This window comes from Xenorhabdus doucetiae (assembly GCF_000968195.1).
GTDB classification, from domain to species: domain Bacteria; phylum Pseudomonadota; class Gammaproteobacteria; order Enterobacterales; family Enterobacteriaceae; genus Xenorhabdus; species Xenorhabdus doucetiae.
In genome coordinates this window covers 519,043-576,713 of record NZ_FO704550.1, presented here as the reverse complement: position 1 = coordinate 576,713, position 57,671 = coordinate 519,043, and the positions used below count along the sequence as shown (strand labels likewise).

The 57,671-nt window shown below is 49.1% G+C and carries 48 protein-coding genes, 1 pseudogene and 1 CRISPR repeat array (1 of these 50 running past the window's edge); of the genes and pseudogenes, 24 read left to right on the top strand and 25 right to left on the bottom strand.

Annotated elements, in window-relative coordinates; all coding sequences use genetic code 11:
* Together gntK and gntR are read right to left on the bottom strand one after the other, a co-directional pair.
* Positions 1 to 78 carry the 5' end (the start) of a gluconokinase gene (gntK, locus tag XDD1_RS02830; protein WP_045968491.1) on the bottom strand. It extends 480 nt beyond the left edge of the window, so only the first 78 of its 558 coding nucleotides appear in the window; it begins with the start codon at positions 76 to 78; its stop codon lies beyond the left edge, outside the window.
* A 256-nt stretch (positions 79 to 334) separates the two neighbouring features.
* On the bottom strand, positions 335 to 1,330 hold the full coding sequence (gntR, locus tag XDD1_RS02825; RefSeq protein WP_045973307.1) for a gluconate operon transcriptional repressor GntR: 996 nt from the start codon (positions 1,328 to 1,330) through the stop codon (positions 335 to 337).
* A 355-nt stretch (positions 1,331 to 1,685) separates the two neighbouring features.
* A CRISPR array of direct repeats spans positions 1,686 to 6,599; the repeat unit is 29 nt; unit sequence GTGTTCCCCGTGAGTGCGGGGATAAACCG.
* Positions 6,600 to 6,939: 340 nt separating this feature from the next.
* On the opposite strand from gntR, the gene XDD1_RS02820 reads away from it, so the two are divergent.
* The 12 genes from XDD1_RS02820 (at position 6,940) to XDD1_RS02765 (ending at position 19,818) form a co-directional block, all read left to right on the top strand.
* The gene (locus tag XDD1_RS02820) at positions 6,940 to 7,326 is read left to right on the top strand and encodes a bleomycin resistance protein (RefSeq protein ID WP_045968489.1); all 387 of its coding nucleotides are present in this window, start codon (positions 6,940 to 6,942) and stop codon (positions 7,324 to 7,326) included.
* A 64-nt stretch (positions 7,327 to 7,390) separates the two neighbouring features.
* Positions 7,391 to 10,138, top strand: a complete 2,748-nt coding sequence (locus tag XDD1_RS02815) for a CRISPR-associated helicase/endonuclease Cas3 (protein ID WP_045968487.1) — start codon at positions 7,391 to 7,393, stop codon at positions 10,136 to 10,138.
* Positions 10,135 to 11,751: a type I-E CRISPR-associated protein Cse1/CasA gene (gene casA, locus XDD1_RS02810; RefSeq protein WP_045968485.1), complete on the top strand. Its 1,617-nt coding sequence runs from the start codon at positions 10,135 to 10,137 to the stop codon at positions 11,749 to 11,751. Before XDD1_RS02815 ends, casA begins: the two co-directional genes overlap by 4 nt.
* Entirely contained in the window at positions 11,744 to 12,337 is a 594-nt protein-coding gene (casB, locus tag XDD1_RS02805; RefSeq protein WP_045968484.1) for a type I-E CRISPR-associated protein Cse2/CasB, read from the top strand. Before casA ends, casB begins: the two co-directional genes overlap by 8 nt.
* Before the next feature lie 49 nt (positions 12,338 to 12,386).
* A complete protein-coding gene (cas7e, locus tag XDD1_RS02800; RefSeq protein ID WP_045968482.1) occupies positions 12,387 to 13,424 on the top strand; it encodes a type I-E CRISPR-associated protein Cas7/Cse4/CasC in 1,038 nt (345 codons plus the stop codon).
* Between the two features lie 13 nt (positions 13,425 to 13,437).
* On the top strand, positions 13,438 to 14,205 hold the full coding sequence (gene cas5e / locus XDD1_RS02795; protein ID WP_045968480.1) for a type I-E CRISPR-associated protein Cas5/CasD: 768 nt from the start codon (positions 13,438 to 13,440) through the stop codon (positions 14,203 to 14,205).
* Positions 14,192 to 14,884, top strand: a complete 693-nt coding sequence (gene cas6e, locus XDD1_RS02790; RefSeq protein WP_045968478.1) for a type I-E CRISPR-associated protein Cas6/Cse3/CasE — start codon at positions 14,192 to 14,194, stop codon at positions 14,882 to 14,884. Before cas5e ends, cas6e begins: the two co-directional genes overlap by 14 nt.
* A complete protein-coding gene (gene cas1e, locus XDD1_RS02785) occupies positions 14,884 to 15,804 on the top strand; it encodes a type I-E CRISPR-associated endonuclease Cas1e (protein ID WP_045968476.1) in 921 nt (306 codons plus the stop codon). Before cas6e ends, cas1e begins: the two co-directional genes overlap by 1 nt.
* The gene (gene cas2e / locus XDD1_RS02780) at positions 15,805 to 16,098 is read left to right on the top strand and encodes a type I-E CRISPR-associated endoribonuclease Cas2e (protein ID WP_045968474.1); all 294 of its coding nucleotides are present in this window, start codon (positions 15,805 to 15,807) and stop codon (positions 16,096 to 16,098) included.
* Between the two features lie 446 nt (positions 16,099 to 16,544).
* Complete coding sequence (locus XDD1_RS02775; protein ID WP_045968472.1) at positions 16,545 to 17,537, top strand: hypothetical protein; 993 nt, start codon at positions 16,545 to 16,547, stop codon at positions 17,535 to 17,537.
* Positions 17,537 to 18,688 (top strand): BamA/TamA family outer membrane protein, encoded by a 1,152-nt coding sequence (locus XDD1_RS02770; protein ID WP_045968470.1) that lies wholly within the window; start codon positions 17,537 to 17,539, stop codon positions 18,686 to 18,688. Before XDD1_RS02775 ends, XDD1_RS02770 begins: the two co-directional genes overlap by 1 nt.
* The gene (locus XDD1_RS02765) at positions 18,685 to 19,818 is read left to right on the top strand and encodes a DUF4056 domain-containing protein (protein ID WP_231854451.1); all 1,134 of its coding nucleotides are present in this window, start codon (positions 18,685 to 18,687) and stop codon (positions 19,816 to 19,818) included. Before XDD1_RS02770 ends, XDD1_RS02765 begins: the two co-directional genes overlap by 4 nt.
* Positions 19,819 to 19,843: 25 nt before the next feature.
* Here the strand turns inward: XDD1_RS02765 and XDD1_RS02760 are convergent, their stop codons facing one another.
* The 9 genes from XDD1_RS02760 to XDD1_RS02720 all read right to left on the bottom strand — a co-directional run bounded on the left by XDD1_RS02760 (position 19,844) and on the right by XDD1_RS02720 (position 30,841).
* Entirely contained in the window at positions 19,844 to 20,305 is a 462-nt protein-coding gene (locus XDD1_RS02760) for a MarR family winged helix-turn-helix transcriptional regulator (RefSeq protein WP_045973305.1), read from the bottom strand.
* Between the two features lie 92 nt (positions 20,306 to 20,397).
* The gene (locus XDD1_RS02755; RefSeq protein WP_045968468.1) at positions 20,398 to 21,153 is read right to left on the bottom strand and encodes a maleate cis-trans isomerase family protein; all 756 of its coding nucleotides are present in this window, start codon (positions 21,151 to 21,153) and stop codon (positions 20,398 to 20,400) included.
* Positions 21,150 to 22,133 carry a carbon-nitrogen hydrolase family protein gene (locus tag XDD1_RS02750; protein WP_045968467.1) on the bottom strand — a complete coding sequence of 328 codons (984 nt, stop codon included), beginning with the start codon at positions 22,131 to 22,133 and terminating at the stop codon, positions 21,150 to 21,152. Before XDD1_RS02750 ends, XDD1_RS02755 begins: the two co-directional genes overlap by 4 nt.
* Positions 22,134 to 22,151: 18 nt before the next feature.
* Positions 22,152 to 23,063, bottom strand: coding sequence for a fumarylacetoacetate hydrolase family protein (locus XDD1_RS02745; protein WP_045968465.1), 912 nt, complete (start codon positions 23,061 to 23,063; stop codon positions 22,152 to 22,154).
* Between the two features lie 3 nt (positions 23,064 to 23,066).
* Positions 23,067 to 24,221 (bottom strand): cupin domain-containing protein, encoded by a 1,155-nt coding sequence (locus XDD1_RS02740; RefSeq protein ID WP_045968463.1) that lies wholly within the window; start codon positions 24,219 to 24,221, stop codon positions 23,067 to 23,069.
* Complete coding sequence (locus XDD1_RS02735) at positions 24,175 to 26,571, bottom strand: bifunctional salicylyl-CoA 5-hydroxylase/oxidoreductase (protein ID WP_084720918.1); 2,397 nt, start codon at positions 26,569 to 26,571, stop codon at positions 24,175 to 24,177. Before XDD1_RS02735 ends, XDD1_RS02740 begins: the two co-directional genes overlap by 47 nt.
* Positions 26,572 to 26,655: 84 nt before the next feature.
* A complete protein-coding gene (locus XDD1_RS02730; protein ID WP_045968461.1) occupies positions 26,656 to 27,075 on the bottom strand; it encodes an acyl-CoA thioesterase in 420 nt (139 codons plus the stop codon).
* Positions 27,076 to 27,091: 16 nt separating this feature from the next.
* Complete coding sequence (locus XDD1_RS02725) at positions 27,092 to 28,648, bottom strand: indolepyruvate oxidoreductase subunit beta family protein (RefSeq protein WP_045968459.1); 1,557 nt, start codon at positions 28,646 to 28,648, stop codon at positions 27,092 to 27,094.
* 15 nt (positions 28,649 to 28,663) lie between these two features.
* Complete coding sequence (locus XDD1_RS02720; protein ID WP_045968457.1) at positions 28,664 to 30,841, bottom strand: thiamine pyrophosphate-dependent enzyme; 2,178 nt, start codon at positions 30,839 to 30,841, stop codon at positions 28,664 to 28,666.
* A gap of 278 nt (positions 30,842 to 31,119) precedes the next feature.
* Between XDD1_RS02720 and XDD1_RS02715 the strand changes: the two genes are divergently transcribed.
* Together XDD1_RS02715 and XDD1_RS02710 are read left to right on the top strand one after the other, a co-directional pair.
* Positions 31,120 to 31,380, top strand: a complete 261-nt coding sequence (locus XDD1_RS02715; protein ID WP_045968455.1) for an antitoxin — start codon at positions 31,120 to 31,122, stop codon at positions 31,378 to 31,380.
* The gene (locus tag XDD1_RS02710) at positions 31,380 to 31,769 is read left to right on the top strand and encodes a type II toxin-antitoxin system VapC family toxin (RefSeq protein ID WP_045968453.1); all 390 of its coding nucleotides are present in this window, start codon (positions 31,380 to 31,382) and stop codon (positions 31,767 to 31,769) included. Before XDD1_RS02715 ends, XDD1_RS02710 begins: the two co-directional genes overlap by 1 nt.
* A 62-nt stretch (positions 31,770 to 31,831) precedes the next feature.
* Here XDD1_RS02710 and XDD1_RS02705 read toward each other — a convergent pair whose 3' ends face one another.
* The 5 genes and pseudogenes from XDD1_RS02705 to XDD1_RS02690 form a co-directional block, all read right to left on the bottom strand.
* Positions 31,832 to 32,977 (bottom strand): Wadjet anti-phage system protein JetD domain-containing protein, encoded by a 1,146-nt coding sequence (locus XDD1_RS02705; RefSeq protein ID WP_045968450.1) that lies wholly within the window; start codon positions 32,975 to 32,977, stop codon positions 31,832 to 31,834.
* Positions 32,964 to 34,376: an SbcC/MukB-like Walker B domain-containing protein gene (locus XDD1_RS20290; RefSeq protein WP_408068284.1), complete on the bottom strand. Its 1,413-nt coding sequence runs from the start codon at positions 34,374 to 34,376 to the stop codon at positions 32,964 to 32,966. The genes XDD1_RS02705 and XDD1_RS20290 overlap by 14 nt, the downstream gene beginning before the upstream one ends.
* Before the next feature lie 1,734 nt (positions 34,377 to 36,110).
* A pseudogene (locus tag XDD1_RS20285) lies at positions 36,111 to 36,245 on the bottom strand (ATP-binding protein); the annotation flags it as partial.
* A 17-nt stretch (positions 36,246 to 36,262) separates the two neighbouring features.
* Complete coding sequence (locus XDD1_RS02695) at positions 36,263 to 37,024, bottom strand: DUF4194 domain-containing protein (protein WP_084720916.1); 762 nt, start codon at positions 37,022 to 37,024, stop codon at positions 36,263 to 36,265.
* Between the two features lie 5 nt (positions 37,025 to 37,029).
* Positions 37,030 to 38,526, bottom strand: coding sequence for a DUF3375 domain-containing protein (locus XDD1_RS02690; protein ID WP_071827237.1), 1,497 nt, complete (start codon positions 38,524 to 38,526; stop codon positions 37,030 to 37,032).
* Positions 38,527 to 38,975: 449 nt separating this feature from the next.
* Between XDD1_RS02690 and XDD1_RS02685 the strand changes: the two genes are divergently transcribed.
* From XDD1_RS02685 to XDD1_RS02675, 3 genes are all read left to right on the top strand, one after another.
* On the top strand, positions 38,976 to 39,914 hold the full coding sequence (locus XDD1_RS02685) for an AraC family transcriptional regulator (protein ID WP_084721105.1): 939 nt from the start codon (positions 38,976 to 38,978) through the stop codon (positions 39,912 to 39,914).
* A gap of 189 nt (positions 39,915 to 40,103) precedes the next feature.
* On the top strand, positions 40,104 to 41,351 hold the full coding sequence (locus XDD1_RS02680) for a vWA domain-containing protein (RefSeq protein WP_045968446.1): 1,248 nt from the start codon (positions 40,104 to 40,106) through the stop codon (positions 41,349 to 41,351).
* Between the two features lie 70 nt (positions 41,352 to 41,421).
* Entirely contained in the window at positions 41,422 to 41,706 is a 285-nt protein-coding gene (locus tag XDD1_RS02675) for a type II toxin-antitoxin system TacA family antitoxin (RefSeq protein WP_045968444.1), read from the top strand.
* Positions 41,707 to 41,793: 87 nt separating this feature from the next.
* Here XDD1_RS02675 and XDD1_RS02670 read toward each other — a convergent pair whose 3' ends face one another.
* The 7 genes from XDD1_RS02670 to XDD1_RS02640 form a co-directional block, all read right to left on the bottom strand.
* Positions 41,794 to 43,530, bottom strand: a complete 1,737-nt coding sequence (locus XDD1_RS02670; RefSeq protein ID WP_045968442.1) for an ABC-F family ATP-binding cassette domain-containing protein — start codon at positions 43,528 to 43,530, stop codon at positions 41,794 to 41,796.
* A 225-nt stretch (positions 43,531 to 43,755) separates the two neighbouring features.
* On the bottom strand, positions 43,756 to 44,661 hold the full coding sequence (locus XDD1_RS02665) for a SphA family protein (RefSeq protein WP_084720914.1): 906 nt from the start codon (positions 44,659 to 44,661) through the stop codon (positions 43,756 to 43,758).
* A 61-nt stretch (positions 44,662 to 44,722) separates the two neighbouring features.
* A complete protein-coding gene (locus tag XDD1_RS02660; protein WP_045968440.1) occupies positions 44,723 to 46,330 on the bottom strand; it encodes a phytoene desaturase family protein in 1,608 nt (535 codons plus the stop codon).
* A 20-nt stretch (positions 46,331 to 46,350) separates the two neighbouring features.
* The gene (locus tag XDD1_RS02655; protein WP_045968437.1) at positions 46,351 to 47,136 is read right to left on the bottom strand and encodes a cyclase family protein; all 786 of its coding nucleotides are present in this window, start codon (positions 47,134 to 47,136) and stop codon (positions 46,351 to 46,353) included.
* A 21-nt stretch (positions 47,137 to 47,157) separates the two neighbouring features.
* Entirely contained in the window at positions 47,158 to 47,712 is a 555-nt protein-coding gene (locus XDD1_RS02650; protein ID WP_045968435.1) for a flavin reductase family protein, read from the bottom strand.
* A 15-nt stretch (positions 47,713 to 47,727) separates the two neighbouring features.
* A complete protein-coding gene (locus tag XDD1_RS02645; protein WP_045968433.1) occupies positions 47,728 to 48,972 on the bottom strand; it encodes a styrene monooxygenase/indole monooxygenase family protein in 1,245 nt (414 codons plus the stop codon).
* Between the two features lie 38 nt (positions 48,973 to 49,010).
* Positions 49,011 to 49,799: an SDR family oxidoreductase gene (locus XDD1_RS02640; RefSeq protein ID WP_045968431.1), complete on the bottom strand. Its 789-nt coding sequence runs from the start codon at positions 49,797 to 49,799 to the stop codon at positions 49,011 to 49,013.
* Between the two features lie 258 nt (positions 49,800 to 50,057).
* Here XDD1_RS02640 and XDD1_RS02635 point away from each other — a divergent pair, with 258 nt between their 5' ends.
* The 5 genes from XDD1_RS02635 (at position 50,058) to mazF (ending at position 52,700) form a co-directional block, all read left to right on the top strand.
* Complete coding sequence (locus tag XDD1_RS02635) at positions 50,058 to 50,330, top strand: AbrB/MazE/SpoVT family DNA-binding domain-containing protein (RefSeq protein WP_045968429.1); 273 nt, start codon at positions 50,058 to 50,060, stop codon at positions 50,328 to 50,330.
* Positions 50,330 to 50,704, top strand: a complete 375-nt coding sequence (locus XDD1_RS02630) for a type II toxin-antitoxin system PemK/MazF family toxin (protein ID WP_045968427.1) — start codon at positions 50,330 to 50,332, stop codon at positions 50,702 to 50,704. The genes XDD1_RS02635 and XDD1_RS02630 overlap by 1 nt, the downstream gene beginning before the upstream one ends.
* Before the next feature lie 334 nt (positions 50,705 to 51,038).
* A complete protein-coding gene (locus tag XDD1_RS02625) occupies positions 51,039 to 51,932 on the top strand; it encodes an Rpn family recombination-promoting nuclease/putative transposase (protein ID WP_045968425.1) in 894 nt (297 codons plus the stop codon).
* A 190-nt stretch (positions 51,933 to 52,122) separates the two neighbouring features.
* Positions 52,123 to 52,368, top strand: a complete 246-nt coding sequence (locus tag XDD1_RS02620) for an AbrB/MazE/SpoVT family DNA-binding domain-containing protein (protein WP_045968422.1) — start codon at positions 52,123 to 52,125, stop codon at positions 52,366 to 52,368.
* Positions 52,368 to 52,700, top strand: a complete 333-nt coding sequence (gene mazF, locus XDD1_RS02615; protein WP_045968421.1) for an endoribonuclease MazF — start codon at positions 52,368 to 52,370, stop codon at positions 52,698 to 52,700. Before XDD1_RS02620 ends, mazF begins: the two co-directional genes overlap by 1 nt.
* Positions 52,701 to 52,768: 68 nt before the next feature.
* Here the strand turns inward: mazF and XDD1_RS02610 are convergent, their stop codons facing one another.
* Positions 52,769 to 53,347 carry an Ail/Lom family outer membrane beta-barrel protein gene (locus tag XDD1_RS02610; RefSeq protein ID WP_045968419.1) on the bottom strand — a complete coding sequence of 193 codons (579 nt, stop codon included), beginning with the start codon at positions 53,345 to 53,347 and terminating at the stop codon, positions 52,769 to 52,771.
* A 314-nt stretch (positions 53,348 to 53,661) separates the two neighbouring features.
* On the opposite strand from XDD1_RS02610, the gene XDD1_RS02605 reads away from it, so the two are divergent.
* Positions 53,662 to 54,951, top strand: coding sequence for a bifunctional O-acetylhomoserine aminocarboxypropyltransferase/cysteine synthase (locus XDD1_RS02605; RefSeq protein ID WP_045968418.1), 1,290 nt, complete (start codon positions 53,662 to 53,664; stop codon positions 54,949 to 54,951).
* A gap of 258 nt (positions 54,952 to 55,209) precedes the next feature.
* Here the strand turns inward: XDD1_RS02605 and XDD1_RS02600 are convergent, their stop codons facing one another.
* On the bottom strand, positions 55,210 to 56,193 hold the full coding sequence (locus XDD1_RS02600) for an IS30 family transposase (RefSeq protein ID WP_045968417.1): 984 nt from the start codon (positions 56,191 to 56,193) through the stop codon (positions 55,210 to 55,212).
* A gap of 321 nt (positions 56,194 to 56,514) precedes the next feature.
* Between XDD1_RS02600 and XDD1_RS18370 the strand changes: the two genes are divergently transcribed.
* Positions 56,515 to 57,312, top strand: a complete 798-nt coding sequence (locus XDD1_RS18370; protein WP_052705631.1) for a Thoeris anti-defense Tad2 family protein — start codon at positions 56,515 to 56,517, stop codon at positions 57,310 to 57,312.
* Positions 57,313 to 57,671 lie beyond the last annotated feature (359 nt).

Sequence of the window (57,671 nt, the reverse complement as noted above, 5' to 3'; positions counted from 1 at the left end):
ATTGGCAACCGCGGATTTACCGCTGCCGGATACCCCCATCAATACAAAAACATGGTTTGGTTGTTGGATATCACTCATATCAAACTCCTTTATACGGATCTTTCTGCTTAGATATCCATTTGACTTATCTGCAAAATTTTTGCCATGAAATAGCACCTACAAAATGTTACCGGTAACTTATTATCGGTAACATTAACAGCAGTACAGGATGGTGAGCAATCAATCAGGATCGCCAGAAAAGGAAAATGTGAGGTTTATCGCAATTGAAGATGGGAAATCATCATGTTGAGCTACAAAAATTAAACACTTTTATCTGCTAAACATTTTTCATTTGTTAAACACTCTCGCCCAATGAAAGAGTAAATCCAACATCGACCAGCGTTTGCTCCAGTTTTTCTCCTTTCAAACGGGCAAGCAGGGATTCCGCAGCCTTGCGGCCGATGAGATCACGAGGCGTCAGCACACTGGCAAGTTTGGGCGTCATGACCTGACCGATATCATGGCCATGAAAGCCGGCTACAGCGATTTCTTCCGGTACTTTGATCCCTTGTCGCTGGCACTCAAAAATCGCCCCGATGGCAATATCGTCATTCGTACAAAACAGGCCATCAACTTCGGGATATTTCTGGCAGGACTCTTGCAAAAGCTGCGCTCCCAATGAATAGGAGGAACTAACGGGCGTCATCATTTTTCTCGCTTGCAGTCCGGCACTGTGCATTGCCATTTCAAACCCTTGCAAACGGATCAACGTCCGTTCATCCTGCCGTGCACCAAGATAAATGATATTCTTGCAGCCACGTTCGATCATCGCCAGAGTCATCTGACGCGCCGCGTCAAAATTATCGATCCCGACAGCAATATCCAGGCAAGGCGACACACTGTCCATCAATTCAACAACGGGAATGCCGACGGTTTGCAATACTTTCAACGTCTTAGGTGTGTGCGTGCGCTCTGCCAAAATCAGTCCATCAATATTGTAAGAAAGCAGGGAGAGCAAACGCTCTTCTTCTTTCTGGGCTGAATAACCATAGTGGGCAAGCATGGTCTGATAGCCGTTGCGATCCGTCACATGCTCGATGCCACGAATCACTTCGGCAAACACCTGATTGGTCAATGAAGGGAGCAAAACACCGATTGTGCGACTGGTGGAATTGGAAAGAATATCCGGTACGCGATTGGGAATGTAACTCAGTTGATCCACCGCTTCCGCTATTCGTTTTCCCAATGCCTCAGAAACCTGATCGGGATGACGTAAAAAACGGCTGACCGTCATTTTGGTGACCCCAACGAGGTCTGCAACATCTTGTAAAGCTGGGCGTTTTTTCTTCATTTTTAATGTAATACGATCAGTTATTGATAGGCACAAATGAATAACCTGCGGTTTTAACACATTTATACCTCATTACAACACGCTTTTGAGTGAAAAATGCCAATATACTCGCATCTTATTGATCAGCAAGGTCTGAAATTGTGATGAGTCACACGCGCCTGTCACTAACTCTGTGCCTTTGCTGCGCTCTCCTTTTATTCCTGCAACATTTTGTTGGTCTGGTCGATATGGATCAAATGTGACCTGCGTTACAAAGGCTAATTCGAGAAAAAAATTTGCCTGATTTATAGGCGGAAAAGATGGTAGAATTTTTTCGCCCTAAAAAGGGGTTGTAAAACAGTGGGATAAAATTGGTGTGTTCCCCGTGAGTGCGGGGATAAACCGATATTCTGTCACCAAAAATGAACGCGCTTTTCGTGTTCCCCGTGAGTGCGGGGATAAACCGGTATTTGTCTGGATATCGATTCCCCCGGTGGTGTGTTCCCCGTGAGTGCGGGGATAAACCGTGGCAGGCGTCATCAGTCAGGGCGTGGATTACGTGTTCCCCGTGAGTGCGGGGATAAACCGAAATCAACAGTTTCTAATATCCACTTTTTCTAGTGTTCCCCGTGAGTGCGGGGATAAACCGTACTCACTAACCTCTGAGTTGGCACGTAGCCAGTGTTCCCCGTGAGTGCGGGGATAAACCGAATCACTTTAACCAACAACGTAATGGCTGGTCGTGTTCCCCGTGAGTGCGGGGATAAACCGAATATGTTGGTGCCATTGTACTGGAGGTCGATGTGTTCCCCGTGAGTGCGGGGATAAACCGCAGGATTCCAACGCTGACTTTGTGTCTTATGTGTGTTCCCCGTGAGTGCGGGGATAAACCGGGGACGTAGTGCTGATGCAGGTTCAGGCCGATGTGTTCCCCGTGAGTGCGGGGATAAACCGGATAATTCGGATATCGTGGGTTATCGTGTTGAGTGTTCCCCGTGAGTGCGGGGATAAACCGCCTTGATCACAGTGAACAGGGGGGATAATGCAGTGTTCCCCGTGAGTGCGGGGATAAACCGTAATATGTCGGAAAATATACAACAAGACAATGGTGTTCCCCGTGAGTGCGGGGATAAACCGAGGGTTTGAATGAAACGATTAATGAACAATGAGTGTTCCCCGTGAGTGCGGGGATAAACCGTGAGCATATTTATTGACCATCTCCAGCTTCTCCGTGTTCCCCGTGAGTGCGGGGATAAACCGTATGTTCATTCTAACCAGTTCTAACTTGGCTTCGTGTTCCCCGTGAGTGCGGGGATAAACCGGCGCGGATATGGCGGTAAGAATGTACATGGAGGTGTTCCCCGTGAGTGCGGGGATAAACCGATAGTATGAATGATCCAGGTCTAGCCGATATAGTGTTCCCCGTGAGTGCGGGGATAAACCGAGTTGATAAGCTGCGTGATTTATTATCATGGCGTGTTCCCCGTGAGTGCGGGGATAAACCGTCTGCGTTTACTGGGCGTTTATTGATACGTTTGTGTTCCCCGTGAGTGCGGGGATAAACCGACGATAAAACTCTCCCTCTGCATCTCTTGCTGGTGTTCCCCGTGAGTGCGGGGATAAACCGCGTCAGTTGGATGCGCTGATTAAGGCGCTGGAGTGTTCCCCGTGAGTGCGGGGATAAACCGCTGCGTGATTTATTATCATGGCAATCTGCAACAGTGTTCCCCGTGAGTGCGGGGATAAACCGTGGGTGTTCGTCCATACCAAGCCATCAACCAAGTGTTCCCCGTGAGTGCGGGGATAAACCGGCATTCATGTATCGCTTCCCGCGCCTACTCAGGTGTTCCCCGTGAGTGCGGGGATAAACCGACACACATGGGCTAGCTGGTTGGTACAAGCTGGTGTTCCCCGTGAGTGCGGGGATAAACCGTTCTCCGAGGAGACGTACATAATCCTGTTCAGGTGTTCCCCGTGAGTGCGGGGATAAACCGTAACTTTTACTATCACTGGCGCTCCGACTTTTGTGTTCCCCGTGAGTGCGGGGATAAACCGCTGCGTGATTTATTATCATGGCAATCTGCAACGTGTTCCCCGTGAGTGCGGGGATAAACCGGCTCAGCGTTACCGGTTGGTGTACCCGTCCCGGTGTTCCCCGTGAGTGCGGGGATAAACCGGTTTCCTAAGTAGAATATTGCACTACTTAATCGTGTTCCCCGTGAGTGCGGGGATAAACCGTAACACCACCATGAACCACCAGTTATGTTTATGTGTTCCCCGTGAGTGCGGGGATAAACCGCACTGGACATTAATCCTATCAATGATTTTGACGTGTTCCCCGTGAGTGCGGGGATAAACCGCTCATCATTGGATAGTGGACGTTAAAAGCACGGTGTTCCCCGTGAGTGCGGGGATAAACCGTATTCGCTGAGGTTATGTCTCAGGGGGTTGCAGTGTTCCCCGTGAGTGCGGGGATAAACCGACATTATCGCCCACGCGAAAGCGGAAGGGGTGGTGTTCCCCGTGAGTGCGGGGATAAACCGGGATCAATAAACCGGATGAAGCAGTGGAGAGTGTGTTCCCCGTGAGTGCGGGGATAAACCGGACCCAAAAAATAACTAAGTGTTATTATCACTGTGTTCCCCGTGAGTGCGGGGATAAACCGTTACATTGGTTTAGGTTAGCCATTCACTGCCTGTGTTCCCCGTGAGTGCGGGGATAAACCGACATTGCCAGGTGTATTAACCGGGGGCATTAAGTGTTCCCCGTGAGTGCGGGGATAAACCGCCCAGCGACGGATACTGGAGGCGTCAGAAATTGTGTTCCCCGTGAGTGCGGGGATAAACCGTCCCCTTAGTTAAATGGATACAGAGATATAAAGTGTTCCCCGTGAGTGCGGGGATAAACCGGCAGTCTTGGTATTGAAGGGGCAAATCAGTATGTGTTCCCCGTGAGTGCGGGGATAAACCGCCGAGTCAGTTTTTGCAAAGTGATGGTATCCGGTGTTCCCCGTGAGTGCGGGGATAAACCGCAAAATTACGGGTTGATACTCGTAAGTGGTTCGTGTTCCCCGTGAGTGCGGGGATAAACCGTCAATGCGACAAACTACTATGCTCACTGGCATGTGTTCCCCGTGAGTGCGGGGATAAACCGCATTCTATGTGTTCGTGGTTTAGATAATCATTGTGTTCCCCGTGAGTGCGGGGATAAACCGTGAACGAACGGATAGCAACTAAAAACAAGGGAGTGTTCCCCGTGAGTGCGGGGATAAACCGCCAGATGAGTTTGTGGTAGACGAGGATTCTGTGTGTTCCCCGTGAGTGCGGGGATAAACCGCAAATCCCCGAACTGCGCAACCCGCGCTATTAGTGTTCCCCGTGAGTGCGGGGATAAACCGCATTCTATGTGTTCGTGGTTTAGATAATCATTGTGTTCCCCGTGAGTGCGGGGATAAACCGTTAAAACAACGATTTAAATCAACTATAGAGGAGTGTTCCCCGTGAGTGCGGGGATAAACCGGTATTAGTAATTTCTTCTTTTACCTGTTCAACGTGTTCCCCGTGAGTGCGGGGATAAACCGATTGGCAGCGATTTGTAGCATATGCCGGGCTGGGTGTTCCCCGTGAGTGCGGGGATAAACCGATATCAGCGTGGAGGATGCTATAGCTGAAGGGGTGTTCCCCGTGAGTGCGGGGATAAACCGCGTATTCAAATATTTTGTACGCAACGGCACATGTGTTCCCCGTGAGTGCGGGGATAAACCGGGCTATATGTTTCTGTACCGTGCATTGTTCAGGTGTTCCCCGTGAGTGCGGGGATAAACCGCATTCGTGGAAACAATATGCGATTTAATTTCCGTGTTCCCCGTGAGTGCGGGGATAAACCGTATTGGATTTGGTGGTGCTGGGTACCACGGTGGTGTTCCCCGTGAGTGCGGGGATAAACCGGTTCACCAGGGGCCAACCGTCCTACGGCATCAGTGTTCCCCGTGAGTGCGGGGATAAACCGCATCTATTTATTTCCTATTAAATTTTGTACGAGTGTTCCCCGTGAGTGCGGGGATAAACCGGCTTCTGCGTGTTTCTGGTTAATGATATCCACGTGTTCCCCGTGAGTGCGGGGATAAACCGAAGGAATGGGAGAATGGCAAATTTACGGAAAGGTGTTCCCCGTGAGTGCGGGGATAAACCGTTATCAAAACCTGCCAAATTTTAAGCATTTTAAGTGTTCCCCGTGAGTGCGGGGATAAACCGATCATCATGGAAAACTACCCACTGGCTCTATTGTGTTCCCCGTGAGTGCGGGGATAAACCGTATTCAACATTAAAACAAATAGCTGACTTTTTGTGTTCCCCGTGAGTGCGGGGATAAACCGTGATTCTTACCGTAATCAGAGAATTGCATCCCGTGTTCCCCGTGAGTGCGGGGATAAACCGTATGGGTATCGCCAGAGCAGAATATTTGAAATGTGTTCCCCGTGAGTGCGGGGATAAACCGGAATATAAAGACTCGATTCAATAATTACAAAGTGTTCCCCGTGAGTGCGGGGATAAACCGACGTGCCGTTCGGTAATGCCGGCATCGGTTATGTGTTCCCCGTGAGTGCGGGGATAAACCGGCATTATCAGTACTCAAAATCGCCATTATTCCGTGTTCCCCGTGAGTGCGGGGATAAACCGTCCACTTTGACATTAGTCGAGCTAACAGTAGGGTGTTCCCCGTGAGTGCGGGGATAAACCGGAAACGGCCGCAGAGCGTTATGCCATTGAGAAGTGTTCCCCGTGAGTGCGGGGATAAACCGCCATTACTGACCAGTTTATAACTCGGCCTATGAGTGTTCCCCGTGAGTGCGGGGATAAACCGCCGAGTATCAGCAAAAGCTCAAGGCGTTGAGGGTGTTCCCCGTGAGTGCGGGGATAAACCGCGCTTACTGATGATAGCGGCGGTCTCTCTCGGGTGTTCCCCGTGAGTGCGGGGATAAACCGAAACGCGACCGTCTAATGCGTCCGCCTACTCCGTGTTCCCCGTGAGTGCGGGGATAAACCGGTACGGGCAGCGGCGGATATCGGCGACTTTGAGTGTTCCCCGTGAGTGCGGGGATAAACCGCGATAATTAACTTATGGTTAAAAACACTAATAGTGTTCCCCGTGAGTGCGGGGATGAACCGTATCTATAGTTTTCTCGCTTGGTGAAGTGGAGATGTTCCCCGTAAGTGCGGGGATAAACCGGCGCTTGAAGGTGGACGTTATAAAGTGGATGTATGTTCCCCGTAAGCACGGGGATAAACCGTCATTATTGCAGTTTTGGCAGATAAAAATAACCTAAAAGAAGAAAAAACATTGTGAAATTATTACAAGGCGGTCATAAAAATAACCAGCAGAATTTAGATTCTGATGCAATAGGATTTTTATTACTGTCCGCCCATATAATTTTAAATGTGATCAATATTCCATATAAAACATTACCCTAATGAAGAAATGGTAGAAAATCGGGTAAATTATCCAAATCTGTTGTTAATGCAAATGATTTAACTGACTTTTTACATGATCCGCTATTTTAAAATAATATAATCACATAAGGAAACATCTTGGGCACTCACACCACAACAGAAATAACATACTGGAATCGCATGGTGCCGGAACTGACTGTGACCGATTTTTCTGTTTCGCTCAATTTCTATCAAAAAATATTAGGGTTCGAAGTATTAATCCAGCGAGAAGATCCTGACTTTGCCTATTTAAGTTTAGGGGAGGCGCAATTAATGCTGGAGGCATTTCATGATGAAGGTTGGAATACCGGAGAACTTAATAAGCCTTTAGGGCGTGGTATTAATTTTCAGATTGAAGTTGATGATATTACCCCACTTCTCGCCAGTCTGAAAATTAATGACATCGAACTTTATCGCCCGGCAGAAAATAATTATTACTGCATAGGCGACACTCAAATCTGTCAGAGAGAATTCCTTGTGCAAGATCCAGATGGTTATTTACTTCGGTTTAGCCAATATATCGAATAACAACCTCAATAATGCGATTTCATGAATGGAGACAGGTTGAAATTTTATTTCACGGTGAAAAAACATGCCTGAGTTAATCAATCATTCTGGCTACCTCACACGATATTGGGGTAAAGCGAAAAAAAATCCCTATTCTGACGAAAACTATCATCTGCTGGCCTACCATTGTCTGGATGTTGCCGCCGTAGGCCAATTATTATTGGCACCACAAAAAAAACTGACGCAAGATCTGGCCGATTTTTTACAGCTATCACCGGAATCATTACAAAACCTGTTTTCATTCTTTTTGGCGCTGCATGATCTCGGCAAATTTGCCTCGGCATTTCAGCAATTATATTCTCAAGAAAATACTGACCTTATTAAACCTGATCAGCGTAAACCCTACGACTCCCGAAATTTCCGGCATGATCAATTGGGATTATTTTTCTGGCGAAATATTCGGGATGATGTCCTGCTGTCATTGGTGGGAAACAATAACCCGCTCTCCCTCAGAGAAAAAGACCATGCTCAGGATACCCTGATGGTCTTGATGCAGTGTATGCTTGGCCATCATGGTAAGCCCATTGATGACGGTAAACACAATGATATTGTTGATTTCACTGACCCCCAAAATAGTGATGACGCAAATGTATTTACCCATGATTTGCTTAAACTTTTTCAACCCCGTCTGCCACGGGAAAAACTGCTGTCACAAGACTGGCAACACAATCTGAAACAAGTAAGCTGGCAACTTGCCGGCCTTGTGGTTCTGGCGGATTGGATAGGCTCTGACAGTTATCATTTCCGTTATCAAACCCAAGCCCTTCCGTTGGCAGAATATTGGCGAATTGCCCAGAAACAGGCGCAAATTGCCCTGAATGGCATTGATATCCATCATACACCGGTGATATCGCCTTACACCTCAATTCAAGATTATTACCGCTTTTCGCCAACTCCACTGCAACAATGGGCGGAGGAAGTCCCGATTGATGACTCCCCGCAGCTTTTTATCCTGGAGGATGTCACGGGAGCCGGAAAAACCGAAGCTGCCCTTGCCCTGACTCATCGCCTGATGCAGACCGGCGCGGCAGATGGCTTCTATTTCGGCCTGCCAACCATGGCCACCTCTAACGCCATGTTTGGCCGCATTGCTGAACACTACCATCGGATGTTCGATACTCAGCATGGCAAGCTACCCAGTATTGTTCTTGCACATGGTGCACGCGAGATGAATGATCATTTCCGTGACATCATCCTGACCTCCGAGCATAACGACAGCGATTACGCCGGAGACGATACCACTGCAACCGCGCAGTGCCACCAATGGCTGGCCGATTCCAATAAAAAAGCACTGCTGGCCTCGGTGGGCGTGGGAACGATCGATCAGGCATTGCTGGCAGTTTTGCCAAGAAAATATCAATCACTGCGGATGATTGGGTTAAATCGCAAGGTATTAATTTTTGATGAGGTACACGCCGCAGACGAGTATATGTTTGCTTTGCTGGAAAGCCTGTTAAGCCTGCACCTGCATCAAGGCGGTTCGGTGATACTGCTGACCGCCACCCTTTCCTTAAAACAGCGCCAACGGCTGGTGGATATCTGGTTATCAGCCGGCGGCATAGCGCCACAGAAACTGCAAGAAACCGCTTTTCCACTGGCCACTCAAGTCACGTTAGACCCGGAAGAACCCCTGATTGAAACGCCCTTGCGCAGCCGTGCGGATGTCAGCCGCTCTGTCGCGGTAAAAACCGTCAATCATCTGGATGAATGCGTACAGATTGCCCTGAATGCGGTGCAAAATGGGCAATGCGTGGTTTGGGTGCGTAACTCCGTGGATGATGCCCTGCAAGCCTTCCGGCTGATTCAGTCGCAGATGGATCAGCCGGAAAATTGTTCCCTGTTCCACAGCCGCTTTATTCTGCATGACCGGAAACGGATCGAAAATGGGGTGTTGAAAGCATTTGGTAAGAAAAGCAAACCGGGGGCGCGGCAAGGGAAAATCCTGATTACCACGCAGGTTTTTCAGGAGAGCCTTGATGCCGATACCGATGTGATGATCGCTGATATCTGCCCGATTGATGATTTGATCCAACGGGTTGGCCGCCTGCATCGCCATACCCGCAATGCCGAGGGAGAATATCAGCCGGGTATTATTGACAGTCGCCCGGCACCTGAATTATATCTCCACGCGCCAGCATGGGATGAACAACCCAAAACCGATTGGCTGAGCCAAAATTTCCGCAATACGCAATATGTTTATCGTTCAGCCGGGCGTTTATGGCTTGGCTTGCGTGAACTCCGGCGCTTGGGTGCCATTCGCATTCCGGCTGAGGCGCGAACCTTGATTGAAGCGGTTTATGGCGAAGATGCCGATGAGCAAATCCCCGATGCCCTCAAATTCAGGGATGATGACGCGATAGCGGAAGGCCGGAGTAAGGACGCCGTGGCACGGTCACAAGTGCTGCAATGGCAACGCCACGAATATAGTCATCGTAGTGCTCGCGGCTGGTATGACGATAATTGCGATATTAGTACCCGATTTAGCGACCAAGAAACCGTCAATGTCCTGCTCGTCAAACTGACTGAAAACGGTGAATTGATACCATGGGTTGAGGATGAAAAATTCCCGGTTCAACTCAGCATCCTCAAACTCCCCAAAAACAAATATGCCGATAAGTTGCAGCCCATGCCTGAATCACTGACTCAGGCGATAGCGCGGTTACAGGACAGATTCAAATCCGCCAAATACCTGTCTATCTGGTTGCCGGAGAATGACCCTAATTTTACTTACGATCCCATCATCGGTTTTTATCCTAAGCAGGAGGTGTTATGAACCTCGTTAAAGACGCATGGCTGACGTTTAGAATGAGAAATGGCAGCGAAGAAAAACGGCCCCTGACCGCCATTTGCGATCCCGCCGTGGTGGATTTTGCCCTGCCACGGGCCGATTTTCAGGGAGCGGCCTACCAACTGGCCATCGGATTACTGCAAACCGTTTTTGCGCCGGAAGATAAGTACGCATGGCATGATTTTTATGAACAAGCCCCGACGCCGGCAGATTTGCAGACTGCCTTTAACCGGGTAGAACATGCTTTTAATCTGACCGGAGACGGCCCCCTGTTTATGCAGGATTTTGATGCACTGGAGGGAGCAAAATCCACGGAGATTTCAGGATTACTGATCGAAGCGCCGGGCGCCAATACGCTTAAGCTCAATACCGACCACTTTATTAAACGTGGACAATGTGAAGTGATTTCCCCTGAAATAGCCGCTATTGCCTTGTTCACATTACAGATTAATGCACCGGCCGGCGGTGTCGGGCATCGGGTTGGGTTACGGGGCGGGGGGCCGCTGACAACCTTAATCCAGCCACAAGCATTCGATGCGTCTCTGTGGCAAAAACTCTGGCTGAATGTCATTCATCGGGCAGATTGGCGTTACACGGAGCCGGATCTCAACAGTGCTGATATTTTTCCGTGGTTGGGGAAAACCCAGACCAGCCAGAAAAAAGGGACAGAAATCTACGCCCATCATGTGCATGAACTGCATATGTACTGGGCGATGCCACGGCGCATCCGGCTGGAAATAGCCGATAAACCCGCCATTTGCCAGCTAACCGGGCAATCCACCCAGCAATCGGTTTCTACCTATCGCAGCCAAAATTACGGCAACAATTATGCGGGGAGCTGGCGGCACCCTTTAACCCCCTATCGCTGGAACCCGAAAAAAGCGGATGAAGAACACCTTTCCATCAAAGGGCAGCCCGGCGGTATTACCTATAAGATTTGGGATAGCCTGACTTTTTCCGACAATAAAGAGGGTCAGGAGGCCGCTCGGGTGGTCGATCATTTTAATTTGCTCAATGATTATTTTGCTGACAAACAGCATTCGCTCCTACGGTTATGGGCGTTTGGTTACGACATGGACAACATGAAAGCCCGTGGTTGGTATTCCGCTTCTTTGCTGTTGTTTTTCATGCCTATTGAGAAAAAAGCGGCCATTTTCCGGCGGGTCAAAACCCTGCAATCTCTTTCTGCCCATGCACTCACCCAATGCCGCACGCAAATCAAAAGCGCATGGTTCCATCGCCCAAATGACGTAAAAGGTGATATGTCGTTTATTGATGCCGCTTTCTATCAACGCACCCATGCGGCCTTCTTTAACGCAGTGCAACAGATTGTCAGCAGCCGGCACGCGGCCTGTTCGTTATCCACAGAGGAAGCCAAAATCTGGCTCTACCAACTCAGAAATACCTGTTTTGATCTGTTTGATGAATTTGTCCTGTCAGAAAACACCGATCCCAAAAAGTTACTGGAAAAAATCGAGGCACGGCAAATGTTGACCCGGTGGCTGATGGGTTCGAAAGATATCAAGGCATTTATGGCAGAGCACAAGATCGAAACTCAATCATCCAAGAAGAAGAAGGAGGCGGTTATCAATGAATAACCTGAGCAAAAGCCGCTTATTGCGCTGGTGGGAAAGCATGTTTTTATCCCCCGACGAATTGAAGGAAAAAGATATCCGCCCGGCACCGAGGGTCTATAAGGCGCAATTAAAGCGTTGTCAGGAAATTAACGCCGTGATCTTTACCGAGGGTTTTCGGGCACTTTGGTTCAGTTTACCGGAAGAAAAGATCAAAGAACCCGAAGAAATAACCAATGAAAACAAAAAAATACATAAAGAAGCTGAAGAGAGAACCCTGAAACTTTGGGCGATGATTGCCATGACGTTGGTGTATGTAAAAACCAATACCGACGCCAATCTGGCAACTGCCGCGGGCACCAGAGCAGACAATGACAAGTCAATTGTCAGCCCCCAGCGTTTTGCCCAATTACAGGCCGCCAGAACGCCTGATGAACTCATCATGCGCTTGCGGCGCATTCTGCAACAACTCAACGGTCAGGTTTCCGTGTTATCCCTCGTCAAAGATATTGAACAGTGGATGCGAGAGCACCACCAGACAAGGCCACATCGCGCCAATAAGCGCCTCCCGGTGCAATGGGCAATGGATTACTACAAGGCCGCGAAATAACCCGAAATCTTTTTCATCCGGCATGATTTTTTACCATAAGGAATTTTCCATGAGCCAATTTATCCAACTCCACCTGTTAACCTCCTACCCGCCTGCCAACCTGAACCGCGACGATCTCGGCCGCCCTAAAACTGCCCAAATGGGTGGGTTTGAGCGACTCAGGATCAGCTCCCAGAGTTTGAAACGCCATTGGCGGATCTCTGACCTGTTTCAGGACGCTCTGGCAGGCCATCTTGGTTTTCGTACCAAGCGTTTTGGTTTTCAGGTGTATCAACGCTTGCTTAATGGCGGCGTTAAAGAGAAGCAAGCGGCGGAATGGGCTTCTAATATTGCGGGCGTCTTTGGTAAAAAGAAAAAAGAAGATCCACTGGAAATTGAACAGTTGGCGCATATCAGCCCGGCCGAACAGGAAGCCACTTTTGCGCTGGTGGACACACTGATTGCAGAAAACCGTGCTGCAACGGAAGAAGAGTTAAACCTGCTGAGTAAAGCCAAAATGGCGGTCGATATTGCATTGTTCGGTCGTATGCTGGCATCCAGCCCAGCCTATGGCGTTGAGGCCGCCTGTCAGGTTGCCCATGCGATCAGTGTCCACGCCGTGACCGTGGAAAATGACTATTTTACTGCGGTAGACGATCTCAATAATGGCAAAACCGATACCGGTTCGTCGCATATCGGGGAAACCGGCTTTGCGGCGGCGCTGTTCTATAGCTATATCTGCATTAATAAGTCGTTATTAATCGAAAATCTGGCAGGCAATGAAGCGCTGGCAAACCGCGCTATCGCCGCCCTGACCGAAGCGGCGGTTAAAATTGCGCCCTCCGGCAAACAAAACAGCTTCGGCTCCCGTGCCTATGCCAGTTATGTGTTGGCGGAAAAAGGCGAATATCAGCCGCGTTCCCTGTCCGCTGCGTTTTTAAAACCCATTAACGATGAAGATCAGGCCACCAAAGCGATTGAGGAACTGGAAGAACAGCGGAAAAACTTCGATAACGTTTATGGCGCCTGCGCTGATTCACACTATCGCATCAATGCCGTGACCGGCGAGGGTCGTTTTGCTGAGTTGGTTCAGTTCATCACCGCGTAAAAAAGGGGCCAATATGAAGAGTTACTTGGTCTTTCGCTTATACGGGGCACTCGCCAGTTGGGGAGTGGAAGCGGTCGGTGAAAACCGGCCAACCAGCACCTATCCCACCCGTTCGGCAATTTTAGGGCTATTAGGGGCAGCTTTGGGCATCCGGCGTGATGATGAAACCCAGCTTGCGGCGTTGCAGCAGAGTGTCAAAATCGCCATCAAGCAGGTTGTTTCCGGTTTATTGCTACGGGATTACCATACCGCCCAAGTGCCCTCGCAAGAGAAAAAACAGGCACACCTGACCCGTAAAAGTGAGTTAAGTGATAAAGCGAAATTAAACACGGTGCTGTCTTCACGGGATTATCTGGCTGATGGCGTGTGGGTTATCGCCATTTCATTGACCGAACCTACGAGTTTTACGCTTTCTGCCTTACGTGATGCACTGGTAAAACCGGTTTTTACGTTGAGCCTTGGCCGAAAATCCTGCCCGCCGGCGCTTCCCATGTCGCCACAGTTGGCCGAATATCCATCATTAAAAGCGGCGCTTGATACGCCTTTTCCCTCCTTGCCGCAATCCGAAAAGAGCAACTATTATTGGCGGCGAAATTATGAGGTCGTGAGCTATTGGTGGGAAGGCGATAAAAATGAGATCGACATTCCGGATGCAACCGTATTGACCCATCAACTCTGGAATGAGCCGCTGTCACGCGACCGCTGGCAGTTTACCCAACTCACGATACATCAGGTATCGCTCCCGTCACTGCCTGTGGAGGGAACCCATGTACCTGTCTAAAATCACTTTGCGTCCATCGATTCAGCGTCCACAACCCCCGTCACGACGGGTGAAAAATGATGTTTATGCTACCCACCAGCTTCTGTGGCAACTGTTTACCGAACAGGAAGCGCGTAATTTCCTGTTCAGGGAAGAGAAAACCCTCAGTGGCAGTCCTGAATTTTGGGTGTTATCCACCACCCAACCGATAGCCACATCACCACAGTTCCAGATCCAGACCAAGCCTTTTGCCCCTCAATTACATAACGGGCAAAAACTGGCCTTCAAACTGCGCGTCAATCCGACGGTCTGCCTGACGGATAAAGATTCGGGCAAACAGCGGCGTCATGATGTTCTGATGAATGCCAAGCGTCAGGCAAAACATCAGGCCAAATGTGCGGGTATCAGCGTGGATTCTGACGAAATAGAATTATTGATGACACAGGCCGGCCAAGCGTGGATACAGGATGAAAAACGGCTGGCGAGTTGGGGCATCCGCTTTGATTTCCCGCCTGATATTGAACGCTATACCCAACATCGCAGTTTCAAAGCCTCCGGCCAGCAAGTGGCGTTTTCGAGCGTGGATTTTCAGGGGGTACTGACCTTGTCAGATAGCGAGCTTTTTCTGGCGCAATACCGTAAAGGGTTTGGCCGGGCCAAATCCTTTGGTTGTGGGTTAATGCTGATAAGGGCATTGTGATGGCATTTATTCCGTTAAAACCCATTCCGATCAAGGACAGGAATTCGATGATCTTTATCGGCATGGGGCGTATTGATGTCAAAGATAATGCGTTTGTGGTGATCGATGAAGTCAACGGTGAACGCATGCATATTCCCGTTGGCTCTATCGCCTGCATTATGCTGGAGCCGGGCACCCGCATTAGCCATGCTGCGGTAAAACTGGCTTCGACGACCGGCACTTTACTGATTTGGGTCGGAGAAGCCGGTGTCAGATTGTATTCAGTGGGGCAGCCGGGCGGTGCCCGTTCAGATCGCTTGCTTTATCAGGCCAAACTGGCACTGGATGAGGATTTAAGGCTCAAAGTGGTTCGCAAAATGTTTGAACTGCGTTTTGGCGAACCCGCACCGCAAAAACGTAATGTTGAACAGCTCAGGGGGATAGAGGGCGCGCGCGTCAGAAAAATCTATCAAATATTGGCAAAACAGTATGGGGTAAAATGGCAAGGACGCAACTACGATCATACAAATTGGGATAAAGGCGATCTTATCAATCGCTGTATCAGCGCCGCCACCTCGTGTCTCTACGGTGTGACCGAGGCCGCTATTCTGGCGGCGGGTTATGCCCCGGCCATAGGTTTTCTGCATACAGGCAAGCCCTTGTCATTTGTCTATGATATTGCGGATATTTTGAAGTTTGATACCGTTGTGCCTATTGCTTTTAAGGTTGCCGCCACCCATAGCATTGCGCCTGACAGACAAGTCAGAATTGCCTGTCGGGAAAAATTCAGAACAGACAAGATCCTGAAACGCCTGATCCCGTTAATTGAAGAAGTCCTTGCGGCGGGTGAAATCTCGCCGCCGCTCCCGCCTGCTGACGCACAGCCACCCGCCATTCCTGAACCGATCTCCATCGGTGATATCGGACACAGGAGCCAATAAATGAGCATGACCGTGGTTGTCACAGAAGCCGTTCCTCCTCGCTTGCGGGGACGTTTGGCTATCTGGTTACTGGAGATACGGGCGGGCGTTTATGTCGGGAATATCTCCCATAAGATCAGGGAGATGATTTGGCAACAAATTACCGAGCTGACCGAAGAGGGGAATGTGGTGATGGCATGGCAGACCAATACAGAATCTGGCTTTGATTTCCAAACCTTTGGTGAAAACAGAAGGGAGCCGATAGATTTTGACGGTCTTCGGTTGGTGAAATTTAAGCCGCTTTCTGAGGATTAATTTGCCGGAGTGAAAAGAGGGTTAAAGGTGGTAAAATTTTTTCGGTTAATAAATATGTTTTAAAATAGCGGGTTATGATTAGAGTTCCCCGTACCTACGGGGATAAACCGACACATTAGCTGTGATAACAGATGGCGGCTGAGTGATATATTGTCAGAATAAAACGCTTCCCAGTTCTACTTTCTCACTTCAAAGAATCTAACTAAAAGTCAATATCAATAGAGGAAATAACCACAATATTCATTACCCTTACCAAAGTATTTTTAGATAAAAATCCATTTATTCCAGATAAAACAAATAAATATACCGAATTGAGCAACATTCCACCCGCAAGCATCATTCACTGATGATTGTCAAAAAGACCTATGATAATCTACGCGGCTTTCCGTCCTCAGATGATTGTTTTGTAGACAATTAAATGTCAAAAATAGGAACCAAATTGACTTATGAACTTAACTAACACCAGCAAATTGTTAGCCGCTGCGCTGTGTTTTGCAGCCTCATCTAGCTATGCCGATAGTGAGCGTCCACTTTTTTCATTAACCATGACAGAATCTGGCGTTCAGCAAACCAATAATGACGGTAGCTTGGCCGGCACGACTAAATCTGAATCGCGTATTCTGCCAATTTGGGGGGATGCTGCACGAGCAAAAGGCTATGATTTGCCTGAGCCGTTTGGTGCCAGTTACAGCTATATGAATCTGCGGCAGGATATCGTTGTAGATAGCATTAAATACGAATTTAGTAATCCAGATTATAAATTTCTTGAAAAAATAATTATTAACGCAGGGAAGACACGAGAAAAAAGCGAAACACATATGCTTAAACTGGATTCTTGGGTGTTACCTTTCCTGAACGTCTATGGTGTCTATGGAAAAACCAAAGGGACTTCAAAAACCAATCTAGACAGCATTTACCTACCCAACTCTGAACCTGGAGAACCAGCTTGGGAAGATATTCCTTTTGAACTGAACTTTAAAGGAAAAACGTTTGGCGGCGGTGTCACCCTTGCCGGAGGTTATAACCAATTTTTTGCCACCTTAGATACTAACTATACCCGTACCAATCTGGATATTTTAGATGGGGATATTAGTGCCTTAGTTATCACTCCACGAGTTGGTTACGAATTTGTTTTTGAACCTTTAATCGCTGGACAAGGAAATACCAAAGTTCAAGTCTGGGTTGGTGCTATGTACCAAGATATTACTCAGCGCTTTAAAGGTGATGTTAGTAAGCTCGATTTACCCCCTGAACTTGCATTGTTTGATATGATTAAAAAACAAACAGACATCAAATTCGACGTCGAACAACACCTTGCCCATAAATGGAACAATACCCTTGGTGCTCGTATCGAAGTCACCCGCAACTTTAATATCTTGTCAGAAGTCGGTTTCGGCAACAGAAACAGCTTCTTTATTTCCGGTGAGTTCCGTTTTTAATGTTTGGCCTCGCAACCTTTAAAAGGCTGGTGGTTGCCAGCCTCTTTGCTTTTACCGTCTTATCCGCCCACGCAGAGACCTTGCTTGATCGGCAAAAAATTGATGGCTGGTTAAACGAACTGGGCGGCAGCAATCATTTTGATGCCCGCAAGAAAATTGACTGGGGGGTATTACCCGGCCCTTTCTATACCCCTGAAATGGGCGTCGGGATTGGGGTTGCCGTAGTCGGTTTATACCGTCCCGATAGCTCAGACTCTGTGAGCCAGACCTCTTCATTGGGACTCAGTGGCTTTGGCTCATCTACCGGTGCATTTGGTCTCAATTTTACCAATTATAATTTTTTTGCCCGCGACCAATGGCGGTTATTTGTTTCCGGTACGCTGAATAACACTCCCACTTACTATTGGGGAAAAGGCTATAACGCCGGGAAACAGGACAGCAATAAAGAGAAATACCATTCGCAGGAATTTGATATTCATCCCCGCCTGCTCTATCGCGTCGCCGATGCTACCTATATGGGATTAGGCTGGAATTTCTCCTCGCTCAACGCCAGTCATCCCGATGCCGGTGCAAAACGCTATTTTGACCAATCCGTTGGCGGCCGTTCTGTGATCAGTTCCGGTATCAGTGCCTACTTCAGTTATGATACGCGGGATTTCTTGCCGAATGCCCGGCATGGGCAAACGTTTGAGATCGTTTACACCTATTTTTCCCCGGCGTTGGGCAGCGATCACCGTTTCTCTACCACCCAATTTCAGTTCTCGGCCTATCACCAGTTATCTGAAAAAACCGTTCTGGCCTTTGATAACTATGCCCGTTTCAGCGCGGGGGATGTACCGTGGAATCAGCTCTCTCTACTCGGCAATGGTCAGCGGATGCGCGGGTATTATGAAGGGCGTTATCGTGACAATAATATTTTCACCACCCAGTTAGAATTGCGACACAAACTTGACTGGCGCCACGGTGTGGTTGCCTGGATAGGTGCCGGCACACTGGGAGATTCCCCTTCACAATTGGGAACAAAACATTGGCTGCCTTCTGTCGGGGTTGGCTATCGTTTCGAGTTTAAACCCCGCATGAATGTCAGATTAGATTTTGGTGTTGGTAAAGACAGTATGGGATTCTATTTTCAGGTTGGGGAAGCGTTTTGAGATTATTAGTGACACTGTGCCTCTGTTTTTTACTGCTGGCATGCCAAAATCCGCCCCAATCCCTTGATCCGGTAAAACTTGTCCTCGCCAGTGATCCCGATGAACAATCCCTGAAAGCGTGGGGCGCATTGCCGCCGATCGCACCACCGGAGGGGTTAAGGGCCTGCTGTGCTTTTGGCTATGACCTTAAAGTTCAACTCAGAAATATTCCTGTCCCTTTCTACGTTATCGATAATATTGTCGAAGCCGAAAAACTGGGTGAGCATCACTATAATGACAGCGTTATCGGTTCCAGCGCTGCCTTGTTGGGAATAAGCAAGGAAAAAGTGGGGCTGCTCTATACCCGTAAAGGCGGATTTATTGATATCGCCCATGTGAGGGATACCGCAGACTATACGCTCTATCTGTTCAGCCAGATTTATGCCCATCTTGGTCAAGAGTGGGAATTAACCCTGAATAATGAGCTTGCCGCGCGCAAAATTCACTTTTTTGCTTTTCCGCCGCCGCAAGCGCCTGCTGAACGCTATACGCTGAGTGCCTATTTAGCGGCCAAGCTCGCTTTTCAGCTTGCGGCCTGGCATGAAATCGCGCAATGGTATGGCTATCAATCGGTTCCGGGATTTTCCGAAGGGATTTCGGCTTTTTCCCCGGAAGATCTCTATTCAAATCTGTTAGGCGCGCGTTTAACCCTGACCCTAATCTTAGAAGGCCATGCGGCTTCTGTGGCCCAATTTTCCGCCGCGATGGGCAAAATCTTGCCGATGGCGCTGCATGAACTCGGCGATTATCCCAGATCAGGCACAAAGGCGATGTTTGATAGCGTAGATGGTGTGTGGTGGAACAGTTACCGGCGCATTCCTGAGAAGTTTCTGGTACTGCACCGGAATTACGATATTCAGGACAACCGCTACCCGTTAATGCCTTTCGGTAAAGAGGACGCGGCCTTGCGCCTGTCGCTGCCTGATCATTATCAGCATCTTGAGTTGGATAAGCTGGCAGAATTGCGGTTATTTCCCAGCAATGAGATGAAAAATCTGCCGGTGCCAAAACAATATTGGACAGTGAAAGATTTTAAGAGGCTGGCGGACAATGCTCAATGTGAAGATGAACGGCAATTATTGATTAAATAAAGCATTGATCGACAACGTTAAAATCTTATCCTCCCAATACATCACGTATTGGGGTATGCCGTTGAATCAGTTCCTGCAAAATCGCTTTCAATAGCTGGCTTTTGCCATTGCCCAGTGGTGCCAGCACACTTTTCTCATGGGATTCTGCTTCGGCCAGCAATCCTTTGACCAGTTTTTTCCCGGTTTCCGTCAAACGTACCAAGGTCACGCGGCGATCATTGCCACCCTTGGAAAAACGCACTACATGCCCCTGTAATTCCAAACGTTGCAAAACGCGCGTCATGGTCGGTTGTTTACTGACGGTTTTCTGTGCCAGAAGGCTGATACTAATCGAACCACTTCCTGCCAACGTCGATAACACCCGCCACTCCAGTACGGATAACCCTTGCGCTTCAACAACATCATGGAATTCAGAAGAAACCAGCATCCATGCCTGCCCAAGTAAGGCAGGCAGGTAATTGTCAACAAACACTTTTGCATCTGGCATAAGTTGAACAACCCTTTTTATCTCAGGAAGTATTTTGACTTCCGATTTTAAAAGGTTCACCTGTGAAAAACACGCCCACGACAGTGATTCCGTCAATATTTTCCTGATAACAGTGAGCCAAATCGCGGAACGAATGTATTCAGCCCAAGCTGTTTCAATATCATGTAGGTTGTCGCCACAGATGAGGAAATAACCGGCAGCCCCACCCGATCTTCAATCAGTGCCACTGACGGCAGAGAAGGCATTTGTACACACGCAGAAGCCACAATAACATCGGCGTTGCTGTTCAATCGCTTCGTGATTTCCACCGGTGCCAGCGGATCTTGCCGCCCGACATCAAGATTGTCGGGGATCTCCAGCGAAATGCTGTCGATCACTTCAATGCCCTCATTTTCAATGTAATCAATCACGAGTTGCGTCAATGGTTTCATATAGGGCGTCAGTATCGAGATCCGTTTCGCCCCCAAAGCGTGTAATCCATCCACCAATGCGCCTGCGCTGGTGACAACCGGCGCCGGATATCCGTTTTCCTGTGTCCGCAGATAGAGGCGCTTTTCAGAGATCCGGTGATATCCCTTGCCCATGCTCATAATCGCCACTAAACAGGCATATCCCAGCACATCGACCGCCGCATCCGACAGCTCAAGCGCGCAGCGATCGCTGTCAGCATCCATGGCGGCCAGTTCGGCTTGGGTGACCGTTTTCATCCGCATCCGGCTGGAATGAAAGGTAAAACGCTCACCACCCAGCGCTTCACGGGCGCGCAGGATCGCGGGAATTTCCGTTTCCATGGTGGTATTGGAAGAGGGAACAATCAGCCCTACCCGAAAATGCTGTGTGTCACTCATGGCTGATCCCCCTGTACGGGATCGGTAAACCGAACCGCACTCTGCGGACGGCGATCCACGCTGAGATCGAAAATATCAAATCGGTTGTAATGTCCGGTGATATCGTGCATCTGGCGCGGCTGAATACAGCGGTTCAAGTCGATATCCGCATAAACGATCCCCTCTCTGTCAATCAGGGGATGGCCAATCACCCGGCCATCCGGCCCAATGATGCCGCTGAAGGCGCTGTTGGAACGCGCCAGCAGTTGTTCCGCTTCAGGATGGCTGGCTGACATGGCTTTCACGATTTCCGGCGAAATGGTGGAACAGGAAACAATCGTAAACACTTTGCCTTCAAAACAGTGGGCGGCCGCCCGTAAACGGATCGCCTCCACCATATCATAATCCGGCGGGGCCACCGGCAGGGATATATAGCTGGCAACATGTACCAATTCGCCTTGGGACAACAAAGAAAAACGCGCCAACGTATTGGTATTTTCGCCGCAGGCCAGCACGCCCAGTGGACCGATGCGGGTATCATGAACTTTTAACGAAGACGCATCCCCGTTGGCCCATGTCAGTTTCTCTGCCCATGTCGGCACCAGCTTGCGGTGACGCCCCAGAATCTGCCCTTTATCCGACAGGGTCACCAAGGTGTTATAGAGCGTTGCCACACCAGTGGGGCTGCGTTCATTGACGCCAATCACCACGTTGATGTGGTGGCGCGCCGCCGCGCGTGCAATTTTGTTGATCTCCGGCCCCGGAACTTCAATGGCCGATTTGCACAGTTTTTCAAACCACGGGCTGCCTTGTATCGGTGTCATTACCCAGTTCCAATAGGGATAGCCGGAAACAAACACTTCCGGAAAGGCCACCAAACTGGCTCCGTTGTCTGCCGCTTCTTGGATCAGCCGGCAAACCAGATCAACCGTCGCCTCGGTATCCAAAAAGACGGGCGCAGCCTGTACCGCAGCCGCTTTGAACTTGGGAAGTTTCAGCATCTCAGGCTCCTGTTTTATTTACACCGCAATCACGCAGTGACGTAACTCGCCAATCTTTTCAAGGTACGCTTCAACCACATCCCCCGGCCAGAGCCACTCTTGCGGATCACGCCCCGCGCCGACACCTTCCGGTGTTCCCGTGGCAATGATATCCCCCGGCTCCAGCGCGATGCCTTTGCTGATATCGGCAATCAAAGTATCGACTTTGAACAACATATGGCGTGTATTGGACTGCTGTTTGGTCACCCCGTTGACTTTCAGGCTCAGCGCCAGATCCTGCGGGTTGGGAATTTCATCCGCGGTAACAATGCAGGGGCCAAAAGGCGCGTAAGTATCCTGCCCCTTGGAGTAGATCCACTGCCCGGCACGGCGGCAATCACGGGCGCTCATGTCGATCATCAGGCTATAACCAAAAACATATTTCAGTGCTTCCGCTGCCGCTACGCCTTTGGCGCGGGTGCCGATGATCACCGCCAGCTCCACTTCCCAATCCAGTTGCTGGGTGATCTCACGGTTATGTTCAATTGCGTCACCGGGGCCAATCACGGTGGTGGGTGGTTTAGAGAAAATCACCGGCTCTTTTGGCAGATCTTTTGCCGTATCCAGAGCGCGGCTGGACTCCGCCACATGTTCGACATAATTCAGGCCAATACCGAAGATATTTTTCCGCGGGCGGGGAATGGGCGCGAGAATTTTCACATTCTGCAAGGGTTGTGAAACCCCCGCAGGCCACAATCCGTTGAACGAGGCTAACAGCGCCGTTGTGCTGCCCACCGCCAAGGGACCCAGATCAATAAACGCCAGCATGTTATCCGGCAATTGACTGCCTGCATAAGCCGCCAGCTTTGCCAAGTCGACGACGTGATTATCGACAATCGCCCCTAACCGCGCGGCAGCCGTCACTTCTGGACGGTAAGTGATTAAACGCATCTCTTATCCTCTCACTGGTTGGTGCCCATCGTTATCAGTCAGGGCTTCTTCGTAATACAATTGCAATGCCTGCATGACGGGCAGATCGTTGAAACAGAACAAGCAGGCATCATCTGTTTGTGACGTATTCACATGTTCATGAAATGCCCATGAAGGGACGCAGAAAATATCCCGCTCCTGCCAGTCAAACCGTTGACCATCAATCATGGAATAACCGCGTCCTTTCGCGACCTGATAGATGAAACTGCCGGTATGCCGGTGCGCCTTGCCCACAAAACCGGGGCGCAACAACTGCATACTGGCACCGAGCGTCGGCATCACATGACCGCCCGTGATCGGATTGGTGTAGTGCATCAAAATGTCATCAAAAGGCGAACCGTCTGAAACACGGGCGTAACGCTGCAAAGCTTCATAAGTGGGTTCCCACTGATATCTGAACAGCGGGGAATAAGGTTGATCCCAGCCGACATTTTGCGGACGCAAGGCGGGGGCACCCCAGAGTGCAATGGAAGAATCCACGGTTTCAGTCACGGCCTGCCCCAACTCAGGGTGCACCTTATAAAAACCCGCCTCCAATACGTTAACCAGCGGAATATCCAGCCCATCCTGCCAGATACATTGTGAACCATCAGATTCAACGCCATGTTCATGCCAGGTGCCATTGGGCGTTAAGACAAAATCATTCGCTGCCAGCGATATTTTCTGCCCATCGACAATGGTGTAAGCGCCGCGTCCTTCCATGATAAAACGCAGGGCAGAAGAGGAGTGGGCATGTGCCGATGCGGCTTCGCCCGGCCGCATGGTCTGGAGACCGGAATAAAGCAAACCGACCGCAGTAGACATGCCCTGCTCTCCCGAATTGTTCAGGTAGACCACCCGGCGTCCGGCCTGTTCCGGCGTGACCAAATCGGCCGATTTTATCACGTGCTCACGCAGATCACGGTAACGCCAGAGTACCGGCACCGAGGCGGATTTAGGCTGCCAAGGTTCTATTTTATTGGCGATGGTCCAGAGTGCCCCGGCCTTGTACTTCCCTAATTCCTTGTAATACGCCAGCAGTTCAGGGCTGTCGGCAACATTGGCACGGCCGATCATCTCTTCCCGATATTGATCATGCGATTGGGGATTTTCTTGTTGAGGAATAGATTGTTGAGACATAGCTATCTCCTGTACGGATAACAGATAACAATAAGGCGGAAGTTCGTTCTAATTGTTCTTTGCCGTAAAGATACGGTTGTGGCCAGTCGATACCTGTCCAGCCATATCTGGCGCATTCACGCAGCAGCCAAGCCGCATCGGCTAAGAACGGGCGGGATAAGGCGCAAAGATCGGCACGACCCGAAGCAATAATGCTGTTGATTTGATCCGCATCGGTGATCGCACCGACGGCAATCACCGGCACATTGGCCTCATTGCGAATGCGATCCGCCATCGGTGTTTGGTACATGCGCCCGTAAACCGGTTGCTGCTCCACAGACACTTCTCCGCTGGAACAATCCACCATATCCACACCGGCGGCATAGAAACGGCGGGCAATCTCGACCGCTTCATCGACCGTCGTTCCCCCTTCCACCCAATCCGTGGCAGAAATCCGCACGGATATCGGCAAATCGGTCGGCCAGGCATGACGCACCGCTTTGAAGACAGCCAGCGGGAAGCGAAGCCGGTTTTCCAGCGAACCGCCATATTCATCATCGCGCTGGTTCGTCAGCGGGGAGAGAAAACTGGACAGCAGATAACCGTGGGCGGCCTGGATCTCCAGCCAGTCAAAACCCGCTTCAACGGCGCGATGCGTGGCCGCGACAAACTGAGCAATAATGTCTTTCATCTGCGCGTGAGTGAGCGCCGCCGGCACTTGGGAAACGCCGGGTAAATAGGGCAACGCCGAGGCGGAAACCAAGGGCCAATTGCCCTCCGGCAAAGGGTGATCCGAACGTTCCCACCCCAGTTGGGTCGATCCCCGCCGCCCGGCATGTCCCAATTGAATGCCAACCTGAGCGCCAGAATGCTGGTGGACAAAATCGGTGATCGTCTTCCACGCCTGCACATGCTGCTCGTTCCACAATCCGGTACAAGCCGGGGTGACACGTGCCTGCGGAGAAATGGCTGTCATTTCGGCGATCAGCAATCCCGCGCCGCCCAATGCCCGGCTGCCAAGATGAACCAGATGGAACGGGCCCGGCGTTCCCTCCACGGCGCTATACAGCAGCGTGGGTGAGACCACGACCCGGTTTTTCAACAGCACGCCCCGTACCCGATACGGTGTCAGCAAAGGTGGGATCAGCGGTGAGAATGGGGTCGATGTTCGGGCAAACCAGCGTTCATAATTCTCCAGCCATGCCCTGTCCCTCAAGCGCAGATTTTCATGGGAAATGCGCTGTGAACGTGTTAACAGTGAATAAGCAAATTGTTCGGGCGGAAGAGCGTCATAGCGCACGACATTTTCGAACCACTCCGTTGAATTGCGGGCGGCATTCTGGATTTTCAGCACTTCCACGCTGCGCGATTGCTGATAATCGGCCAAACCTGCCGGCCAATTCCCCTGATGGGCTTGCAGGCGGTTGGTCAATTCAATCGCATCTTCCAATGCCAGTTTTGTGCCGGAGCCAATGGAGAAATGGGCGGTATGGGCGGCATCGCCCATTAACACAATCGGGACAGGCTTGCCGTTATCGCCCTCTGGCGTGATCCAGTGCACCCAATTGCCACAAATGATGCGGGGAAAACGTATCCAAATGGCGGCACCACGCAGATGGGTGGCATTGGAGATTAATGGATGCCCATCCAGCCACGGCGCGAAGATTTTTTCACAATAGGCAATCCCCTCTTCCTGGGACATTTTGTCGATCCCCGCCGCCAGCCAGGTCTCTTCCGTCGTTTCGACAATAAAGGTCGATAGCCCTGCCTGAAACTGATAGGCGTGAACCTGAAACCAGCCATGCTCTGTTTCAACAAACAGAAAGGTAAACGCATCAAAGATCTTGCGCGTCCCCAGCCAGACAAAACGGCAATGCCGCTGTTCGATATCCGGCTGAAAAAATTCGGCATAACGGGTGCGGATCTGGCTATTGATGCCATCGGAAGCAATCAGCAAATCGGCATGATATTGACGGGCAATCGCCTGTTCATCCTCAACCTGAGTTTCAAACACCAGCTCAACCCCAACCTCAAGGCAGCGATCTTGCAGGATATTCAGCAGCTTTTTACGGCCAATGCCAATAAAACCATGGCCGCCACTGCGATTGACCGTTCCCTTGAAATGGATATCAATATCATCCCAACGACTAAACGCCTTGCCAATCGTTTCAGCCGAAACCGGATCCGCCTGATGCAGGTTTTCCAACGTGGCATCCGAAAACACCACGCCCCAACCAAACGTGTCATACGGACGATTGCGCTCGATGACCACGACGCGGTTATTAGGGTTTTGCAACTTCATCAGCAGACCGAAGTATAATCCTGCCGGTCCACCGCCAATACATACGATATTTTTACCTCTTAAATTCATCTTTCTTCTCCTGCCGCAGGATATTTGTCCCATGCGATATGCGTTCATTCAACTCAAGATCGTTCAACGAAGCTGCCTGTTTAATTAAGGCATCTGCTCCGTTAGCGCATAGTAAAACTCATCGGGAATGGGGATAGCTTGATGAGTATCCAGTGAAGTCGTGACATAAGTCTGAGTGGCGCTCATCCTCAGCTCACCTGCTTTGCTGACGCAGCGTTGGATCAACGTCAGGGATTTTTTGCCAATTTTCTCAACCTCTAAGTCCAGCCAAACCTGATCGCCCATTCGGCTGATGGCCTTAAACTCCGCCTCCAGATGCACCGTTGGCAACCCAAAGCGATGTTTGGCGATGTAATTGGCATACCCGATTGGCGTTAGCTCATCGAACCAATCTTCCAGCAAGTTATTGAACATCACGAAATATTGGGGATAAAAGACGATCCCCGCCGGATCACACTCAGAAAAGCGAATTTTATGGGGCTGGATAAATCTAAGCAGACTCATTGCAGACTCCTTAGGATTAATATAAAGAGAGGCGCCGTTGGCACGCGCGTAATTGCTCACCCTGCTCATCCGCCAATGCCGCTTCACGCAGTTGGCGCAAATGGTCGGGAGATAAATCATGCAGATGGTGATCAACAATCGCCATCAGGGTTTGAAAATGTCTTAACCCACGTGCGTGAGTCTCGCCATAACCCTTGATTAAGCGCTGGCATTGGGCGATTTCCAAAGCCAGATCGCGATCCCGCTTTGCGGCGACACCAATGCGCCACAGCCATCCTTCAATGCGCACTGTTTCATGCTGAAAACGCAGCGTATGACGGCGCATTCGGCGCCAATGTGCCAGCATATAAAGCAGCAGGTATCCCGGAATGGCGCTGGTGGTCATCACACGCCCGCGGCTGAGTAATTTTGCCAAGATCCGATGGATAAAATGAGGACGGGACAACCAGCGGCCAAAACGTGCCGGCAAGATGTCACAGATCTCTTCCATGCGGGGATGAAGAAAGTCTTTTATCTCAACAAGTTGACCATCACGCACCCGCATTTCTTGCTTAACCCGTTCGAACCGGCCGACCCGCGTTTTGAGATCGGCCACCCGAATGGTGTCTTCATAAGCCATCCACAGCGCCAAATGGCGGGCGGTTTCACCCAATAATTGTTCGTCCTGCTTGACGGCTTGCTGGGTCAGTTTTTGCAAGCGGTCGAGATACAAACGGGCATAAGCCGGATCTTGATAATCAATCAGGCGCCTGATCCCTTCAATCACAATGTCATGGATACAGGACGGGATCTTTTGCCGGATATACAGCAGCAGGGCATTGATTTCGTTGTTATGGGAAAGACGGGGGTGAGAACGTTGTTTTTTTTCCGGGATCGGGGAGCCTGCCGCCGTTTCTCTGGCGCTGCCTGATTTCGCTTCCGATTGCGCCCGGCTCAATCCCAAACTAAAGGCTTGCAGGCTGGGTTTTATCCCCACTTTCTTCTTGATGATTGCCGCCTCAAACTGCTGACGGCTGAACGGCAAAGTCGCCGTACCACAGAGTGCACCAAACAAGACAGCACTGATCACACTGCCGCTCTTTTCTGCCACCCGCGCCATATCAAAATGGATAAAATGCAAAGCCGCTTTCCGGGATTGCCGGATCAACACCCCGCTATCCACCCGCCCGTCGCCCATGGCCGAACGCTCCCCCATCGAAAATACCCGATGGCTTGAGGCGATCAGCGTCGTGCGATCCGGCGTGACAAAACCGCGCTGGACAGCGCGCCCGGCTTCCATCAATTCCGAGGCCAACACAATATCCACATCACCGGCCGTTGGCATCAGTGCCAGCACGGGGGCTGATCCCCCAGACTCAGCAGCAACAGGGAACAACTCAACATAATAAATGGTTGCCCCGGTTCGTTGGGCGACGCCGGGCACAGAAGTCGTTTGGGCAAAATAGCCATTTTCTTCTCCCAAGGTCACGAGCCAATCAGCCAGTACACCGCCCCCTTCGCCTCCCATCGCCAGAATAGCAATTTTGATCGGTTGAGCGGGCGGGTTTGTAAACAGCGAATTGATGGATGGCATAGGTATCACTCCTGCTTAAAAATCATATTGCTGGCGACGCTCAACATCGCGACGTTGCAAATAACCGATAAGCCTTTGGCGGGTCTGGTGCAGCCATCGTTCCCAACGGGTGGGGTTCATAATGATCCGCGCCTTGAAGAAAGAGGGGCACAACACCGCTGCGTGAGAGACTTCCCCGCACAACCCACAGCCGACACAGCTATTCAATACCGTCGCCACCGGATCGGTGCGCAAGGGATCAGGATTCGGCTTAATCGACAACGAAGGGCAGCCGGACAGGCGGATGCAGGAGTGATCGCCCGTGCAGGTATCGGGATCGACCCCGAATTGCTCACGGATGACCCGCTTCCCTGCCGCAATCGCCCCTTTGATCCTGGCTTTTTCGCGCCGTTGCTTATTCAACATACACTCACTCTGCGCGACCAAAACTTTTGGCCCCTCACCTGTCGCGTGTTTATCTATCGTCAGTGCTTCACGCAGGGTCTTGATCATGGCCTTAAGATCATAAGTGCGCTTGATCGTGCGTACCCATTTCACCCCGACGCCCTTGACGGCTTTTTCGATGTCATGGCCGGTACTGCGATGGGCATTCACTGCCACTGAGGAGGGAATATCCTGCCCGCCGGTGGCGGAGGTGTAGCTGTTATCGACAATAATGGTCAGATTGTCGCTGCGGTTAAAAACACTGTTGGCGATACCACTGGTTAACCCGTTGTGCCAGAATCCCCCGTCTCCCATCACCGAGATGGCCCGCTTGTTCGCCACCGGCGTATTCAGTGCCGCCGCACTGGCCGCGCCCAATCCATAACCCATGGTGGTATTGCCCAAATTAAACGGGGGCAGAATGGCAAATAAGTGACAACCGATATCAGCACTGACATGATGTTGCCCCAATTCCCGTTCAACCAGCTTTAGCGCGGTAAAAATCGGTCGTTCGGGACAACCAGTGCAAAAACCGGGCGGGCGGGCGTGAACCGCCTCTTCCAGTGCATGATTTTCCTCAATCGGTAAAGTCACGGCCGGAATACGCACCTGACCGGCAGACACCGCACTTTCCGCGGCCATTTTGCCGTAACGTTCAAGAAACGCCCGCAGTCCTGATAACACGGTGGCCGTATTGTATTCTCCCGCCATGGGCAGTAAATCCTTGCCATGTAACCGCGTTGCGATCTCACGCTGGCGCAGGATATTGGCAATATTCTGCTCGACAAAATTGGGCTGCCCCTCTTCCAGCACTAAAATTGCCCGTTTACCCTGACAAAAACGGTCAAACTCTTCGTCAATCAGTGGGTAGGCGACATTCATGACATACAGCGGGATTTGGCTGTTGCCAAAAACATCCGCCAGTCCGAGCAAATTCAAGGCGCGGATCACGGTGTTATAGCAGCCACCTTGCAGGGCAAGGCCAATATCATCCGCTTGTTCAGCAAAAAACTCATTCAGTGCGTGCTGTTGGATAAAACGCACGGCAGCCGGCCAGCGGTCTTGGACTTTTTCTTTCTCATGCAGAAAACTGGCGGGCGGCAGCACGATGCGGCTGAGGTCGCGCGCCGGATTTTCCAGTGCATCCTTGATTGTGAACGCGGACGCGCGATTCTCTTCACACACAAACCGGCCATGCACATGGCAGGCACGAATGCGCATCTGCAACATCACCGGCGTATTGCTGGCTTCCGACAGCTCAAATCCCCACTTTACCGCCTGCACAATCGAGGGCAGATTGGGACGTGGATCGAGCAACCAGATCTGCGATTTCATCGCAAAAGCATGGCTGCGCTCCTGCATGATGGACGATCCCTCACCATAATCTTCACCGACAATAATCAGCGCACCGCCCACGACGCCGCCTGATGCCAGATTGGCCAACGCATCTGCGGCCACATTGGTTCCCGCCGTCGATTTAAACGTGATGGCACCACGCAATGGATAATTGACGGAAGCGGCCAGCATCGCCGCCGCAGTGGCTTCACTGGCACTGTTTTCAAAGCGAATGCCATATTCAGACAACACATCCTGCGCATCCAGCAAGACGTCCATCAGATGGGAGATCGGTGCCCCCTGATAGCCCGCCACATAGGCAACCCCCGCTTCCAGCAGGGCTTTGGTCACGGCCAGGATACCTTCACCACTGAAAACATCGCCCTGACCCAGACGCAATTTTTTCACTTCCTCGACAAATGATCGCTCTGCCATGTTTACCTCACCATGTCCGCTTTACGCCTTTTTGTTATCACTTATGTAATTCGGCGATGAGTTAACGGTCAATGCATGATTTGTCATGTAATTGTGATTTATGCAGGGAGTGGATAAAGCGTGCAGCGGGTGGACAAATGTTCAGGGAAAACAGGCAGGAAATGGGTGATGAAACCGTTGACGTTGCGGATATTTCATAATGGCATATGCATTGACATATGCTGATTTGAAGCATATGCTTTACCCTATGTTAGAGCAAATTTATTTAGGAGTTAACGATGGAACGAGTCGCAAAAATATTCAAAAATGGCCGTAATCAGGCTGTGAGGCTGCCTGTTGCATTTGAATTCGACACTGATCATGTTTATATCCGAAAAAATGAAAACGGGGACGTTATTCTCTCTAAAAACAAATCAACTGATAATTGGGACAGTTTTCTCAATATGTTACACACATTGTCCGTTCCTGATGATTTTTTAAATATAAATGAACGCAATCAGGAGATTACACAGCGTGACCCATTTGGAGACATTTTTTAATGTACATGTTGGATACCAATATCGTCAGTTACATTTTTCGGCAACATCCGACAGTCATAGCCAAATTACGCACCGTATCACCCTCAGAAATAGGGATATCCTCCATTACTGAGGCCGAGTTGCGTTATGGCCTGGCCAGACGCCAAAACAGTACCCTTGAGCATATCGTAAACACATTTATTGATTCGATTACAGTTTACGATTGGGATCAAAATGCGGCAAAAGTCTATGGGACGTTACGCGCCGGAATGGAAAAAACGGGCAGAACAATGGGAACAATGGATCAGTTGATTGCCGCTCACGCCCTGAGCCGGGGATTAACTCTTGTTACCAGCGATTCAGCGTTTGGAATGGTGTCTGATTTAACTATCGAGGACTGGACAAAATGAAAATAAGTGGGACCGCGGTCCCACTTATTTTTCAGTCAGGATTCATTCACGAGAAGATAGGCTTAATCCATTCCCCAACGTGTGAGTACTGAAGTGACGACATCTGTCGGGAGGAATTCTTGTTCAAGGCGCCCACGCTGTCGATCAGCTAAATAATGATAAAAATCGGCTTCTTCGTTCAGTAAACCATCTGGAATAGTATCCTGCGCTTTTACCAGTTCGGGAACAGCCTTATCACTGGCATGTTCATCAAATAATTCACGGTGCATCAGCAATGCGGAAAGCGTTGGGTGATGTTTTCTGGCTCTTGCCAGCATCAGAAGCCCCCAAGTATCCATGTCTCCCCAGTAGGCAACGGACTTTCCTTCCAGATCAGGGTTAGATAACCATTGCAAATCAAGGCCGGCACCCAAGATGGCGATGGTGTCAGGTAAAGCCGGTAGCTGATGCTGGCATTGTTCATTTTCAACAACGAGCAAGTGTGAAGCAGGCAGTTTAACGTCAGCCAGTTCTACCGTGGTGACCTTACTTTTTTTGAAGGGCAATAATCCGGGTGACAGCGGTATGACGAGTACCCAATGGTTATTTTCATCAAGCGCATCCAGAAAAGTGGTTAATCCTTGTTTACTGACTTCGCCCGCAAAACGTTCGTCCAAAAGCCGGGTCAGTAATGAGGTATTGTTTTCTATAAATTTTGTATCCACTCCCAGCCCGGACAATAATCTCAATGGCAGTCCGTTTGCACAGCCGGGCGTTAAACGGTTGGCCAGCCCAGCGGCCGTAATAACCTCTTGAGGATTTCGGTGTTGCCAGAGTGAACGGCTTTTGATCAAGAGTGGATGAAAAACCGCATCGACTTGTTCGATAATTTCCTCAAGCAACCTGAACTCACGGCTGACCCCCCGATCTGCGGCAGCATCAATCCACTCTGAAGGCCCGGCCAAAACCCAGCACACTGGCATGGGTACCGGCTCACTACTCGCCCGATAATTCACTAATTCCCACTCGACTCGTCCGGTCTGCACACTCCTCCATGCCTTAACATGTTCCAAAACTTGCCGGGCATGTTCAGTAAATTCCCTTGGGGTGGGTTTACCAATGGGCAGCCGCAAGGGCCAGTTACCCGGAGGGAGTAAGCGTTCCGCCCGGCGCTTTGCGCTATCCCATTGGCGGGCAAGTTTTTTTGCGATGTCGTCAGGAGAGTTCATGCTGCTCTTGCGCTCGCCGTTGGTAGTGATTTTCAAGCTCTTCCCAACTCAGGGAGACCATATTTGAATTCTGGCCGCGTCGGTGGACGACGATAGCCGAGCGAGTATGGTGGCGCAACAGTCGCATCTCTTTGTTAGGGGTGATAAATACCGCGTGCAGACCAAACTCCTTGAGTGCGGCAATGATCCTGCCCGCAACCGCATGGGAACTACGGGAGAAAGCTTCATCAAGAATAATGGTGCCAAAAAGCGGATGGCTGCTGCCCTTGGGGCAAAGCGCATAACTGAGCGAGGCGGTCAGTACGTAAGAGGCAATAATCTCCTTTTCCCCACCGCTACCGCCTTGTGAACCCGTGCGGGACTCAATCACATTACCCGTATGACGATCCATCACCGACACAGCGAACTCCAGACGAAAACGCGGGTCCAGCAACGCCTTTGCTCCCAGCGTTCGATTCCTTTCGCAGGCATCCCGAAGCAACGCAACCAGCGACTGTAAGGCCTTATAATGGCTCTCGCCGTTATCATCAATAAGCCGTGCGGCATTTAACTGACGCCGTGTTTTTTCAAGTGTGCGCAGGCTTTCATGGATCACCTTCTTTGTGACCAGCCGCAGATAGCGATCCGGCTGAAAATCAACCCTGAACATCGTGGCGTTTAGCTCGCTCAGACGCTCTTCAATCATTAACACGGCCTGATCAATATGGCTGAGCAATTGCGTGACGCCATCATCGGACGAGCGGTTCAGGTAGTCCAGAAAGCGCTGGAGTTTTTCAGGCAGGGCTTCTTCGGTCAGCTCCTGCAAACGTTGCAAGTAAGCCGGGATATCGTCCAGATCGGTGCCGACTTCGGCAAGCGCCCCGGTATCCGCGTTTTTGGCAATGGACATGCGCCTGGTCAACTCGAGATTCAAGTCGTGCAGTTTTCCTTTCAGCCCTTCGATTTCACGCTGGAGTTTACCCGCATGCTGGCGTTCAAGATCATAAATATCAGACAGTTGTTCCATTGCCACCGTAGGGAAATGTAAGCCGCTTAGTTGCCGCTCTTCGTCCGTCATACCCTGTTGTGCAACCCGTTGAGCCTGTCGCTCTGCTCCCAAAGCCCTGTCGAGGCTTTTTTCCAGCCCACCGAGCTCTTTATTGGCCTCCTGAAGCTGCTTTTCAATACTCTCCTCAATCTGTCGCGCCTCGTTTAGCAACATGTTGGCGACGCTGACATCAGAATCCGGATGGATTAAGTTCTCCAGCCGTTCCCTTAATTCCGCGAGCTTCTTCATCGCGCCCGGAACATCAATATTATTAAAGTCCAGTTGCTGAATTCGTTGAAATAAAGCGTCCCGGAGCTGAAGCTGGTTTACCTCACCTTTTACCGGCTCAAGCTCTTGAGTGGCGACGGTCATCTGTTCCTGAAGCCTGACAATTTCTTTCGCCAGAAAGGTCATTCGGTCCCGGTTATCAAACCCTGTCAGCCAGTCTTCATCAAGGCGTTTCTGATCCTGTTTGTCGTAAAAACGTTGCTTGCCGGACATGAGTCCCTGAGAGGTCATGGCATGGGGGATCGCGCGTAGCTGTTCAGGGCGGTCAACACAGTGGCGATCAATACCCGCCAGTAGCCCTTTTACTGCTTCCCTCCAGGGATGATCCTTCCACAGCAGTTTGCGGGTGAAACCATCATCAAAAAAACTGACGGAAGCGGATGGCAATTTAACTTCCATTAATCGCACATGCAGGCGATTATGGCGCTGGTTTACCCAGTTTAATGCTGCCGGCGCGGATTCCGGTGAGACAAGGATGCGCAGCCGGTGGCTACCGATAGCGCGTTCAATGGCGCCACGCCATGAAGCTTCTTCCGGCTTAACCTGAACCAGTTCTGCCACGAAAGGAAGCTCCGCCTCATCAATATCCAGAGCCTTTGCCAGCTCACTGCGGAACGCCTGATAATGAGCTGGGAGGTTAGAGTCCGGACGCTGCGCAATCTCGGCGCTTTCCGCCTCTAATTGACGAAGTTGCTCGGCCACGTTGTGCTTGAGTGCCCCTTTTTGATACACCTCATCTTGTTTTAGCTTGATCTCATGGCTGAGTTGCTCTCGTCTGGCTCCGGCTTCATGCTGGTTCGCCTCTAGCTGCGATTGAGTCAATGCGGAGGGGAGTTCGAGATTATGGGTCAGTTGCTGGTACTGGTGTGCCAGTGTTTCTCGCTGGTTGAGGGTGTTTTGCCAGTCGTCGATACGGTTGTTCAGCTCATCAATACTTGCGCCGCCAACCTGTAGATAACGCTGTAGGCAGTCGGTAGCGACCTTTTTCTGCGATTCAAGCTGCGCCCGCAGGTGCGCTGTGCTGGCTTTAGTCTCATCAAGTTCGGTTTCAAGGCGGCTGACTTCTTGTTGCCAGAGATGGCTTGCCTGCTCCGCAAACCAGACAGGTAACAGCGATTCCAACACCCGTTTGTCAGCAAGCTGCCTTTGCTGATCTTGGTGCTTTTCCCAGCTAAGGGCGATAGGTTGTAAGGATCGTTGTTGCTTGCGAGCGGTTTCCAGCTCCTGATGTATCTCGGTCAGGTCATCAAAACTGTTGGCGACTTCTGCCGCTCGATCAAAAGCAGAGTGGTCGTCAAGCACCAGCTCGCGGAAAATTTCATCAATACTGTTTAGCTGCTTTAATCCTGCGGCACGGTTTAGCAAAGTAAAGGCGTTTTCGCCTACGTCGAAATAGTCTCTCAGCCGCGCCAGATATTGTTTTTTATTCGGCCATGCCCAGATCCCGGTCGTTTCTTTTTCCATTTTCCTTAGCAATCGCATGCCGCCGTCGTGATAGACATTCAGCCAATATTCAAGCGTCTGTTCTGGGTTATCGCTGAATAGCCAAAGCCTTTTCATATCCGTCACGCTGGAACTGGTGGTGTCAAACCACAGCAGCGCTCCCAGACGTACCGTTTGCCCTTTGCGCTCTAGCGTTGCAGCAATCCCCGTCACGGTTTTTCCCGGTCTGGCGATATGTGATTGTCCCTCTCCCCCGTCACCGGGGCCGGAGACTCCCCGCACGTAAGAGATCAAATCCCGGTCGCTTTCATGCCCGTCCGTTGAAGCCAGATTGTAGCGGGGATTAGCGCAAAGCAGTGTCATCAGCGCGTCTACCAGCGTGGTTTTACCGCTTCCGGTCGGGCCAATCACTGCCGTGCCTGCCTGATTGATGGTTGCCTGATGCAGTCCCTGAAAGCCACCCCAGTTAAACAGCTCGATACGGGTGAGAATAAAAGAGTCATCTCCCATCAGGTGTATCTCTTGATTCATGCTTCCTCCTCGCTGTTATCGTTTTTGGATGTGTCATCCGGGGGTATCCGGTGGGCGACCTGCTCCCGCAACCAAACCAATAATGCTTGAAGATTTACCGGATCAGCGAGATGGGCAATGACGGGTCGAATCGTGATCCGTTCATGGGCATCCGGCGATGTCACTAACCCATGGCCTTTCAATTGATCCAACAGATTAATCAACCGGGTTCGTTCTTTTGATTCACTGCCCGGATCGCCAAGGTACAACTGTAATTGTGGAAGCAGGTCGTCTATGGCTATCTGCGCCTGATTAGCGCCGGTTCCACTCTCTTGTTCCCAGGCGATAAAATGCTGGCGCAAGATCGCAACCAACAACGATTGTTCCAGATTGAGCCGCTGCCGCCGCACGAGTGGGTGCGACCATTCATCCTGTTCCTGTACATCATCAAGCCTGACTTTGACATACAGCACACCGCGGATCTCATCGATACCAATGTCCAGATCGAGGGGTTCCAAAATTCGGGTGACTTCTTCAGGATGGGTCAGCACAGCGCGGTACAGGTTGGGTTTATTGGCCTCTTCCAACAGACCAAATTTAAGCAGTTCTTGAGCGGCCTCCCGTATTTTTTTCTGGGTTCGTGTTTCGCTGCCAGTGATGTTTTCTTCTCTATTATCGGTCAAATCATGCTCGGTTAAATCGTCACTTTGCAGAGTTGAATCACTGTCAGACCCCGCTGCATTACGCTGCTTAATCAGTCGGTCAAAAATTCCCGCCATGCTTGTCACTCCCAGTCAATATCTTTCAGTGCCTTGCTTTCCAGCCCTGTGGTGGGGAGATCGAAGCGCCAGAGGTGATCTTCATCATCACGAAGTTCAACATATTCACGTTGATCATCTCTCACGTCGATACCCGCTTCTTTTGCCATGCCAATCCAGAAGGCAAACGTTTCGAGATCGTGAACCGGTGGCAGCAATATCGCCAGTTCAGCAAGGCTGACGGGCCTATTCTCCTTCGCGAGTACCTGTAATGTCTGACGGAGCAACGCTTCTCGATCCAACCCATTAAACGCATCCCAGAAATCATCACCGATTTGTGCCAGATCGGCAGCATGGTGACTCAGATCAAGTGTTTGCTCTGCTTCATCATCGACCTCTTTGAAACGAAGGCGCTCAATAATAGGGAGCCCCCCTACAGCTACGCCAACCGCAGGAAGCGGCACTTCCTTTTTGCGTACTGCCTGACGCTGCCAGTCAAGGTTTAATGCCAGATTAAAGAATTCATTAAGCAAATGCCCGACGCGATGATGTTCCGCTGCGAGGCCGGTTTTCATAAACCCCCGAACATCGCGTTCGCTGCGAGCCCGCGCCTGAAGTACCGTTTGCGACTCATCGACCAGTCGCTTTACCAGCCAGCGCAGATCATGGCGCTGTAGGCGGCTCAACGCGTCAGAAGCGGCAGGGTGACTAAGGATCACACGCAATCGTTCACTCATTGCGGTCAGTTCAGCAGACTGGCGAAGTTGTTGTTGAAAACTGTCAAACACCCTCCCTTCGGGAGTATTGAGCAGCGCCTCCTGATCGTTGAGCAGACGATCAACGATTTCCCCACGATGATATTGCTCGCCAATAATCGATTGCCGGAGAACACGGTCGGCTTCACGCCAGGAATCTTCAACCCGCCGAAAATCGGCTCTCAGGCTGGTGGCCAGATTGAAGACTTCGCGAATATGTTCAATGGCCTGATGTGGCTCCAGTACCTCAATGTGTCCTGCTTCTGCTTCTTGCAACTCGCGTTCAAGATCGGCTATTCGGCGGCGTAACACAGAAACCCGGTTTGCCGGATTAGGATTAAGATGGGTTTCCAGATTTTCGATTTCTCTTTGTACCGTGGACAAACGAGAGGCGGTTGAAGTCATGAACCGGTTATCAAGCGTCTCAACAAACGCGATGGAAATCTCAAGCGCATCGGTTGCAAATAGACGCCCATCACGCTCGACAATTAAACGGCGTTTAATCCATTCCCGTAGTTCACGGCTTGCCTGGAGAGGAAAATTATCCTGATTAATTTCATATTGCTCTTGATTGGCGTGATCCATGAGGATGTTAGTAAGCTGCACAATCGCCTCTTCAAGAGGAATACCGTCGTTTGATTCCTCAAACAAGGTTTTCAGACAGCTTAAGACAAGCGGTGCGCGTCGGGTGGCAAGCAGTAACCAAGCAGGATGTTGATTTCTTGCCGAAATATAACTCTCTGTACGTTGCTTGATCCTTTCTTCCATAATCGTAGGGCTTTTATCAATGTTGGGTAAGATGAGTAAGTAGAGATTATTCAGTGTAATATTGTTTTATCAGTGATGTTGATTAATAGAGTGACTCCAATCACGAAATAATCGATCGAATCACTATAAATAATCAAGATGCTTCTGAACCACTGAAAATACTTCAGCTTATATTCTGCAAGTGATGTCTTAATACTACAAGCTTAGTACTACAACCCTCATCCCACAGTGAATCAGGTAATACCCATCATAAATACATTCATAATCATATATATTTCATTTAAGCAATATGTGGATACTGTTAGCAGACAATAGAATAAGACCAATGCTAGAGGTATCTAAATATGGGCAATTCGTGGTCTCGCTACTATTCTGAATCCGAATCGAAATGTTCAGACCCCAAATATGCACTAACAAAAATTGCGGCTCATTTCAATTCCCCGGAACACATGCTTTTTTCATCCAACGATTTTGATGAAGTGAAATCGATGGTCGGGCGGGTCATGCAGCCTCATCAACTTCATATAGTGGGCAACAATCAAAAGCTGGACGCCAGAATGCACTATATTCCGCTGGGGGATATTTCCATGAGCCGGCTGCGTTACCGTGCCAGTGTTGAAATCACTCCAGGGGAGTTGAGTTCGTTTTTCCTTGTTCAAATGCCGCTGGCAGGCTGTGCCGACATTGAAAGCGGTGACCAATGCCTTGATTCCACCCCCAATATGGCTTCTGTTCTCAGCCCCAACCAGCACACCGCTATGCGCTGGAATGCGGATAACGACCAGTTTATGGTCAGGATCTCCCGCTCCTTGCTGGAGCGAACCCTTGTCGGCCAATTGGGGCATCCTCTGGAACAACCGCTGGTATTTGAGCTGGGATTTGCATGGCAGCGCTGTCAGGCTTGGCGCTGTTTGATGCCTTATCTGCTGGAATGTACCACCCAAGTCCCCGATATCCTGCAACACAAACTGATTACCAGCCAGATAGAACAATTAATTTCCGTTACCCTGCTGTCTACCCATCAGCATAATTACAGTGAAACCCCCGCCAACCACCGCTGTTCCATTCGCCCGCGACATGTCCGGCGAGTACAGGAATATTTGCAGGCGCACGCCCACGAACCCATCACCGTAGAGCAGCTTGCCCAAGTGGCAGGCGTCAGCCTGCGCAGCCTCTACTCTGGTTTCAAAGAATTTCTGAATATCAGCCCGATGCAGTATTTACGTGACCTGCGCATGGAACATGTCCGCACCGAACTACTGGCAGGAGAAGCCGCCAGCGTCACCGGTGTCGCCCTGCGTTGGGGATTCGCCCATATGGGACGCTTTAGCGCAGAATATAAAGCCCGCTACGGTGAGACACCGAGTGAAAGTTTGAGGCGTGGGTGAGAACCCGCGCCCAATAAAACAGGCACGGTAAATACCTTGGTTACGATTGCATTCAAGAGTCATTGCGCGTTTTGAGGCTTACTTAAACGTTTATCAATGTAAATAAGCGGATAATTCTTTGATTAAAATGACCTCTGGCAAAGAACATCCACCAAGGATATTCATTACTCACTCATAAGGACATCACCCATGCAACTTCAAGCAGGGCAGAATATTGTTTTATCCACGACCTCTCTTCGGCTCACTCTCTCTTACCCAACAACCGCCTCTTTTCACAGTGAAATCGATGCCTCCGCTTTTCTGTTAAATGCCAGTGGGAAAGTCAGGGGAGACAGTGATTTTTACTTTTATAATCATCCTGCCGCCGCCGATAACAGTCTGGTTTTAGAGACATTTCACCAACACAGCGTTATCACGCTGGATCTCAGCAAAATAGAGGCCAATGTGAGCAAAATTGCTATCACGCTGGTCATCGATGGTTCGGATTCAGTTGCCGGCCTCCAGCAACTGAAATTTGAAGCCCAAAATATTGCGACTTTCACCATTGCAACAGCGGACAGAACTGAAAAGTCTATGATTGTTGCGGAAATTTATCGGCATGCCGGCAACTGGAAACTTCGTGCGCTTGGGCAAGGGTTTAATGGTGGTTTGGAGCCTTTGGCGGTTAATTTTGGTGTCGATGTGGAGCAACCCGCTCCGGCAAACCCGTCGCCGACCCCAACGATCAGCCTTGAGAAAAAGCTACAGGATAAAGCGCCACGCCTCGTCAACCTTGCCAAAAGTGCAACGGTCAGCCTGAGCAAGCATAAACTGCAATCCATCAAGGCACGGGTCGCGTTTGTTCTTGATGCGTCCGGATCGATGAAAAGCCAATTCAAAAAGGGCAATGTTCAGGCTGTCCTGGATCGCATTGCGGTACTGGCCGTGCAATTTGACGATGACGGCGCAATGGATGTCTGGGGTTTTGCTGAGAAACACAAAAAATATCAGGATGTTACCCTTGATAACCTTGATGGCTATATCCATGCCATCCAGACCGCCACAAAGCACTCCCGATGGGAAATTCTCCCCGGTCTCGGTGCGGTAAACAATGAACCGCCGGTCATGGAAGAGATTATCGACTTTTTTAAAGACAGTGATCTACCTGTTTATATCGTATTTATTACCGACGGAGGGATCAGTAAGACCCGCCAAATTAAAGATGCTATCCGGCGTTCAGCCAATTACCCTATTTTCTGGAAGTTTGTTGGCTTGGGGGGATCGAATTATGGCATCCTCGAAAATCTCGATAATTTTACTGATCGTCGTCTGGATAATACCCAATTCTTCGCCATCGACAATTTTGCCACGATGAAAGAAGATGTCTTATATGATCTGTTATTGACCGAGTTTAAAGACTGGCTCGACGCCGCTGCTGCCGAACGTATCTTGTCTTAATAAATCACGATCAGCGCCCCAAATAAGGGGCGCGATAACTTAAATCTCAAATGCGGTAGGAGTCAGGGTTATGTCCACATTAGCAAATGAACGCATCACCACGCGAGTCAGTTCCGAGACCAAGGAATTACTCGAAATGGCACTATCATTATCAGGCTACACCAGTCTGAATAGTTTTATTACAAATGCTGCTGTAACAGAAGCTAAGCGATTGATTGAGCAGGATATGCGCATTAAATTGTGTCGGGACGATGCACTGGCGTTTGTCCATGCGTTGGAAAACCCCATTGAGACAAACGAACGTTTCCTGCGTGCTGCTCGTCGACATAGAGAAACGATAAGCAATGAAGATTGAGCGTCTCGATAAAAACAAACACAATAGAAACCATTTTGATTGTGGTGAACTGTTTATGCCGCTGGCTGTTGCAACAAAGATGCTCAATCACCCCAGCCTGGCATAAAGTTGTTCAATTTCCTTTTTCCAATTCGCCTGATTTTTTGGCTTTTGATGTTTCGGTTTTCTGGCTAAATCTTCTGCCAGATTTTGCTCCAATATCACGATGCGTTGCAGGATCGCTTCCTCATCCGTGAGTATTTCCGCCTTATCAACCGCACCTTCCTGAACTTTAACGATGTCTTTTGGATTCGGGATCACTTTTTGATTAAGTAACTGATAATACCCCTCACTGGAGGTGATTTCTTCCAGCTTGCCATGTTTAATCAGCCAAAAGCGATTGGCGACGTTATCAATAAATGCCCGATCATGCGAAGTGATTAATATTGTCATGTCGTGATCAATCAATTCACTTTCCAATTCCATTTTGCCAAAAATATCCAAGTGGTTTGTCGGTTCATCGAGGATCAGAAAATTGTGTTTATTTAATTTCAAGATCAAAAACATTAATCGGGAGCGCTCGCCGCCACTTAATCGCCCCACTAATTGATTTAAATCCGCATAGTTAAAGCCTGCCGCAATCAATTGCTGTTTACAGGTGATGTCATCGATATTCGGTGTATTATTTCTGACGGCATCGAAGATCGATTCGTTAAGCGGGATTTTTTCCAGTTCCTGATCGAGATACCCCATATTACATTGCGGGGAGAAGGTCATATTTTCGGCCTTGAGATAAATATAAGCCTCAACCAAAGTATGAATAAGCGTCGATTTCCCCACGCCATTATCACCTAACAGGGCGATTCTATCGCCTGGCCGGATATATAAACCATTAATTGAAAATAAAGGATTAAACTGCTCATTGTGTTGATAACCAATCCATTTTTCCCCAATTTGCAGCATATTTTTCGATTTGACCGTGTCGGCATCCAACGATAACCGATAGGTTTCCCCTTCGGTGATTTTGGTCTTACTCTGTTCGAGTTTTTCCGCCCGTTTCGCCATCGATTTGGCTTTTCTGGCCAATTTTTCGTTATCGTAGACTTTCCCCCATATTGCCAAACGCTTGGCACTTTCCTGTATGCGCCGAATGTTCTTTTCTTCTGCTTGCAAGCGCAACGCATCCGCTTCATCTTTTTCTTGCAAGGCAACCAATGCCTGACTGAATGGCAGGGAAAAAGCCGTTAATTGTTGGTCACGCAAGAAAACTGTCTGGTTGGTCACGTTATCCAGAAAGTTGCGGTCATGGGAAACGATAATAAAAGCACTCTTCAGATTTTTATTAAAGAAATCCTCGAAGAATTTCAGGGTATTGGCATCCAAATGGTTACTGGGTTCGTCAAATAAAATAATATCGGGTTCCACGACCGCACTCATGGCAAACATTAATTTGGTCTTTTGCCCGCCGCTGAGATCGGCAACTTTAGTGGTAAAGTCCGTCTCCTGAAAGCCAAAATCATCAAGCATAGAGACGGCCTTATAAGCGCCATATTCATCAATTTGCTTCACTTTTTGGGCAATGGCATCAAGCAACGTCATTTCAAGCAATCTATCGTCAATAAACTGAGAAACCATCTCCAGTCTCAGGCCATTGGCATATTCAATGACCCCATCATCCGGCTTTTCAATACCCGCCAATAGCTTAAGTAAATGGGTTTTTCCCGTACCGTTATAACCAACCAAGGCAATTTTGTCGTTTTCTTTAATCGTGATGGACAGATTATTAAATAGGGGCTTGGCATTAATATTAAAGTTAACTTTGTTACAATGAATCAGCGTTGACATTGATTATGTCCCCATCGTAAGACCTTTATTAATCTCAAAAAGATGATTATTTCAGGTCAAAACTTATATAGACAAAGAAAAACCAAGTCAAGTTATTGGCATAATAAATTCAGGGGTAACAATAAAGCTTTACTGTGTTTTAATGTTATTATTTATCGGATTAATTAAATGATAAAAATAAACGCTACTCATATTGATGAGCAGCGTCTTTTTATCAATATTCTCTCAAAAGGGGATCGCCGCTTTTAAGAAAATCTGTGAACCCGATGGGCGATTATAGACAACAACATCTTTTTGCCATTTTAAGGTCACCAGCCAGCCTTTATCATTGGCATAGCGAACCGAGGGGCCGAAACCCACCGCGCTTGCTTTACCGCTTGCGGCATTGGCACCACGATCATGGGTGATCTGCTGGAAGAGATAGCCACCAACGCCCACGACCAAACCGTTGCCAAATCCCCATCCCAGTGCATAATCCGTATGCAGCGCCTGACCCGATTTCGTTTGGGTGGCCCCGTTGCGGAAGTTGACGTCATACATCACTTTTAAATCGGCGTTGATGCCGTAAGCAGGGAAATAGCTCAGTGCCCAGACAGGTTGGGCTGTCCAATAGTTTTTTCCGAGGCTGGAAGGATCTTTGCGATCGTAGTGGCCTGTCGGCGCGTTGACATTCAAGCCAACCACATAGGCCAAATCAGGGGCGGGATGGTAACCCAGCGCCGGGCCAACGGTGATGTCCCCTAGCCCTTTGCTGTTGTTGTGTTTGCCGGCCGCATTAGCGGTGACATCCAATAACGGCAAAATGGCATGGTAAGCCAATTGGCCGCCAAAAACCGACGTCTCCGTGACCCAAACCAGACGGGGGGCAAGGACGTTGACGTTGACTTTGAAACCCGGAACGGGGATCACATTGCCTTTATCATCCTTAAGTTTGTTATAGTGAATATTGCCGCCATAAAACAGGGCATGAACCCCCGTCGGGGGTAATACACCGGACAAATAATTGTCCAAACCATCAGGATAGGCACCAACTCCCCCTTCTGTCGCCATCGCCGGCGCACTTAACATCGCTAAAAAACCGGGCAGTGATAACACCGCTGCATAAATGAATTGTCTGAATTTTAACGTCATAAAATTCTCCTCTCTATAAAAGAGATGAATGGATACAGGTTGAAATGATGGGCTAATTTGGTCAGCGCCGCGCCAGCCGGCGGGCAACAAGATAGCCGGAAGTTCCACTTAATCCGGGGCCTGGGTGGGTTGAAGCCCCAATATGAAACACATTACTGACAGGGGTCTGGTACCCCTTTGTTCCCTGTGAAGCAGCAAACGGACGTAGCCAGAAAAATTGATCCGGTGAGCAAATGCCTGAGTAGGGATCTCCCCCTGACAAGTTACTGTTTAATGCCTGCAAATCCGCCGGAGAATAGGCTTTTCGGCCAACAATGGAGGAAGAAAAACCGGGCATCACCGTTTCCAGACGCGCCTGAACCCGATCCGCCATCGCTTCACGCACCGCGTTATTCCATTTGCCATCGGCGGGGATCGGGATCTCGCCCAACGCATCCCCTTTCAGATGGGTGGGTAACTCCTGCATCTGCACCCACAAGATCCAACCCCCTGCCGGGGCACGGGAAGGATCAAGGGCGGTCGGCTGCCCGATTGCCAGTGTCGGATGGCCCGGCAGATAACCGTTGTTGGCCTGCGTCACGGACAGGCAGACCTGTTCCATGCTCTCCGTTAAATGGACAAGTGGCACATGGCGCAGTTCAGGCTCACGCCACGGCGGCGGGTGGTTCAAGGCAAAATGCACCTGCATTCCCCCGCGCCCATAGCGATAGTTTTGCGCCCGTTGCCGGACCGCATCGGGAACGTTACCCAGCAAATGACCATAAAGCTGTTGCGGGGTCACATTGCAAACCACCGCTTCACTGGCGTGATAAATCTGCCCCGCAACAATCACCCCAGAAGTGCGGGACTTTTTTCCCCGTTGGTGAGTGATGATGCGGTCAACATGGGCATCCGTGATAAGCTGGCCGCCGTGTTGTTCAATGATCCCTTTCAGCGCGTCGACAAGGCGAATACTGCCGCCTTTCACCACGGGCATTCCCCCGGCAACCACGGCCGCAAAGGTGAGCTTGCCGATCAGCGCGGAACTGGCATCATCCGGCCCTAATCCGGTATGCAGTACCCACGGTGCGATCAGGGCGCGGCTGAAATCAGACTGTAATTCGCGTTCCGCCCAGCGGCGGAATGTTTCCAGCGAGCTACCGGCAAACGCCGTTAATCCATCAATGCCGCGTTTGCGCCATTCAGAAAATAGCAGCTTGAGCATGCCGAAACCATAAGGATTGTGCCCCAATAAACCGAAGATCAGCGCAGCATCCTCATGCAGGATCTGCTGTGCCATGCGCATCAATGCCTCGCCATCATTTGCCCCTGCCGCCACTTCATCAAGCTGTAAGGAAGCGGCCAACATCTCCCGCTTTAAGGCAATGCCTTTGCCATTGGGTTGTACCAATCCGGTTGAATAATCACTGTGCAGAAATTCCACTCCCGCCTTTTCCAATGCCGGCTTGAGTTCTTGATAGGCCGGGCTGCCCAAAAACAGCGGATACCAGCAAGAGAGCACGTCATGGGTGTAACCGGGGAACAGCGCTTCCGTGCGAATACACCCGCCAAGTACGGCATTGCGTTCCAGTACCAAGACGGATTTTCCCCATTTCGCCAACAGTGCGGCACAGACCAGTGAGTTGATGCCACTGCCGACAATGATCACTTGTGGCTTGAACGCTGTCATGGTGTCGCTCCCCAAAAGATCTAACTCGATTCAACTAAAGCCAGCACCCGCAGCGGGCTGCCCGAACCGCCACCAATCTTAAGGGGTGCCGCAATAATGACCGCCCCCGTAGGTGGCAACAAATCGAGGTTTTTCAAACACTGCAAGCCATATTTATTCGCTCCGTGCATCAGCGTGTGGCAGGGATAAGCCAGCGGCCAGCCGTAAGATTGACCGGCATCGGTATTAATGGTTTCGACGCCGAACCCGCGAATATCCCGCTCATGGATCAACCATTCCACTGCGGCCTGACTTGGCCCCGGCGTGTGAGCACCGTCATCACGGATATTCAGGAAGCGCGCCGGATCGTCCGCCCGTTTCGACCAATCTGTCCTAAGCAGCAGCCATGCGCCGGCAGGAATGTGCCCATGCTGTTGCTCCCAAGCCTGTAAAAACTCAACCGTCAAGATCCAGTCTGGATCTTGTGCCACCTGTAGGCTGGCATCCACCACCACTGCGGGAGCGACAAAATTGGGCAAGGGAATGGTATCGACGGTGTTATCGGGCTGATCTTTACCGCTGATCCAGTGTACCGGTGCATCAAAATGCGTGCCGGTATGCTCACCACAGCTAAAATTGTTCCAGTACCAGCCGGGGCCATTTTCGTCATAGTGAGAAATGCGCTCAATGCTAAATGACCGGACTTGTCCAAATTGTTCAGGCAACTGCAAGGCCGGAAAATCGGGAGTTAATGTTTGCGTCAGGTCGATGATGTTGACACTGCCCTGATTTAACGCAGCAACCAACGCACTCAACGGACTTTTCATTCATGTTCTCCTGAGTGTTGTTTATATTTCATGAACGTCATGCAGTCCGGTAAACATACCACCATGAAAAACCAGTGGTTTACCTTCGGTGCCGGCAATGCGCTTGACCTGACCAATCATCAACAAATGATCACCAAGGTGCGTTTGCTGGTGATTGGCGCATACCAATGTTGCTATTGCCCCGCCAATTGAAGGGATACCTTCCGGCGTTTCCTGCACCGCAATACCCTGAAATTTATTTTCCACCCGTGGGCTGGCAAAACGCAAAGCGAGCTCCTGATGGTCATGGCCAAGAATGCTGATCGTGAAATATTCACAGTCACGGAACACCGACAAATTAGGTGAGTGGTTGACCAGACTCCAGAGCACCAAAGGCGGCTCCAGCGAAAGTGACGCAAATGAGTTGATGGTCAGCCCCACATTGCGCCCGTCAGCGGTACGGGTGGCAACAATGGCAACGCCGGTTGGATACTTTCCCAACAGCGTGCGCAGTGTCCTCGCTTCAAACTCGGTCGCTCCCCATTCACTCTCAAACAGCGGCATTGGGTTATTAATGTTCAGGGTATTTATGCTCATGTGGATTTCCCCCGTTTATGCCCGAATTTCTTCAATCAGTTGTGAATGGATATATTCTTCACAGGCATGGGCATCTTCCCACCACGGGAACAGCACCGGAGGGTGGTTGAAAGCATTGGCAAGGGTGCTGGCAAGGGCCGGCAGGCGTTGGGCAGCGCCCAATAACTCCAGAACATGTGGTTTGGGCGGCACCAGCAGGCTGTTGGTCCATTCCACCACGTAATGGCCGTAGTTCCAGAACTGTTCGAAGGTGCCATTCATCCACTCGGCGGTAAAAGGCTTGTCGCCGCGGGCAAGAATGGATTCGTAGTAGACTTTGCAGGCTTTGGTGGCATTATTCGAACCTTGCCCGGTCAGCGGATCGTTCGTGAGTACCGCATCCCCCAGCCCAAAAACGTGACGGCCGGAAGGCAGTGTCAGCACGGGCTTACGTACTGTCGGCGCAAAACATCCCGCCAGAATGCCATTTTCATCGGTCAGCTCGATATGGCGGCACCGCTCAGATTCCCACGGCAGGAAAGTGTCGAGGATATGCTTGCTATAGGCCAGATGTTCCTGCGGAGTTCTGGCCTCTTGCCAGCCATCCATTGCGCCACCCGGAATACCTTCAAACACCATGATGTCGCAGGGACCATTCAGGGTCAGGGCAGGAAAAACAAAATATTCCCCCACGCCTGGGATCAGATTAAACGAAACACGGGAATATTCAGGTGTGGGTAACATTCCATTCACATAGGTCAAGGCCAATGCGCGCTGAGGTTTATCATAGGGAGAGCGTGACGCATCGCGTTCCAGCAATTTCACGATTTCCCCTTTTCCTCCCGCCAAAATCACCAGTTCATGGCTGGCCGCCAAGCGTTCCAGTCCGGCTACATCCACGTCGCTTATCTCCAGATGACCGCCACGGGACGCAAACAGCTCCAGCCAAAATGGCATCTTAAGGCGTTGATCGACCGCTTGCGCATATTTGTCGAGCCGGGCGCTCCACGCAATCGCCTTGTCATGGGGAATTTCAGGATGTGGCACGGTAAAACCGATACCTTCGACGGGCGGGCATTGGGCTTCCCACTGATTCAATCCCAAATCACGCTCAAATTGCAAAGAAGCATCGAACATACACTGGCTCGACATCACCCGGCCATGACGAACATCATCAGGTGTTCGATTGGTGACCACAGTGACTTGATAGCCCTTGTCAAGCAGACCAAGGGCCAGAGGCAGTCCAGCTTGGCCACCTCCAACGATAGCGATACGGCGCATAGTATTTTCCTCTTTTAGTGCAACTGCTTTCAGTGTGCTTATTCCGCCAAACGCGGAATGGCAGGTTTTGCCTGTTCGGGTCCCATTGCTGAATAACCACCATCAACGGCATAATCCGCCCCAGTGACAAAACTGGCTAAATCAGATAAGAGAAAGGCCACGACTTGCGCGATTTCTTCGGGATCGCCGACTCGACCCAGCAGGTGATAATCGGCGGCAACCTGATCGGTTTTCTGCCGATTTCCTTGCGTCAGCTCATCCATGACCCGTGACCAAGTCCACCCCGGTGAAACGGAATTAACGCGAATGTGGTCAGCGGCATAATCCATTGCCATGCTGCGGGTAATTTGCAATAACGTGGCTTTTGAAGCGGGATATAACCAACGGCCGGTTTGGGCAATCGAGGAAGAGATGCTGGTAAAGTTAACGATGGCACCGCCTCCCGCTGCAATCAGATAAGGCCGGGCAAACTGGGCGGCCTGCACGGCACTGACCACATTGATATTTAACGCGGTCAGCCATGTTTCACGGCCAGAGTTGGCACCATCATCCAAATACGTGGCGGCAAGGTTGATCAGGAAGTCCAGGCGACCATAATAAGCAGCAACCTCCTGTATTCCCTGTGAAAGTTGTTTATCGTCCGTAATATCGACATGCCAGAAGCGGAGCCATTCCGGTTGCAGGCTGGCGGCTTTTTTCCCCCCTTCCTGATCAATATCGAAAATAGCAACCTTCACTCCATATTCACTCAATACCTTGGCAACAGTGGCACCAATTTTGGTTGCACCACCCGTGACAATCGCGACTTTATTATTTAAGCCCTGCATAAGGATTCCCCTCTTGTCATAAGCCTACCAGAGTGAAATAACAAATTATGAGGGGGTATAATTACGTGAAATATAGACGTTCAATTAGCCGCTATATGCAGAAAATATCCACTGAGTGCAGATATCCATAATTTCTTAATACATCGCCAAGATAATAGGGAAGCCCTGCTGCGATATCGAAACAAAAAGCGCGACTTTGTGAAACTTACTGATACAATAAATGGGTGAGACAAAGTTGCATATTTATTGGAGGTCATCATGGCAAGAACACGTTTACGTCAACAGGGAGGTGCTGTCGTTGTCACAATCCCTAGTGATATTGCAACAGTAATGGGGTGGTCTGTAGGCATGACATTGGATGTAAGCTCGTCAGGCGACACAATAAGCATCAAACCGGCGGGTAGAATTGCCAGAGGCAGGAAATCGCTTTCTGAGCTGTTGCAGGGCATTGATGAAACAGAAGTGCGGGCTTTCAACGAAGCAACAGCCGACGATCTAAATTCTCCCCATGTTGGTAATGAGGTGATTTAATGGTGCGTAAAAAGAATGTCCCAAGCAAGGGTGAAATCTGGCACGCTAACGGCGATCCCGTTAGCGGCAGAGAATTTAAAGGGGCGCATTACTATCTGGTTATCTCTGAATTTGCACTGAATCAAAAATTAGGTACTGCACTTTGCGTTCCAATTACTAGCGGGGGAGGAATGGCACGTTCTGAAGCTGTCACCGTATATCTAGATGGCTCAAGTACTGATACCGGAAGAGTTACCGGTGTTGCACTTTGTTACCAGATCCGATCACTTGATTTGAATGAACGCAAAGCGACCTATTCGGCACAGGCTGAACCTAGTGTTGTTGATGAAATATTATCTAAAGTAATAGATATTTTAGATCCTCAATTAAATTAATGGTGAAAGGCTCTGTCACACAGGCCTGAGCTGTTATCGAAGAAAATCGATGACCGGATAGGAGCCACCACAGAAAACGGTTCTATTCTAACGTGTTTTTCCTGTTCGGTCTGACGCCCAGTTGATACATCGTTCAAACAGACGCTTATGCGAAGCCGCCCGCAAAACAAATGCTGGATATACATCCATTACAAAAAGATTGTTAATTCCTCCGCAAAATCCGCTATTGCAGCAATTTTGCGCTATTTTTGTGTTTAACTTGCGTTCCATTTTCGCCATTATCATGCAGGCCAGTGGCATTTTTTAACAACCAATGGAAACAGGGAGAAAGTGAGTGGGAAACAAGGAAGAACGGCCGAATCATGATGAATTATTCAAGTATGTTTTAACACAAGCCAATACAGCCAAAGAGTTTTTATCGTTATATCTGCCGGAAGATATTCGGTCGTTATGTCATTTCCCGACCCTGCGACTAGAGCCGGGAAGCTTTATCGACGAAAAATTAAGGAAACTGTATACGGATGTTCTGTACTCGGTTGAAACGGTGCAAGGCGAGGGATATATTTATTGCGTGATTGAGCATCAGTCAACGCCTGATCCGATGATGGCATGGCGGTTGATGCAGTATTCGGTGTCAGTGATGGCAAGTCACCTGAAAAACGGGCATAAAAAATTGCCGCTGGTCGTGCCCTTGCTGTTTTATCATGGAAAAACCCAGCCTTATCCTTATTCAATGCAGTGGCTGGATTGTTTTGACCAACCGGGGCAGGCCGCGCGTTTGTATAGCCAGCCGTTTCCGTTAGTGGATCTGAGTGTGCTCAGTGATGACGAGATCTTGACCCACCCTAAAGCGGTTGCCATGCTGGAGTGGGTTCAGAAACATATCCGCGAACGTGATATACAGACATGGATCAACGGGCTGATTGTGATACTGGACACAAAAGATGTTAAAAAAGAGCAAGTTGAAGTTCTGCTTCGCTACTTATTGCATAATGGCCATGCGCAGAATTTCACTCAAATAATCCATCATATAGCTAACCAATTGCCGGAGGACAAAGATATGGTGATGACCATTGCAGAAGAACTGGAACAAAAAGGCCGCAGAGAAGGACTTGAAGAAGGTAAATTGGAAACCGCGCGCGCACTTTTACAAAACGGTGTCAGTCTGGAGATCATTATCCGCAGTACAGGCCTGAGCCGGGAGAAAATTGAAGCATTAAGGCATTGATTTATTTTCTCTGTGTCACCTGCGCATGCGGGAAGATGCCGGCATGCGCAATCTCGGTTTGGAGGGTGGTACGATTAAAGCGATCAAAGAAACATTAAAATAAGGTTCGCAAGTGCGGTATCAACAAAGTTGACACTTAAAATAATCACTGATAGGGTATCTTCATTGTTGATACTTCGAGGATTTAAACATGGCACAAGTCGTCGTGAAAAAATGGGGTAACAGCCCTTCTGTACGTCTTCCGGTCGCTATTATGCAAGCCGCCTCACTAAATGTTGATGATACGGTTGATATTTCTGTCGAAGATGGTCGAATTATCATTATTCCGGTCAAGGCGAAAGAGTATTCTCTCGATGCGCTATTAGCTGGGATTACACCCGAAAATATTCATGAAAAAATGGATTTTGGTCCTCCAGTGGGTAAGGAATTGATCTGATGGTTTCTCGTTTTGTGCCTGATTCTGGCGATATTATTTGGATTGACTTTGATCCTGTGGCTGGACACGAGCAGGGAGGCCATCGCCCCGCAGTAGTACTGAGTCCATTTGCCTATAACAATAAAGTGGGATTACTGCTCTGTGTTCCTTGCACAACGAAGGCGAAAGATTATCCTTTTGAAGTTGAATTATCAGGAAGCCGTGACAGTATTGCCTTAGCTGATCAGGTGACATGTGTTGATTGGCGAGCCAGAAAAGTAACAAAGAAAGGTCATGTTAATTCTTCAGAGCTGGAGGATATAAAGGCTAAAGCCAAGGCGCTTATCGGATAACAGGGCACTACACCCTGCATTCAAGGCCACACACCCACGTGGCCTTCCCCATAAAAAAATAATATTATTTAAAACCAATACCCCACCCCAATATTAAATCCATTAATCCCATGATTTTTGCCATTGAATTTCGCGGCGGAACCTTCATACCCCGCATAAAAGCTTAAATTTTGCATGGGATTAACTTCCACGCCGGCGCCATAAGCAATATTGGTGGCTTTTTCATTGATATTCCAAAACGAATGAATGCTTCTGCCATTTATTTCTGCATACTCATTTTCAGTGACATCAATTTTTGTATGGGAAAATCCCAATAAAGCATAGACACTCACTTGGGAGTCAATTCGATATGCCGGACCAACCAGCAAGGAATAATATTTTGCATCCGCATTAGCTTGCCAGGATTGGTTATTTACGCTGTAACTTCCTTTTTTATCGCCTTTCATATAAGTGAATGAACCCATAATCGTGAGCGGAGAATCCCATTCATAACGGTAGTGAAAATTAACCCCGCGGATATTTTTAAAATCCTGCACTTTACTTTGCGCATAACCGACGGCAACCGTCTGTGAATCTGCATAAACGACTGAACCCCACATAAAACCGGATACCGCTAAAGTGGCAAGCAGCGCTTTTTTTATCACCATCAATAATTACCTTTATGTTTATTAAACGTTTTAACCGCTTAAAGTATAGATAGTTTCTGTCAGGCAATCGGATAAAATGCAGCAAATGTGAGACACATTGGATTATTAATTGATATCTATCGATATTTTTTTATGATATTGCTTCTTCATATTACTATTTTGTAAATTAGCCATACTTTTTTTCTGTTCCACTGTTTTTGATTTTATATCCTATAAGTTTCAAATTGCAGCTCGCAAGACGAAAGCCGCTAATTATTTGAAGTGCGACGAGTATCAACGTGTCAGTACCATTTACTTATTTAAAGGAAATAACAATGAAATTAGAAACCTTATCTATCCATGCAGGTTATTCCCCCGATCCCACCACCAAAGCCGTGGCTGTCCCTATTTATCAGACCACTTCCTACGCTTTCGATGATTCCCAGCATGGTGCTGATTTGTTTGATTTAAAAGTGGAAGGCAACATTTATTCCCGCATCATGAACCCAACCAATGAGGTATTGGAAAAACGTATCACCGCCTTGGAAGGCGGTATTGGCGCGCTTACCGTGGCTTCTGGCATGGCGGCAATCACCTACGCGATACAAACCATTGCGGCTGTCGGGGATAATATTGTTTCGGTGGCAAAACTGTATGGCGGAACGTATAACCTGATGGCGCACAGTTTCCCTACGCTGGGGATTGAAACCCGTTTTGTTGATCATAATGATCTCGCTGCCGTTGACGCCCTGATCGACCAGAGAACCAAAGCGGTCTATTGCGAATCCATTACTAACCCCAGCGGGAATATTGTCGATATCCAAGCGCTGGCAGAGATTGCCCATCGGCACGGCATTCCGCTGATCGTGGATAATACCGTCGCAACGCCCTATTTATGCCGCCCGTTTGAACATGGCGCCGATATCATTATCCACTCCCTGACCAAATATATTGGTGGGCATGGCACCTCGATTGGCGGGATTATTGTCGATTCGGGTAAATTCCCCTGGACGGAGCATCAGGCGCGCTTTGCAATTCTAACCACGCCAGATCCTTCATATCACGGCATCACCTATAGCGAACATTTTGGGGCGGCGGCCTTTATCGCCCGCTGCCGTGTCGGGCCATTGCGCAGCACCGGTGCCGCCTTGTCGCCGTTCAATGCTTTCCTGATCTTGCAGGGGCTGGAGACGCTGGCGCTGCGCATGGAGCGCCATGCTGAAAATGCGCTGAAAATTGCCCAATATTTGGAAAAACACCCACAGGTATCCTGGGTTAACTATGCGGGGTTACCTGCCCATCCTGAATATGATTTGGCTGCCCGTTATATGGAGGGTAAGCCCGCCTCTATTCTCTCTTTCGGCATTAAAGGCGGGGAACAAGCCGGTATCCGTTTTATTGATGCCCTGCAACTGATTGTGCGGTTGGTCAATATTGGTGATGCCAAATCACTGGCTTGTCATCCCGCATCCACCACCCATCGTCAGTTAAATGATGAAGAGCTGGCAAAAGCGGGGGTTTCACGCGATTTGATTCGCCTGTCCATCGGCATCGAACACAGCGACGATATTATTGCCGATCTCGCACAGGCACTGGAGGCGGCAAAAGCGCATCATCCTGCCTAAAGAAAAACAAGTGGGATCGCGGTTCCACTTGTTTATTTAAGGCGGCGCATGTTTAAGAGGACGGCGGGGGGATTACGCCCCCGATTTACATAAGTGGAACCACGGTTCCACTTTTTTATTCAATACCTATAATCCAAGAGTGATAATTATTATTATAAAACTTACTTTCTCTTAAAAAGAAAAAATCCCGCTTTGAAATCACTATTGCCCACCAACGTAATTAACCCCAAAATAAAAAATCACCCTTGGATTCGCATATTAAGCGCAACACCGTAATGAACGAAGTAAATGAGTTGGGGTTCCTGTAAATAACTCATTCGGTGTTTTATAATCTCGTGTCTTACGTGGTCGATTATTTAGTCGGTTTGCCACAAGGTTAACCTCCCGCTCTGATACCTTATTAAAATCGGTTCCTTTTGGGAAGTAATCTCTGATTAATCCATTTATGTTCTCATTTATCCCTCTTTCCCAAGGGGAATACGGATGAGCAAAATAAATTTTTGTCTCTAAATTTTTACCGATCCGTTCGTGTTCGGCAAATTCGAGTCCGTTATCAAAGGTAATTGTTTTAACTTTATGTTTTATCATCGATAAATGTCTTGTCGCCGCTTTGGCAACACCTTCTGCTGTTTTATCTTCAAGTTTAATGATGATCGTAAATAACGATTTTCGTTCAACTAAAGTCAATAAGGCACTTTTACGATCTTTGCCAACGATAGTATCCCCTTCCCAATCCCCAATACGCTGCTTTTTATCAACAATTTTTGGGCGCTTATCAATACTGACTCTGTTTTTAATTTTTCCTCTGTGCTCATGGCTTCCATAGCGTTTACGATACGGTTTTTTCGCTATCCTAAGATGTTGCCATAAATCACCGCCATTTATTTTATCTTTATAAATCAATCGATAAATTGTTTCATGATGTAAAGAGATTTTCGCTTCCCGCTTGAGATAACCCACAACTTGTTCCGGACTTAAATCTTGCCAAATTAACTGTTTTATCCACTTTGTTATCTCTGGCGTGATTTTTACGGCTTTTACCTTAGAATGACGGCGTTCTAATGCTTTACGCTGAGCTTGTTCAGGTTCATATTTCTCGGCTTCCCGGTTTCGTCTCAATTCCCGGCTAATTGTTGATGGGGCCCGATTAAGCGACGTTGCAATAAAACGTTGTGTAAAACCGGCTTCTTTTAAGCCGAAAATCTGGTATCTTTCTGTTTCGGTCAGTTGCGTATAGGCCATAGTGCATTTTCCTTTGGCGAGAAAGATGCCTACTATAGCAACTGACCGCCTTTCTTAGAAATTGCACTTACTATGCGAATCCAAGACCAAGAAATATAATCACGAGAAAGTTTAAGATATAAAATGTGAATTTACTCATTAACCGATATCTATTACATCAAATAGACAGATTTTATCATAGAAATCCCGATCTTAATCTGTATTAATGGCTTTTATAGCTTATATTGTTGAAATAAAAATCCAACCTAAGTAATATTGGCTGGCGGTTTAGCAGTAGGATGAAATGACCTTTAACTTTAACGCCTAATAAGTGAGGAATTTATGTCTGAAATTAATAAACCAAAAAGTAAGAACACTGAAAATGAATGCCAGATTAATCCTGACCAATACCAGATTAAGATTGATGCTGTCACTGCACCCGTCGGTTCCTGTCCGTGGGCAATCATTCAAGCATATCTGGGAAACGAGTTACATCGTAGTGATTGGGATACTCCCAACGAATATATGCGTCTGACCTCTAAGGGGGAAGATAATGATTTTGCACATATTGAGAAAAGCGATAAACATGGTATTTGGCTTCCCTGGCAGCCATCACCAGAAGACTTAATGGCTTGTGATTGGAATTTGCTGACATCGGAGACAAAACCAAAACCAACGCCCGATAATTGCATGTTGTCTTTTGATCTTAAGGTGGGAGTTGGCAGTTTTTCTGATTCTGATCAAAACTGGGGATACCTTGCTGACGATGAATTTGCATCTGGAACTGACCACGAAAGCCCTTTCGGTACTTTGACTAATCTGAAAAATAAAACGGAAATTACGACATTTTCATATTTCGTATGGAATAATAACAGCCCGGAAATTTATTTAAGAGTCTCCTCTGGTAACCCCCTAACTCCGGAAGGTTATCAGAAGTTGGTTGAATTATTTAAAAAAGATCTCACGGTAACTATTGATGGTGTCGCTTATCATCTTGGTGGCAGTACAGATGGTTATCTGTTTGGCAAGCGCCAATATGAATTCGCTGGAAAGTATAAGAATGACGATGCACAAAAATTAGGAACTTTGCTGAAACAACACGCAGGCAATACACTTCATTTTTGTTTCAACTGGAAATAAACCCGCCAAATTTATATTCTGAATTTAAGGCCACACTTAGATGTGGTCTTTTTTTATATTCACTACCGCAATAATTTCAAATATCTCCTATTATATATTACCTTATCTTTATAATCACACTCGACAGAATTATTATTTTAAAACGATAACCCATATAAATTTTAAACCCATTAACACCATTATATTTATTGAAAATTACGGCGCATCAACGTAATTAACCACTCAATAAAAAATCACCAAGAAATATAATCACGCGAAAGTTTAAGATATAAAATGCGAATTTACTCATTAACCGATATCTATTACAGCAAATAGACAGGTTTTATCATAAAAACCCCGATCTTAATCTGTATTAATGG

What these genes read in the sequence shown, in the direction of transcription:
- gntR (WP_045973307.1), bottom strand. Translation starts at nt 1,330, where the DNA reads ATGAAGAAAAAACGCCCAGCTTTACAAGATGTTGCAGACCTCGTTGGG.
- XDD1_RS02820 (WP_045968489.1), top strand. Translation starts at nt 6,940, where the DNA reads ATGGTGCCGGAACTGACTGTGACCGATTTTTCTGTTTCGCTCAATTTC.
- XDD1_RS02815 (WP_045968487.1), top strand. Translation starts at nt 7,391, where the DNA reads ATGCCTGAGTTAATCAATCATTCTGGCTACCTCACACGATATTGGGGT.
- casA (WP_045968485.1), top strand. Translation starts at nt 10,135, where the DNA reads ATGAACCTCGTTAAAGACGCATGGCTGACGTTTAGAATGAGAAATGGC.
- casB (WP_045968484.1), top strand. Translation starts at nt 11,744, where the DNA reads ATGAATAACCTGAGCAAAAGCCGCTTATTGCGCTGGTGGGAAAGCATG.
- cas7e (WP_045968482.1), top strand. Translation starts at nt 12,387, where the DNA reads ATGAGCCAATTTATCCAACTCCACCTGTTAACCTCCTACCCGCCTGCC.
- cas5e (WP_045968480.1), top strand. Translation starts at nt 13,438, where the DNA reads ATGAAGAGTTACTTGGTCTTTCGCTTATACGGGGCACTCGCCAGTTGG.
- cas6e (WP_045968478.1), top strand. Translation starts at nt 14,192, where the DNA reads ATGTACCTGTCTAAAATCACTTTGCGTCCATCGATTCAGCGTCCACAA.
- cas1e (WP_045968476.1), top strand. Translation starts at nt 14,884, where the DNA reads ATGGCATTTATTCCGTTAAAACCCATTCCGATCAAGGACAGGAATTCG.
- cas2e (WP_045968474.1), top strand. Translation starts at nt 15,805, where the DNA reads ATGAGCATGACCGTGGTTGTCACAGAAGCCGTTCCTCCTCGCTTGCGG.
- XDD1_RS02775 (WP_045968472.1), top strand. Translation starts at nt 16,545, where the DNA reads ATGAACTTAACTAACACCAGCAAATTGTTAGCCGCTGCGCTGTGTTTT.
- XDD1_RS02770 (WP_045968470.1), top strand. Translation starts at nt 17,537, where the DNA reads ATGTTTGGCCTCGCAACCTTTAAAAGGCTGGTGGTTGCCAGCCTCTTT.
- XDD1_RS02760 (WP_045973305.1), bottom strand. Translation starts at nt 20,305, where the DNA reads ATGCCAGATGCAAAAGTGTTTGTTGACAATTACCTGCCTGCCTTACTT.
- XDD1_RS02755 (WP_045968468.1), bottom strand. Translation starts at nt 21,153, where the DNA reads ATGAGTGACACACAGCATTTTCGGGTAGGGCTGATTGTTCCCTCTTCC.
- XDD1_RS02750 (WP_045968467.1), bottom strand. Translation starts at nt 22,133, where the DNA reads ATGCTGAAACTTCCCAAGTTCAAAGCGGCTGCGGTACAGGCTGCGCCC.
- XDD1_RS02745 (WP_045968465.1), bottom strand. Translation starts at nt 23,063, where the DNA reads ATGCGTTTAATCACTTACCGTCCAGAAGTGACGGCTGCCGCGCGGTTA.
- XDD1_RS02740 (WP_045968463.1), bottom strand. Translation starts at nt 24,221, where the DNA reads ATGTCTCAACAATCTATTCCTCAACAAGAAAATCCCCAATCGCATGAT.
- XDD1_RS02735 (WP_084720918.1), bottom strand. Translation starts at nt 26,571, where the DNA reads ATGAATTTAAGAGGTAAAAATATCGTATGTATTGGCGGTGGACCGGCA.
- XDD1_RS02730 (WP_045968461.1), bottom strand. Translation starts at nt 27,075, where the DNA reads ATGAGTCTGCTTAGATTTATCCAGCCCCATAAAATTCGCTTTTCTGAG.
- XDD1_RS02725 (WP_045968459.1), bottom strand. Translation starts at nt 28,648, where the DNA reads ATGCCATCCATCAATTCGCTGTTTACAAACCCGCCCGCTCAACCGATC.
- XDD1_RS02720 (WP_045968457.1), bottom strand. Translation starts at nt 30,841, where the DNA reads ATGGCAGAGCGATCATTTGTCGAGGAAGTGAAAAAATTGCGTCTGGGT.
- XDD1_RS02715 (WP_045968455.1), top strand. Translation starts at nt 31,120, where the DNA reads ATGGAACGAGTCGCAAAAATATTCAAAAATGGCCGTAATCAGGCTGTG.
- XDD1_RS02710 (WP_045968453.1), top strand. Translation starts at nt 31,380, where the DNA reads ATGTACATGTTGGATACCAATATCGTCAGTTACATTTTTCGGCAACAT.
- XDD1_RS02705 (WP_045968450.1), bottom strand. Translation starts at nt 32,977, where the DNA reads ATGAACTCTCCTGACGACATCGCAAAAAAACTTGCCCGCCAATGGGAT.
- XDD1_RS20290 (WP_408068284.1), bottom strand. Translation starts at nt 34,376, where the DNA reads ATGACCGTCGCCACTCAAGAGCTTGAGCCGGTAAAAGGTGAGGTAAAC.
- XDD1_RS02695 (WP_084720916.1), bottom strand. Translation starts at nt 37,024, where the DNA reads ATGGCGGGAATTTTTGACCGACTGATTAAGCAGCGTAATGCAGCGGGG.
- XDD1_RS02690 (WP_071827237.1), bottom strand. Translation starts at nt 38,526, where the DNA reads ATGGAAGAAAGGATCAAGCAACGTACAGAGAGTTATATTTCGGCAAGA.
- XDD1_RS02685 (WP_084721105.1), top strand. Translation starts at nt 38,976, where the DNA reads ATGCTTTTTTCATCCAACGATTTTGATGAAGTGAAATCGATGGTCGGG.
- XDD1_RS02680 (WP_045968446.1), top strand. Translation starts at nt 40,104, where the DNA reads ATGCAACTTCAAGCAGGGCAGAATATTGTTTTATCCACGACCTCTCTT.
- XDD1_RS02675 (WP_045968444.1), top strand. Translation starts at nt 41,422, where the DNA reads ATGTCCACATTAGCAAATGAACGCATCACCACGCGAGTCAGTTCCGAG.
- XDD1_RS02670 (WP_045968442.1), bottom strand. Translation starts at nt 43,530, where the DNA reads ATGTCAACGCTGATTCATTGTAACAAAGTTAACTTTAATATTAATGCC.
- XDD1_RS02665 (WP_084720914.1), bottom strand. Translation starts at nt 44,661, where the DNA reads ATGACGTTAAAATTCAGACAATTCATTTATGCAGCGGTGTTATCACTG.
- XDD1_RS02660 (WP_045968440.1), bottom strand. Translation starts at nt 46,330, where the DNA reads ATGACAGCGTTCAAGCCACAAGTGATCATTGTCGGCAGTGGCATCAAC.
- XDD1_RS02655 (WP_045968437.1), bottom strand. Translation starts at nt 47,136, where the DNA reads ATGAAAAGTCCGTTGAGTGCGTTGGTTGCTGCGTTAAATCAGGGCAGT.
- XDD1_RS02650 (WP_045968435.1), bottom strand. Translation starts at nt 47,712, where the DNA reads ATGAGCATAAATACCCTGAACATTAATAACCCAATGCCGCTGTTTGAG.
- XDD1_RS02645 (WP_045968433.1), bottom strand. Translation starts at nt 48,972, where the DNA reads ATGCGCCGTATCGCTATCGTTGGAGGTGGCCAAGCTGGACTGCCTCTG.
- XDD1_RS02640 (WP_045968431.1), bottom strand. Translation starts at nt 49,799, where the DNA reads ATGCAGGGCTTAAATAATAAAGTCGCGATTGTCACGGGTGGTGCAACC.
- XDD1_RS02635 (WP_045968429.1), top strand. Translation starts at nt 50,058, where the DNA reads ATGGCAAGAACACGTTTACGTCAACAGGGAGGTGCTGTCGTTGTCACA.
- XDD1_RS02630 (WP_045968427.1), top strand. Translation starts at nt 50,330, where the DNA reads ATGGTGCGTAAAAAGAATGTCCCAAGCAAGGGTGAAATCTGGCACGCT.
- XDD1_RS02620 (WP_045968422.1), top strand. Translation starts at nt 52,123, where the DNA reads ATGGCACAAGTCGTCGTGAAAAAATGGGGTAACAGCCCTTCTGTACGT.
- mazF (WP_045968421.1), top strand. Translation starts at nt 52,368, where the DNA reads ATGGTTTCTCGTTTTGTGCCTGATTCTGGCGATATTATTTGGATTGAC.
- XDD1_RS02610 (WP_045968419.1), bottom strand. Translation starts at nt 53,347, where the DNA reads ATGGTGATAAAAAAAGCGCTGCTTGCCACTTTAGCGGTATCCGGTTTT.
- XDD1_RS02605 (WP_045968418.1), top strand. Translation starts at nt 53,662, where the DNA reads ATGAAATTAGAAACCTTATCTATCCATGCAGGTTATTCCCCCGATCCC.
- XDD1_RS02600 (WP_045968417.1), bottom strand. Translation starts at nt 56,193, where the DNA reads ATGGCCTATACGCAACTGACCGAAACAGAAAGATACCAGATTTTCGGC.
- XDD1_RS18370 (WP_052705631.1), top strand. Translation starts at nt 56,515, where the DNA reads ATGTCTGAAATTAATAAACCAAAAAGTAAGAACACTGAAAATGAATGC.